Origin of the sequence: Idiomarina seosinensis (genome assembly GCF_003987275.1) — a bacterium.
Lineage (GTDB): Bacteria > Pseudomonadota > Gammaproteobacteria > Enterobacterales > Alteromonadaceae > Idiomarina > Idiomarina seosinensis.
Window position 1 is genome coordinate 1 of the sequence record NZ_PIQF01000004.1, and the last position, 57,671, is coordinate 57,671.

General features: G+C 47.4%; 54 protein-coding genes and 2 rRNA genes (1 of these 56 running past the window's edge). 42 read left to right on the top strand and 14 right to left on the bottom strand.

Annotated features, from left to right (window positions below; genetic code table 11):
* From CWI81_RS10905 to CWI81_RS10920, 4 genes are all read left to right on the top strand, one after another.
* Nucleotides 1–99 (top strand): 23S ribosomal RNA (locus CWI81_RS10905); the annotation flags it as partial.
* 125 nt (nucleotides 100–224) lie between these two features.
* Nucleotides 225–340 (top strand): 5S ribosomal RNA (gene rrf, locus CWI81_RS10910).
* A 443-nt stretch (nucleotides 341–783) separates the two neighbouring features.
* Nucleotides 784–1,332: a cytochrome b gene (locus tag CWI81_RS10915; RefSeq protein WP_126785347.1), complete on the top strand. Its 549-nt coding sequence runs from the start codon at nucleotides 784–786 to the stop codon at nucleotides 1,330–1,332.
* Nucleotides 1,333–1,334: 2 nt separating this feature from the next.
* Nucleotides 1,335–1,916: a YceI family protein gene (locus CWI81_RS10920; protein WP_126785348.1), complete on the top strand. Its 582-nt coding sequence runs from the start codon at nucleotides 1,335–1,337 to the stop codon at nucleotides 1,914–1,916.
* 8 nt (nucleotides 1,917–1,924) lie between these two features.
* On the opposite strand, the gene CWI81_RS10925 is transcribed toward CWI81_RS10920, so the two are convergent.
* From CWI81_RS10925 to hemC, 4 genes are read right to left on the bottom strand one after another with little or no spacing between them, the layout of a single operon-like run.
* On the bottom strand, nucleotides 1,925–3,085 hold the full coding sequence (locus CWI81_RS10925) for a heme biosynthesis HemY N-terminal domain-containing protein (RefSeq protein ID WP_126785349.1): 1,161 nt from the start codon (nucleotides 3,083–3,085) through the stop codon (nucleotides 1,925–1,927).
* Nucleotides 3,082–4,287, bottom strand: coding sequence for a uroporphyrinogen-III C-methyltransferase (locus tag CWI81_RS10930; RefSeq protein ID WP_126785350.1), 1,206 nt, complete (start codon nucleotides 4,285–4,287; stop codon nucleotides 3,082–3,084). Before CWI81_RS10930 ends, CWI81_RS10925 begins: the two co-directional genes overlap by 4 nt.
* Before the next feature lie 2 nt (nucleotides 4,288–4,289).
* Nucleotides 4,290–5,009, bottom strand: coding sequence for a uroporphyrinogen-III synthase (locus CWI81_RS10935; RefSeq protein WP_126785351.1), 720 nt, complete (start codon nucleotides 5,007–5,009; stop codon nucleotides 4,290–4,292).
* Nucleotides 5,002–5,937, bottom strand: coding sequence for a hydroxymethylbilane synthase (hemC, locus tag CWI81_RS10940; protein ID WP_126785352.1), 936 nt, complete (start codon nucleotides 5,935–5,937; stop codon nucleotides 5,002–5,004). The genes CWI81_RS10935 and hemC overlap by 8 nt, the downstream gene beginning before the upstream one ends.
* Nucleotides 5,938–6,026: 89 nt before the next feature.
* Here hemC and lptM point away from each other — a divergent pair, with 89 nt between their 5' ends.
* From lptM to CWI81_RS10980, 8 genes are all read left to right on the top strand, one after another.
* Nucleotides 6,027–6,200 carry an LPS translocon maturation chaperone LptM gene (lptM, locus tag CWI81_RS10945; RefSeq protein WP_126785353.1) on the top strand — a complete coding sequence of 58 codons (174 nt, stop codon included), beginning with the start codon at nucleotides 6,027–6,029 and terminating at the stop codon, nucleotides 6,198–6,200.
* The gene (lysA, locus tag CWI81_RS10950) at nucleotides 6,197–7,450 is read left to right on the top strand and encodes a diaminopimelate decarboxylase (protein WP_126785354.1); all 1,254 of its coding nucleotides are present in this window, start codon (nucleotides 6,197–6,199) and stop codon (nucleotides 7,448–7,450) included. Before lptM ends, lysA begins: the two co-directional genes overlap by 4 nt.
* Nucleotides 7,451–7,456: 6 nt before the next feature.
* A complete protein-coding gene (gene dapF, locus CWI81_RS10955; protein ID WP_126785355.1) occupies nucleotides 7,457–8,284 on the top strand; it encodes a diaminopimelate epimerase in 828 nt (275 codons plus the stop codon).
* A complete protein-coding gene (locus CWI81_RS10960) occupies nucleotides 8,281–8,976 on the top strand; it encodes a DUF484 family protein (protein WP_126785356.1) in 696 nt (231 codons plus the stop codon). Before dapF ends, CWI81_RS10960 begins: the two co-directional genes overlap by 4 nt.
* Nucleotides 8,963–9,865: a tyrosine recombinase XerC gene (locus tag CWI81_RS10965; protein ID WP_126785357.1), complete on the top strand. Its 903-nt coding sequence runs from the start codon at nucleotides 8,963–8,965 to the stop codon at nucleotides 9,863–9,865. Before CWI81_RS10960 ends, CWI81_RS10965 begins: the two co-directional genes overlap by 14 nt.
* Nucleotides 9,865–10,587 (top strand): HAD-IA family hydrolase, encoded by a 723-nt coding sequence (locus tag CWI81_RS10970; RefSeq protein WP_126785358.1) that lies wholly within the window; start codon nucleotides 9,865–9,867, stop codon nucleotides 10,585–10,587. Before CWI81_RS10965 ends, CWI81_RS10970 begins: the two co-directional genes overlap by 1 nt.
* A 73-nt stretch (nucleotides 10,588–10,660) precedes the next feature.
* Entirely contained in the window at nucleotides 10,661–12,835 is a 2,175-nt protein-coding gene (gene uvrD / locus CWI81_RS10975) for a DNA helicase II (RefSeq protein WP_126785359.1), read from the top strand.
* A 68-nt stretch (nucleotides 12,836–12,903) separates the two neighbouring features.
* Nucleotides 12,904–13,326: an OsmC family protein gene (locus CWI81_RS10980; protein WP_126785360.1), complete on the top strand. Its 423-nt coding sequence runs from the start codon at nucleotides 12,904–12,906 to the stop codon at nucleotides 13,324–13,326.
* Here CWI81_RS10980 and rarD read toward each other — a convergent pair.
* Nucleotides 13,319–14,245 carry an EamA family transporter RarD gene (gene rarD, locus CWI81_RS10985; protein ID WP_126785361.1) on the bottom strand — a complete coding sequence of 309 codons (927 nt, stop codon included), beginning with the start codon at nucleotides 14,243–14,245 and terminating at the stop codon, nucleotides 13,319–13,321. The two genes, CWI81_RS10980 and rarD, sit on opposite strands and share 8 nt — an antisense overlap.
* 4 nt (nucleotides 14,246–14,249) lie before the next feature.
* On the bottom strand, nucleotides 14,250–14,705 hold the full coding sequence (locus tag CWI81_RS10990) for a thioesterase family protein (protein WP_198678677.1): 456 nt from the start codon (nucleotides 14,703–14,705) through the stop codon (nucleotides 14,250–14,252).
* 84 nt (nucleotides 14,706–14,789) lie between these two features.
* On the opposite strand from CWI81_RS10990, the gene recQ reads away from it, so the two are divergent.
* The 5 genes from recQ to CWI81_RS11015 are packed head-to-tail and all read left to right on the top strand — an operon-like array spanning nucleotide 14,790 to nucleotide 21,618.
* Complete coding sequence (recQ, locus tag CWI81_RS10995; RefSeq protein ID WP_126785363.1) at nucleotides 14,790–16,658, top strand: DNA helicase RecQ; 1,869 nt, start codon at nucleotides 14,790–14,792, stop codon at nucleotides 16,656–16,658.
* On the top strand, nucleotides 16,651–16,926 hold the full coding sequence (locus CWI81_RS11000) for a DUF3630 family protein (protein ID WP_126785364.1): 276 nt from the start codon (nucleotides 16,651–16,653) through the stop codon (nucleotides 16,924–16,926). Before recQ ends, CWI81_RS11000 begins: the two co-directional genes overlap by 8 nt.
* Nucleotides 16,910–19,762 carry an EAL domain-containing protein gene (locus CWI81_RS11005; protein ID WP_126785365.1) on the top strand — a complete coding sequence of 951 codons (2,853 nt, stop codon included), beginning with the start codon at nucleotides 16,910–16,912 and terminating at the stop codon, nucleotides 19,760–19,762. Before CWI81_RS11000 ends, CWI81_RS11005 begins: the two co-directional genes overlap by 17 nt.
* 15 nt (nucleotides 19,763–19,777) lie before the next feature.
* The gene (locus tag CWI81_RS11010) at nucleotides 19,778–20,797 is read left to right on the top strand and encodes a hypothetical protein (protein WP_126785366.1); all 1,020 of its coding nucleotides are present in this window, start codon (nucleotides 19,778–19,780) and stop codon (nucleotides 20,795–20,797) included.
* Nucleotides 20,798–20,808: 11 nt separating this feature from the next.
* The gene (locus CWI81_RS11015; RefSeq protein ID WP_241970423.1) at nucleotides 20,809–21,618 is read left to right on the top strand and encodes a mechanosensitive ion channel family protein; all 810 of its coding nucleotides are present in this window, start codon (nucleotides 20,809–20,811) and stop codon (nucleotides 21,616–21,618) included.
* On the opposite strand, the gene CWI81_RS11020 is transcribed toward CWI81_RS11015, so the two are convergent.
* Nucleotides 21,615–22,694 carry a transporter substrate-binding domain-containing protein gene (locus tag CWI81_RS11020; protein WP_126785367.1) on the bottom strand — a complete coding sequence of 360 codons (1,080 nt, stop codon included), beginning with the start codon at nucleotides 22,692–22,694 and terminating at the stop codon, nucleotides 21,615–21,617. The two genes, CWI81_RS11015 and CWI81_RS11020, sit on opposite strands and share 4 nt — an antisense overlap.
* A 131-nt stretch (nucleotides 22,695–22,825) precedes the next feature.
* Here CWI81_RS11020 and CWI81_RS11025 point away from each other — a divergent pair, with 131 nt between their 5' ends.
* Complete coding sequence (locus CWI81_RS11025; RefSeq protein WP_126785368.1) at nucleotides 22,826–23,209, top strand: DUF6746 family protein; 384 nt, start codon at nucleotides 22,826–22,828, stop codon at nucleotides 23,207–23,209.
* Between the two features lie 4 nt (nucleotides 23,210–23,213).
* Here CWI81_RS11025 and CWI81_RS11030 read toward each other — a convergent pair whose 3' ends face one another.
* Complete coding sequence (locus tag CWI81_RS11030; protein ID WP_126785369.1) at nucleotides 23,214–24,311, bottom strand: threonine aldolase family protein; 1,098 nt, start codon at nucleotides 24,309–24,311, stop codon at nucleotides 23,214–23,216.
* 27 nt (nucleotides 24,312–24,338) lie between these two features.
* Nucleotides 24,339–24,590 carry a hypothetical protein gene (locus CWI81_RS11035; protein ID WP_126785370.1) on the bottom strand — a complete coding sequence of 84 codons (252 nt, stop codon included), beginning with the start codon at nucleotides 24,588–24,590 and terminating at the stop codon, nucleotides 24,339–24,341.
* 118 nt (nucleotides 24,591–24,708) lie between these two features.
* On the opposite strand from CWI81_RS11035, the gene CWI81_RS11040 reads away from it, so the two are divergent.
* Nucleotides 24,709–26,568, top strand: coding sequence for a DUF885 domain-containing protein (locus tag CWI81_RS11040; RefSeq protein ID WP_126785371.1), 1,860 nt, complete (start codon nucleotides 24,709–24,711; stop codon nucleotides 26,566–26,568).
* Here CWI81_RS11040 and CWI81_RS11045 read toward each other — a convergent pair.
* Entirely contained in the window at nucleotides 26,554–27,195 is a 642-nt protein-coding gene (locus CWI81_RS11045; protein ID WP_126785372.1) for a response regulator transcription factor, read from the bottom strand. The two genes, CWI81_RS11040 and CWI81_RS11045, sit on opposite strands and share 15 nt — an antisense overlap.
* Nucleotides 27,188–28,351 carry a sensor histidine kinase gene (locus CWI81_RS11050; protein WP_126785373.1) on the bottom strand — a complete coding sequence of 388 codons (1,164 nt, stop codon included), beginning with the start codon at nucleotides 28,349–28,351 and terminating at the stop codon, nucleotides 27,188–27,190. The genes CWI81_RS11045 and CWI81_RS11050 overlap by 8 nt, the downstream gene beginning before the upstream one ends.
* Before the next feature lie 129 nt (nucleotides 28,352–28,480).
* Here CWI81_RS11050 and CWI81_RS11055 point away from each other — a divergent pair, with 129 nt between their 5' ends.
* A complete protein-coding gene (locus tag CWI81_RS11055) occupies nucleotides 28,481–29,215 on the top strand; it encodes a DUF2306 domain-containing protein (RefSeq protein ID WP_126785374.1) in 735 nt (244 codons plus the stop codon).
* Between the two features lie 3 nt (nucleotides 29,216–29,218).
* Here the strand turns inward: CWI81_RS11055 and CWI81_RS11060 are convergent, their stop codons facing one another.
* Both CWI81_RS11060 and CWI81_RS11065 read right to left on the bottom strand, forming a co-directional pair.
* Nucleotides 29,219–30,331, bottom strand: coding sequence for a sensor domain-containing diguanylate cyclase (locus tag CWI81_RS11060; RefSeq protein ID WP_126785375.1), 1,113 nt, complete (start codon nucleotides 30,329–30,331; stop codon nucleotides 29,219–29,221).
* A 68-nt stretch (nucleotides 30,332–30,399) separates the two neighbouring features.
* Nucleotides 30,400–31,272, bottom strand: a complete 873-nt coding sequence (locus CWI81_RS11065; RefSeq protein ID WP_126785376.1) for a hypothetical protein — start codon at nucleotides 31,270–31,272, stop codon at nucleotides 30,400–30,402.
* A gap of 125 nt (nucleotides 31,273–31,397) precedes the next feature.
* Here CWI81_RS11065 and CWI81_RS11070 point away from each other — a divergent pair, with 125 nt between their 5' ends.
* From CWI81_RS11070 to CWI81_RS11145, 16 genes are all read left to right on the top strand, one after another.
* Nucleotides 31,398–32,291 (top strand): glycosyltransferase family A protein, encoded by an 894-nt coding sequence (locus CWI81_RS11070; RefSeq protein ID WP_126785377.1) that lies wholly within the window; start codon nucleotides 31,398–31,400, stop codon nucleotides 32,289–32,291.
* 32 nt (nucleotides 32,292–32,323) lie between these two features.
* Complete coding sequence (recC, locus tag CWI81_RS11075) at nucleotides 32,324–35,785, top strand: exodeoxyribonuclease V subunit gamma (protein ID WP_126785378.1); 3,462 nt, start codon at nucleotides 32,324–32,326, stop codon at nucleotides 35,783–35,785.
* On the top strand, nucleotides 35,785–39,459 hold the full coding sequence (gene recB, locus CWI81_RS11080) for an exodeoxyribonuclease V subunit beta (protein ID WP_126785379.1): 3,675 nt from the start codon (nucleotides 35,785–35,787) through the stop codon (nucleotides 39,457–39,459). The genes recC and recB overlap by 1 nt, the downstream gene beginning before the upstream one ends.
* Entirely contained in the window at nucleotides 39,456–41,345 is a 1,890-nt protein-coding gene (gene recD, locus CWI81_RS11085; protein ID WP_126785380.1) for an exodeoxyribonuclease V subunit alpha, read from the top strand. The genes recB and recD overlap by 4 nt, the downstream gene beginning before the upstream one ends.
* 42 nt (nucleotides 41,346–41,387) lie before the next feature.
* Nucleotides 41,388–42,233 (top strand): HNH endonuclease, encoded by an 846-nt coding sequence (locus CWI81_RS11090; protein WP_157983307.1) that lies wholly within the window; start codon nucleotides 41,388–41,390, stop codon nucleotides 42,231–42,233.
* A gap of 215 nt (nucleotides 42,234–42,448) precedes the next feature.
* The gene (locus CWI81_RS11095) at nucleotides 42,449–43,510 is read left to right on the top strand and encodes an alpha/beta hydrolase (RefSeq protein WP_241970424.1); all 1,062 of its coding nucleotides are present in this window, start codon (nucleotides 42,449–42,451) and stop codon (nucleotides 43,508–43,510) included.
* 93 nt (nucleotides 43,511–43,603) lie between these two features.
* Complete coding sequence (gene yafN / locus CWI81_RS11100) at nucleotides 43,604–43,897, top strand: type I toxin-antitoxin system antitoxin YafN (RefSeq protein ID WP_126785383.1); 294 nt, start codon at nucleotides 43,604–43,606, stop codon at nucleotides 43,895–43,897.
* Nucleotides 43,894–44,292, top strand: a complete 399-nt coding sequence (locus CWI81_RS11105) for a type II toxin-antitoxin system YafO family toxin (RefSeq protein WP_126785384.1) — start codon at nucleotides 43,894–43,896, stop codon at nucleotides 44,290–44,292. The genes yafN and CWI81_RS11105 overlap by 4 nt, the downstream gene beginning before the upstream one ends.
* Nucleotides 44,293–44,401: 109 nt before the next feature.
* A complete protein-coding gene (locus tag CWI81_RS11110; RefSeq protein WP_126785385.1) occupies nucleotides 44,402–45,682 on the top strand; it encodes an anti-phage deoxyguanosine triphosphatase in 1,281 nt (426 codons plus the stop codon).
* A gap of 3 nt (nucleotides 45,683–45,685) precedes the next feature.
* On the top strand, nucleotides 45,686–46,393 hold the full coding sequence (locus CWI81_RS11115) for a ZIP family metal transporter (protein WP_126785386.1): 708 nt from the start codon (nucleotides 45,686–45,688) through the stop codon (nucleotides 46,391–46,393).
* A 9-nt stretch (nucleotides 46,394–46,402) separates the two neighbouring features.
* Entirely contained in the window at nucleotides 46,403–46,882 is a 480-nt protein-coding gene (locus CWI81_RS11120; protein WP_126785387.1) for a nucleoside deaminase, read from the top strand.
* 94 nt (nucleotides 46,883–46,976) lie between these two features.
* Nucleotides 46,977–47,633: an epoxyqueuosine reductase QueH gene (locus CWI81_RS11125; RefSeq protein ID WP_126785388.1), complete on the top strand. Its 657-nt coding sequence runs from the start codon at nucleotides 46,977–46,979 to the stop codon at nucleotides 47,631–47,633.
* Nucleotides 47,634–47,651: 18 nt separating this feature from the next.
* Nucleotides 47,652–48,566 (top strand): citrulline utilization hydrolase CtlX, encoded by a 915-nt coding sequence (gene ctlX, locus CWI81_RS11130; protein WP_126785389.1) that lies wholly within the window; start codon nucleotides 47,652–47,654, stop codon nucleotides 48,564–48,566.
* A 238-nt stretch (nucleotides 48,567–48,804) separates the two neighbouring features.
* Nucleotides 48,805–49,014 (top strand): cold-shock protein, encoded by a 210-nt coding sequence (locus tag CWI81_RS11135; protein ID WP_105307555.1) that lies wholly within the window; start codon nucleotides 48,805–48,807, stop codon nucleotides 49,012–49,014.
* Between the two features lie 134 nt (nucleotides 49,015–49,148).
* Nucleotides 49,149–49,985, top strand: a complete 837-nt coding sequence (locus CWI81_RS11140; RefSeq protein WP_126785390.1) for a putative RNA methyltransferase — start codon at nucleotides 49,149–49,151, stop codon at nucleotides 49,983–49,985.
* 2 nt (nucleotides 49,986–49,987) lie between these two features.
* Nucleotides 49,988–51,118 carry a GNAT family N-acetyltransferase gene (locus tag CWI81_RS11145; RefSeq protein ID WP_126785391.1) on the top strand — a complete coding sequence of 377 codons (1,131 nt, stop codon included), beginning with the start codon at nucleotides 49,988–49,990 and terminating at the stop codon, nucleotides 51,116–51,118.
* On the opposite strand, the gene CWI81_RS11150 is transcribed toward CWI81_RS11145, so the two are convergent.
* Complete coding sequence (locus CWI81_RS11150) at nucleotides 51,115–52,890, bottom strand: SLC13 family permease (RefSeq protein ID WP_126785392.1); 1,776 nt, start codon at nucleotides 52,888–52,890, stop codon at nucleotides 51,115–51,117. The genes CWI81_RS11145 and CWI81_RS11150 overlap by 4 nt on opposite strands.
* Before the next feature lie 113 nt (nucleotides 52,891–53,003).
* Between CWI81_RS11150 and CWI81_RS11155 the strand changes: the two genes are divergently transcribed.
* From CWI81_RS11155 to CWI81_RS11180, 6 genes are all read left to right on the top strand, one after another.
* Nucleotides 53,004–53,369, top strand: coding sequence for an NHL repeat-containing protein (locus CWI81_RS11155; RefSeq protein ID WP_126785393.1), 366 nt, complete (start codon nucleotides 53,004–53,006; stop codon nucleotides 53,367–53,369).
* Nucleotides 53,370–53,579: 210 nt separating this feature from the next.
* Complete coding sequence (locus tag CWI81_RS11160) at nucleotides 53,580–54,362, top strand: ferredoxin--NADP reductase (protein WP_126785394.1); 783 nt, start codon at nucleotides 53,580–53,582, stop codon at nucleotides 54,360–54,362.
* Between the two features lie 12 nt (nucleotides 54,363–54,374).
* Nucleotides 54,375–54,962, top strand: coding sequence for a uracil-DNA glycosylase family protein (locus CWI81_RS11165; RefSeq protein ID WP_126785395.1), 588 nt, complete (start codon nucleotides 54,375–54,377; stop codon nucleotides 54,960–54,962).
* Between the two features lie 8 nt (nucleotides 54,963–54,970).
* Nucleotides 54,971–55,495: a DUF2937 family protein gene (locus CWI81_RS11170; protein ID WP_126785396.1), complete on the top strand. Its 525-nt coding sequence runs from the start codon at nucleotides 54,971–54,973 to the stop codon at nucleotides 55,493–55,495.
* A complete protein-coding gene (locus tag CWI81_RS11175) occupies nucleotides 55,470–56,204 on the top strand; it encodes a hypothetical protein (protein ID WP_241970425.1) in 735 nt (244 codons plus the stop codon). Before CWI81_RS11170 ends, CWI81_RS11175 begins: the two co-directional genes overlap by 26 nt.
* Nucleotides 56,201–57,671 carry the 5' portion of a PepSY domain-containing protein gene (locus tag CWI81_RS11180; RefSeq protein WP_126785397.1) on the top strand. The gene runs 131 nt beyond the window's last position, so the window shows 1,471 of its 1,602 coding nt (coding positions 1–1,471); it begins with the start codon at nucleotides 56,201–56,203; the stop codon falls past the right edge of the window. Before CWI81_RS11175 ends, CWI81_RS11180 begins: the two co-directional genes overlap by 4 nt.

Sequence of the window (57,671 nt, forward strand, 5' to 3'; positions counted from 1 at the left end):
CTAAAGGGTTGTTGAAGACTACAACGTTGATAGGCGGGGTGTGGAAGCGTAGTAATGCGTTGAGCTAACCCGTACTAATTGCCCGTGAGGCTTAACCATACAACACCCAAGGTGTTTGGAATTGTTAGGACAAGTTTGAACGCTCTACAAAGACATAGGTTGCGCTAAGCGCGACAAAGCGAGTGGCATTAACAATCAGTTTCGCCATGTTGTGACAGTTTTTGTCTGGCGGCCATAGCGGTATGGCACCACCTGGCTCCATCCCGAACCCAGTAGTGAAACATACCAGCGCCGATGGTAGTGTGGGGTTTCCCCATGTGAGAGTAGGACACCGCCAGATTAATATTGAGAAGCCCCGACCATCTGGTCGGGGCTTTTTTTATGCCCGGCCGTCGGTAAACCAACGGCTACCCACGATCTGAATTCGCATCGACGATGCCCCAGATATCCCACCGTCGGTAAACCAACGGGTACCCACGATTTGAATGTATTCCCGGATGGTCCGCAATTCGGGGTTTTGAACAACGATTGGTGTTAAATGCTCTGATGTCCATGGCTACCGGAAACCGGTTCATATCGTGGGTAGCCTTCGGCTCGCCGAAGGGGCAGGTGGTTGTCGGCAACTCCGATGGCCGGATCCGTCGCACCGCTATTCGATATCCGCGATCCGGATAAATGAATGCCCTTTCGTTTTTTTAGAAATAAAACCCCGATATTTACCAATTATTATTTCATAAAATTGGACTAACCTTATCCTTGTAAAACGCAAATAGATAGAGAGTGATGCTTAAAAATACAGAAGCCCGGTACGGCATTATTGCAATAGTTATTCATTGGCTGACAGCTTTGATAGTTATAGGTCTTTTTGCTTTAGGCTGGTGGATGTTGACGCTGACTTACTACGATGAATGGTATCGACTCGGCCCATGGTGGCATAAGTCTTTCGGTATTACGTTACTTGGGATTACAGTGCTTCGGGTACTTTGGACGTTATTTAATACCAAGCCCAAGCCTATCGGAAGCAAACTGGAACGGTTAGGAGCTAAAGCTGGCCACCTACTCCTTTATCTGCTGCTCTTCACGGTGATGATCAGCGGCTTTTTAATATCAACTGCGGATGGTAGCTCAATTAGCGTTTTTGGCTTGTTCCCGGTGCCGGCCATTATTACCGATTTGCCAAGCCAGGCAGATATTGCAGGTGAAGTGCACTGGTATTCAGCGGTAGCTTTACTGATATTAGCCGGCGGTCATGCACTGGCCTCACTAAAACATCATTTTATCAACAAAGACAGTACCCTAATTCGAATGTTCGGGAAAACTAAGAGGAAATAATTATGAAAAAGACATTGATTGCAGCCGCTCTAGCGGGAAGCGCATTGGTTACTTCAACTGCGATGGCAGAAGATTATAAAATCGACATCGAAGGCCAGCATGCCTTTATCCAATTTAAGATTAACCATTTAGGATACAGTTGGTTGCTGGGTCGTTTTAATGATTTCGAAGGTAACTTTAGCTACGATGAGAATGCGCCGGAAGACTCATCGATAAATGTCACTATCGACACGGCCAGTGTTGATACAAACCATGCGGAGCGTGATAAGCATTTACGCGGCGACGACTTCTTAAGTGTTGAACAATATCCTACTGCAACTTTCGAGAGTACCCGCTATGTCCCGGATGAAGACGATAAAGGCGAAGGAACTATGTACGGCAACTTCACCTTAAATGGTGTTACCCGAGAAATCGCTATCGACGTCGAACATGTCGGCGCCGGCGAAGATCCTTGGGGCGGATTCCGCCGTGGCTTTGAGGGAGAGGTTGACTTGACGCTTGCCGATTACAACATCGACTACAACTTAGGGCCTGCAGCAGAAGAAGTTCAGTTATACTTCTCTATTGAAGGTGTTCGCCAGTAAGTTAATTACTATGCCAACGCCTTTTGGTAGGCGTTGGCTGCTAATTGACTGTCACCTAATGAGTTATACACATCCCCAAGCAGTTTGTAATTTTCGGCGTCCGGTGCTTTTTCTATGAGCTTTTTCAACGCTCGTTGGGCTAGAGAGTAGTCCTTACTATCAATGGCTAGTAGCGATAATGCTTTTAAGAAGCCAGTGTGCTCTGGGTTTCGTTTCAACGTATCTTGTACATATTCGACTAACTTAGGATAATTGGCGACCAACAGACCTGATTGATTGGCTTGTTCAATGCTGATTTCATCGCGCTTTAAGCCCTTGTAAGTTATCTTGGCACAAGCTTCTTTTTTACCAAAGTGTTTTAACGCCGCCGCGTAACTAAGCCTTATTACGTCCATGCCCCGTTCGTTTTTGGACAATGAGTTCCAATACTCCAGCAGTGCGTTATTGCCTTTAGTCCCCTCTTCGACAAAACGTTGGTAGCTGATTTGGCGTTTTAGTTCGCTAAGTTCTTCAGCCGAGTAGTTGGCGTACTTTTCAATGGAAGGTAGTAGCCGAGCGAGTTGTTGCCAATGCTTAGCTGTTTTATAAACTTGCGTTGCAAGCCGCCAAGTTTGTTGGTCTTTTGGCTCCCTTTCAAGCACCACTGTCATTTGTCGGGCGGCATTTTCTGGATCTTCCTGTTGCGCGTCTGAGACCTTTTTAACGTCGAGAATCCAGCCAGTCTCTGAATAGCTTTTACCAGCTTGCTCGCGCCAAAACTCAGACTTTCCAAGTTCACCGGCTTGCTGTGCAGCGTAGCTTGCCAGCGCTGCATGACTGTTCGTCGATTGCTTCTTATTAGCTTTTTCAAAAGCTTGTAAAGCTGATAGGTAGTCTTGCTGTAGTAAGCTCTTAAGTCCTTCAGTTATTAACTCATCTGCTTTTAGCTGACGGCGTTTGGAAAACCAGCGACCACCTCTGCGAGTTCTATTGAAAAAAGCCCTTATAATGGCGACGACCAACGCAATGGCAACCGTGACGACAATAATCATGATTGCCAGAGCTATAACTGATGTTTCTACTGACCAGCCAGCAAATTGCAGCAGCACATAACCGGCATTACCTGAGGATACCGGCCCGAGAATTGCGCCGGCCACTAACAAAGCGAAAACAATTACCAACCATTTCATTGTAAGCCTCCCTGAGCTGTCGCTTTAGCCAATGCATCAAGGGCTTGAAGTTGTTCAAGTCGGCGTTGGTTCATAGGGGCATCGCGTAACTCAGTTAATCGGGATGATATGTCTTGGGCAGCTTTGGAGTCGCCTTTCAGTTCCGCAATTAGAGTTAGCGCCTGATCAATGTTAGTGCGCCAAAGCTTATCGTTGCGAGTTAACGCTGCGTGTTGTGCCATGGTTAATAGCAGATTCATTCTTAGCGTCATCGCTTCGCGCTGGCTGCTAGTTAATAATGGTTCAGGATCGTTTGTTGCCGGTTGAATGCGGATGAATGTATTAAGAAAATCGTCCCAGTTTTTCGCTAAATTGGTGCGCCAATCATTGGCATCGGTCGATAAGTTCTGATCGGTCGACTTCCGGGGGCTCAGTTGTTTCTCGTCAACTCGGTCCGGTAAGTCATTTAAGCGCTGTTGAAGTCCGGCAATAGATAACACCAGCTTGTCGGCTTGATTGTCAGCTAAGGCTTCCACTCGGGCAATGTCTTCTGCAAGTTGTTGGCGAATCTGTATCGCTGTTGCCGACTCAATACCAGCTAGCTGCTTATCTGCCAACTTTAGCAGTTGCAAGGCGGCCGGATAATCCTCTGCCGCCCACAGTAACCGCGCAGCTGCACTGACCGTTTGCTTAGCTTCAAATAGGCGCCACTGGCTAATTTGTTCAAATTGTTGCTCGGGCAACTGTCGGCTCAGTTTGGTTAATTGTTCATTTTGCTGCTGAATATTACTTTTTACTTGCGACAACTGTTGCTCAAGGCGTCGTACATCTTGCTCTTTCGCATCACTGCTGCTGTCGCTTGTGCGTTTAATAGCTGTTAGTTGCCGCTCTATTGTCTCGAGTTGCTGCGATAACTTTTCAACTTCTTGTTCCGCATTAAAGACCGGAGGCTCATTATTGGTAGTATCAGCTTTAGTGTCAGCCTGAGAAGACGAAAAGTCTAGGTTCAATTGCTGATAAGGCTTTTCTACGACGACCCAGGCGATAGTCGCAATAATTATAACCAGCACTAAATACCAAAAAATTCGTTTAATTCGGCCAACAGTACGCTTAGGTTTGCTGTCAGAACTGTGTTGATTATTATCCGAACCGGAGTCGCTGACTTGCTCGTCGGTTTCGTTGGATACGTCGTCTTCGACAGGGTTTTGCTTATCTTCGGTCATAATCAAGTTCCACTATTAGTCAATGCGTCAATCATAGCGCTTTCTGACGCACTTTGGGTAATTGTAATACTGTCAGGTTCGGCAAAAGGAATTAATTGCGCCAAGCGTTGGCTGGGAACAACCCACCAGCAGTGCTTTAGCCAGGTTGCCGCATCTCTTGGTAACTCGGACAAAAAGTACGATAACTGTTCAGCACTGGTAACTACGATAGTATCAACCTCTGATATCCAACGTTGCACAAGCTCAGGATCTTTTAAAGGTTTTTTTACTCGCTGATACAGCACCACGTTTTCGAATGATGCACCTCTTGCGACCAGACTATTGGCGAGTAGTTCACGTCCACCCTTACCTTTTAGAATAGCCCAGCGCTGGCTGTTAAGCTCAATTAGCTCAGGCAGGTTGAGCAGCGACTCTGATGCATGCTCAGTGACAGGGCACTGACAGGGCTGGTTAAATAATTCGGCCGCAAGCCTGGCTGTGCCCGGACCAACTGCGTACATACGGACTCGGGGGTTTAGGTTAATCCCCTGTGCGTGTGCTTGTAAAACCGCATTTTTACTAACCCAGATAACCGCGTCGCAATGCGTTAAATCAACTATTTTTGTCTTAACCGGTTCAATGGTTATAAAGCTGTGTTCGATAACCGCCGCGCCGGCCGCATGCATAGCATCCAACAGGCGCTGTCGGCTGTGTAGTGGTTGAATAACCAGAACATTATTCATCAGCTTGTTGATAAACTGCAGCCAGAATTTCTCCGGCGCCCTGTGCTAATAGCTTTTCAGCTAGCTCAATACCTAATGACTCGGCTTCATTTACCGACCCTGTAACTTGATCTCTAATCACATTAGTGCCGTCTGGATCGCCGACTAGTCCTCGCAGAAAAATTTCATCGTTGGTAATTTCAGCGTAGGCTCCAATCGGCACCTGGCATCCGCCTTGTAGGCGTCGATTCATTGCTCGTTCTGCCAGTACCCGGTAACGAGTCTGTTGACATTGTAACGGTTCAAGCAACGCCTTAATTTGTGCGTCGTCACTGCGAACCTCAATACCGAGAGCGCCTTGTCCGTTTGCAGGTAGTGACTGTTCAACCGGAATAAAAGAGGTAATTCGATCACCGAGCTCAAGTCTTAATAGACCGGATGCTGCGAGGATAATCGCGTCAAACTGGCCTTCGTCGAGCTTTCGCAAACGGGTTTGAACATTGCCGCGCAAGTCATTAATTGTAAGGTGGGGAAAGGCCTCTTTAACTTGACACCGACGGCGTAGACTACAAGTGCCAACTATGGCTCCCTCAGGCAACTCGTCCAAGCTTTTGTAGTGATTAGAAACAAACGCATCACGCGGGTCTTCCCCTTCGCAAATGGTGTGTAACTCTAAGCCAGGAGGAAATTCAACCGGCAGATCTTTCATTGAATGCACGGCCAAATCCGCTCGGCCTTCTAGCATCGCGGCCTCGAGCTCTTTTACAAAAAGCCCTTTGCCGCCGATTTTAGCTAACGGTGTATCCAGAATAACATCGCCCCGTGTCGACATCGGCACTAACTCGACCGTAAGCTCTGGGTAGATCGCTTGCAAACGAGCTTGAATGTGTTCTGCTTGCCACATTGCAAGCTTACTTTTCCGTGTCGCAATTTTGACGTTATTGGTCATAGTGTACCTTATACTGCTTAATGACATTTGTTGCTGGTGGTGCGATGATAAGCATCACTTGTATCTTAAGATGAATGTATAGTTTAGCGATGTTTAAGCAAATTGTAATCAAGCCAATCAAACTCAGTTTGATGTTATCCGTGATTATCTTCGGTTTAGCAGCCTGTGGTCAAAAAGGACCGCTTCAGCCAGAGCCAATGCCGGAGCAAAATGAGCCGTCAGAAACCGGGACTTCACCCACAGAAAAAAACGGTGCTGTATGATGCATATTGATTTTTATCAACAACAGTTAACCATGGAACGCATCTCAGTTGCTGATTTAGCTAAGCAGTACGGCACGCCTTTATATGCGTATTCAAAAAACCAAATTTTGGCTAACTGGCATCGATTTCAGCAGTATTGGCCCAATCCCCACCGGCTATGTTACGCGGTTAAAGCCAATAGTAATCTTGCTATTTTAGAGTTATTGGTGGCACAAGGAGCTGGCTTTGACATTGTATCTGGTGGTGAATTGAAACGCGTTTTACACGCGGGCGGCTCCGCAAAATCAGTCGTCTTTTCTGGAGTCGCTAAGTCTACGGAGGAGCTTACTTATGCTCTGGAACAAGGCATTGGCTGTATTAACGTAGAATCAGCGGCTGAGCTTGAGCGGATCCAAGAGGTGGCTAAGTCATTAAATGTGATGGCACCTGTTTCACTGCGTGTTAATCCCGATGTTGATGCAAAAACCCACCCTTATATTGCGACTGGAATGAAAGCAAATAAATTTGGTATTGCGATGGATGACGCGATGCCTGTTTTCCAGCGAGCGCATAACCTAAGTCATATAAGCCTAATAGGAGCTGACTGCCACATTGGCTCACAAATAATGTCAGCGGGACCGTTTCTTGATGCGGCAAAGCGGATGTTTCATTTAGTCGATAATCTACAACAGCAAGGGATCGAATTAACTCATCTGGATCTTGGTGGTGGTTTTGGAGTGACCTACGAAGATGTTGAGCCTTTAGATATTCAGCAATACCTTACCGGGTTGCTGGATCTTGCTAAAGAGTACCCGCATATCACCTTACTGCTGGAACCCGGCCGCGCGATTGTGGCTGATGCCGGCTTGCTGATTACTAAAGTTGAATATCTAAAGCATTCCAACGATAAATCCTTTGCGCTGGTCGATGCAGGAATGAATGATATGTTAAGGCCCTCGTTATACCAGGCATGGCACGAAATAATTGCTGTTAGTAAAGACAACAACAGTACCGATAAACTGGTTGACGTTGTTGGGCCGGTTTGTGAAACGGGGTGTTTTTTGGGCCACGCACGTCATTTGAACGTTGCTCAGGGAGATCTGCTCGCCATCAAGTATGCCGGTGCCTATGGTTTTACCATGAGTTCGAATTACAATACGCGGGCGCGTCCAGCCGAAGTACTCGTGGACGGTAATGAAAGTTTTGTTATTCGCGAACGTGAAACTTTCGATGATTTAATTCGTGGCGAACGTTTACTGCAAAGGGATTAACGTAGGATGTTACTGCACTTTTCAAAAATGCACGGTTTAGGTAATGATTTTGTGGTCATTGATAATGTCACCCAAAACTTATACGTAAATCCGGAACAGATTAAGCAGTGGGCCGATCGTCATCGTGGAATTGGTTTTGATCAACTGCTATTAGTAGAGCCTCCTTATGATCCTGACCTGGACTTTCACTACAGAATCTTTAATGCGGATGGCAGTGAAGTAGCGCAGTGCGGCAACGGTGCGCGGTGCTTTGCAAAATTTGTTCGTTTAAAAGGCTTGAGCAACAAACAACACTTAAAAGTCAGCACCAAAGCAGGAAAGATGGTCTTGCACTTAGAAAAAGATGGCTTAGTGACGGTGGAGATGGGAACCCCTCAGTTTGAACCTGCCGGTGTCCCATTTAAAGCGCAAAAAACCGAGCAAACCTATGTGTTAAGAGTTGCTGATGAAACTGTATTGTGCGGCGTAATGGGATTGGGCAATCCGCATTGTGTTATCGAAGTTGATGCTGTTGATACCGCGCCGGTTAGTCGGTTGGGCTCTTTAATTGGCGCGCACGAACGCTTTCCCGAGGGTGTAAATGTGGGTTTTATGCAAGTGTTAAACCGCGATAAAATAAAGTTGCGCGTGCATGAACGTGGCGCCGGAGAAACTCAGGCCTGTGGCAGTGGTGCCTGTGCAGCCGCTGTCATTGGCATGCAGCAAGATAAACTGAATGGACAAGTAACAGTACAACTACCCGGCGGCGAGCTGATGATCCGCTGGCAGTCTGGACAACCTGTAAAAATGACCGGGCCTGCCGAACTTATTTTTGATGGACAAATGTTGTTATGAGTGATGATCCTGAAAACAGCCTGAGTCAACGTTTAGACGATACGTTGATACGGGAATATTTATTAGAAAACCCGGACTTCTTTAGTCGCAATGAAGATTTGTTAACTACACTGCAAGTGAGTCATCGCGAGAAAGGGACTGTATCGTTAGTAGAGCGACAACAGCAAAAACTTAGGCTTAAGGTCAAAGAGCTTGAGGAAGAGATTACTGAGCTAATGGTAAATGCTCGGCGCAACGAGACTATTTTTAGCGCCTACAGCAATTTGTATGTCCGACTGTTGCGCTGCTCGTCGGTCTCTGAGGTTCTGGACCAGTTGCAACTTACCTTTGAGAAAGAACTGGATATGCCGGCGCTATCGCTTAAATTTTTCAACAGTCCAATTGAACTTGAAGAGCAATACACCTTTGCTTCTGATACTCACAAACAGTTACTGGGTAAACGTTTTAGCGATGACCCAATTTATCTGGGCCGATTAACTGAGCACGAACAAAAACTGCTATTCAGAGAGGAAAATGTAGCATCGGTTGCACTTATGTTACTTGGCGAGCAAGGTGAAATCGGAATGTTAGCGGTTGGTAGCGCCGACCCGGGTCACTTTGAGCCAGCGATGGACAAACTGCTAATAACTCAACTGCAAGCATTATTAACTGCGTTATTAGCAACGCTGCTGGCCAGTGATGACGCTGCATGATTGGCAGCAACATTGGCTTGATCATCTGCGGGGTGAACGCGGCTTAGCTGAGCTGACGCTAAAAAATTATCAACGCCTGACCGCAATCGATCTTGAAGTCCTGACGCAGCAGGGACTCACTCAACCAGAAAAGCTTGACGTTGCAATGCTGGAGCGATTGTTGGTTGGTTGGCGGCGGAACGGGCTTGGCGAACGTACCATTGCATTAAAACTCTCTGCGTGGCGTACTTTCTGCGATTTTTTATTACATCAGGGGGCGCTGGCCGATAACCCAGCGCTGTCGGTAAAAGCACCTAAAATCCCTAAAAGGCTGCCTAAAAACCTCGATGTTGATAGCATTACGCACTTACTTGAACTGCCCGATGATGATGAACTAGCTATCCGTGACGGGGCGATGATGGAGCTACTCTATTCCAGCGGTATTCGACTGGCGGAATTAGTCAGCCTGGATAGAGATTCGATCGACTTACGCATGGGGCAATTGCGGGTAACCGGTAAAGGCAGTAAAACGCGTATTGTACCTGTCGGTAGGCATGCTATCGCCGCAATTAAAAAGTGGTTGAAAGTGCGTTCGAACTGGTTAGCGACTCGGGCCGAGCTAGCTCTTTTTATTAGCAAGCGGCTAACCCGCATTAGTCCCAGGACTGTTCAGCAGAGGCTTAACTTCTGGGGTCATCAGCAAGGCATAATCGGTGATCTTCATCCGCATAAGCTAAGACATTCCTTTGCATCACACTTACTTGAATCAAGTGGAGATTTGCGTGCTGTGCAAGAACTATTAGGGCATGCCAACTTATCAACCACGCAAATATATACACACCTGGACTTTAAACGGCTGGCCGAGGTGTATGACTCTGCTCACCCACGAGCGAATAAGGTGAAAAAATAATGGAATGGCTATATAACCGGCGACTAAGACCATTTTCTGTGATTAGCTTTGATCTTGACGATACTTTATACGATAACGTGCCGATTATGCAGCAAACTGAACAAAATGTTCAGGACTATATAGCGCAAAATTATCCACAGACCCGGCAGTGGGACTTAACTCATTGGCGCAATCGGCGGATGACAATTATGCGCCGCAGCGCCGAACTGAGTAGTGATATGACGCTACTCAGGAAGACAACTCTGGCAGAGGGGTTTACTGAAGCCGGTGTAGAAGATCCACAGCAAGCAGCAGAAAAGGTGATGCAGCAGTTTCACCACCACCGCAGTAACTTTTCTGTGCCGGAGTCGAGCCATCGATTACTGAAGTTGTTAAGTGCTCACTATCGGTTAGCAGCTATAAGTAATGGAAACGTTAACTGTGAAAAAATAGGAATTGCAGATTATTTTGACGTTATTGTGCAGCCATCGGCACAGTTGAGGGGCAAGCCTCATCCCGATATGTTTAACCATACCGCAGACTTTTTTAAAATTAATCATCAGCAATTGCTGCATATTGGTGATCATCCCTACTCCGATATTCTTGGCGCACACCGGGCTGGGTGCCAAAGTGGCTGGTTTCGTGATGGGCTAGGTACTAGCAATCAGCTAAGAGTATTACCAACCTTTAGTTTTACCAAGCTTGAGCAGCTGGCGATGCTGGTTGGTGAAAAACCCCGTTAATAGCGGCGCTACTGGTTGCACATACAGTGGTTGGCGATTACACTTGCAAGCTGGCAAAGGTATAGGGGACGACATGAGCAATACACATCCACTGATTGCGGGACTGAATGAAAAACAGCAGCAGGCAGTTGCTGCTGATGACAGCCATATGCTGGTTTTGGCCGGAGCGGGCAGTGGTAAAACACGTGTTTTAGTACATCGCATTGCGTGGCTCATTCAGCAACAAAACTATTCGCCTTACAGTATTCTTGCAGTCACCTTTACTAATAAAGCCGCCGCCGAAATGCGCGGTCGGGTTGAGCAGCTGCTTGGCAGCTCAGTCCGTCATATGTGGATCGGAACCTTTCACGGTTTGGCGCATCGGTTACTTCGCGCACATTATATGGACGTTGGCTTACCTCAGAACTTTCAGATTTTAGACAGCGACGACCAAAAGCGTCTGATCAAGCGCCTAATCAAATCAATGAACTTAGACGAGAAGCGTTGGCCAGCCAAACAAGCACAATGGTATATCAATGCTAAGAAAGATGAGGGCCTGCGAGCCGAGCATATTGATACCTATGATCCTAATGAACAAACGTTAAAAGCAATCTACCAGGCTTATCAGGAAAGCTGTGACCGCGCGGGATTAGTCGACTTTGCCGAACTGCTATTGCGGGCTCATGAATTACTGCGCAATAACAAATCTGTGCGGGAGCATTATCAGCGCCGATTCCGCCATATTCTAGTGGATGAATTTCAGGACACCAACTCGATTCAATACGCCTGGATAAGGCTATTATCGGGTGTTGATAACTTCGTTACCATCGTCGGCGATGATGATCAGTCAATCTATGGCTGGCGTGGGGCGAAAGTAGAGAATATCCAGCAGTTTATTGATGACTACCCGGCGGTCAGCACCATCCGACTGGAGCAAAATTACCGTTCTACCAGCACTATTCTGCGCGCCGCAAATGCTGTAATCGCCAATAACTCAGATCGTCTCGGCAAGGACCTATGGACCGACGGCAATGAAGGTGAGCCAGTCAGCTTATATGCCGCTTTCAACGAAATGGACGAAGCTAGGTATATTGTCGGTCAAATTGAGCAATGGCGGGATCAGGGCAATGCGCTTCAGGATGCCGCGATTTTATATCGAAGTAACGCTCAGTCGCGGGTTCTCGAAGAAGCCTTTTTACACGCTCGTATGCCCTACAGAATCTATGGTGGATTAAGGTTCTTCGAGCGTCAGGAAATCAAAGATGCTCTGGGGTACTTAAGAATCCTGGCCAACCGTGACGATGACGCGGCGCTGGAACGTATTTTTAATACTCCGGCAAGGGGTATTGGTAACCGGACCCTGGATACCATTCGCCAAACCGCTCGTGAAAACCAACAATCCTTATGGCAAGCGGCGCAGTCTATGGTTTCACAAAAGTCACTAGCCGGACGTGCTCGAAACTCGGTTGCTGCATTTATTGAGTTCATCAACAACCTTGATGACGAAACCGAAGATTTTACGCTGGGTCGGCTTAGCGATGAAGTTATCCGACGCTCTGGATTGTTAGCCATGTACGAGGCAGAAAAAGGCGAAAAAGCGGAAACTCGTGTAGAAAACTTAAAAGAGCTGGTCAATGCATGCCAGAACTTTAACCTTGATGATTCTGAAGAAGACATGAGTCCGTTAAATGCGTTTCTAGCGCATGCCGCGCTCGAGGCGGGTGAAGAACAGGCTGATGAACATCAAGATGCGGTACAACTAATGACCCTGCATAGTGCTAAAGGGCTCGAATTTCCTCTGGTTTTCATGACGGGTGTTGAAGAGGGTGTGTTTCCCTCGCAACAGTCTATGGATGAACCTGGCCGGTTAGAAGAAGAACGCCGCTTATGCTATGTCGGAATGACCCGTGCTATGCAAAAGTTAGTGTTAACTTACGCTGAGCAGAGGCGTATTTATGGGCAAGAGTTTTTCCACAAAGTTAGCCGTTTTATCGCTGAAATCCCTGCAGACACATTGCATCAAGTTCGACTGCAAACTCAGGTAGAAAAGCCTAGCAGCTATGGGCGCTTTAATAACGCGGCCAGCCACGAAGCGTTTGAACAGACTGGTTACTCGTTAGGGCAACGAGTGCGTCACCCCAAATTCGGAGACGGTACCGTCTTGAATTATGAAGGTACTGGTCCGCAAAGCCGCATTCAAATTAACTTTGACCAGGTCGGCAGTAAGTGGCTGGTCGTTGCCTATGCAAAACTAGAACCCAGTTTTTAACGAAAAACTGATCGTATTTGGCGCTCAGCAACTACACTATTAAGCAAGCAACTTAATAGGAGGTGCTTATGAAACGCAGTGCAAATGCAACTTGGAAAGGCAGTATTAAGGAAGGCTCAGGTGTTGTCTCTACCCAAAGTGGAACACTGGATAACACTCAGTACTCGTTTAAAAGCCGCTTTGAAAGTGGTGCAGGCACAAATCCAGAAGAACTAATCGGTGCAGCACATGCAGGCTGTTATGCGATGGCTTTCTCACTGATGCTGGGCGAAGCTGGGTATGAGCCAAACAGTATTGATGCAAAGGCCGACGTGTCTTTAGTAGAGGCTGATGGTGGTTTCGAAATTGACGCGATTAAATTAACAGTCAAGGCCGACATCGCTGGCATTGATGATGATGAGTTTCAAAAAATTGCTAATCAGGCCAAAGAGGGCTGCCCAATTAGCAAAGTTTTAAATGCCGATATTTCAATGGATGCTTCGCTCAGCTAAGAGGTTCCTGAACCACTTGTTTTTGTCGTTTATTGCGCTGGCGCTGCAACACCGAATCAAAGGTATACAGTGCCAGTGCGCTCCAAATGATGACAAACGTTAGCAATTTACTCTTTGCTAACGGTTCTCCGTAAGCAACAACCGCTAAGATAAACATCAAGCTGGGTGCTATATACTGGAAAAAGCCGAGTGTAGAGTATCGAATCCGCTGAGCGGCAGCGGTAAAGCATAGTAAGGGAATGGTTGTTACCAAGCCTGCAGCTATTAGTAATAAGTTCAGTGAGGCACTATTGGCCGTCATGTCCGTTGCAACTGAGTCTGCAAAAAACCACAAATAAGTAAGCATGAACGGCGTTAATAAAGCGGTCTCCAGCCATAGCCCACTAATTGAATCTACGGGCAAGCGTTTACGAATAGCGCCGTACGTTGCAAAACTGGAAGCTAACGCCAGGGCAACCCACGGAATAGCACCAAAGGTTATTATCTGAATACCGACTCCAACTACTGCAAGCGCGATAGCGGTAAGTTGTAACTTACGCATTTTCTCACCGAAAAAGGCCATGCCGATAGCTACATTCAGTAAGGGATTGATGTAGTAACCAAGGCTGGCATCGAGCAAGTGATCAGTATTTATAGCCCAAATGAATAAAAACCAGTTGCCGCCGAGCAACACGGTGGCAATAGCAAGTCTAATGACAAGTTTAGGTCGGCGGACAATCGGCAATATGCGGTCCATTCGGCGCATGGCGATAATCAGTATGAGTACCAGAACAAAGGCCCAGACAATACGGTGCGCTAGAATTTCGAACGGCGGAACTTGCTTTACCAATTTAAAATAAACGGGGGCTATGCCCCAAAATGTGTAAGCGGCAAGAGCAAAGATAACCCCTTGCCGAGTACGTACTGCCTCATCGGTCATTAATCTATCCTACTAAATAGGTGCCGGTGCCAAATGCGATATGGATACCATCTTCATTGTGCAATTCCATCCTGGCTACTGCCACTTTATTCCCGGAACGTATAACGGTTGCACTGGCAATGAATTCTGTTCCCCTACCAGGTCGCAAGTAATCGACCCTTAAATCAATGGTACCACACCGGCTAAGGCGTTCGATTAAATAACTTTCAGAGGGGTTATCAAGCCTTTCTACCATGCCCGCAATAGCAACTAAACCGCCAGCAGTATCTAGCGCCGTGGCTGTCACACCACCATGCAATATTCTTTGTGGCACATTGCCCATCAGTTCGTCCTGCCAGCGAAACTTAACTTCTCCTTTCGCTGAGGAAAACTGAGTGATTTCAAACCCAAGCGACCGTTGGAACGGTACCTGGTCATTCATAAAGTCGGAAACTTTTGTCAGTATTTGTTGTGTATCCATTTTTACCATGGTGATCAGAGGCTAGGACGCTTACAATAGAGCGATGAAGTAATGCAAGTCAATAGGCGCCTATTAGAGTAAACCATGTTAGCGACAAAAGACGAAAATAATGAAAAATCGGAGCAAAATGACCCTATAATCGAGAAACTTAGTGATAAGTTGCAAGAGGTCTTTGGTTACTCAGAGTTTCGTCACGGGCAGCAACCTGTAATGCTAAGCGCATTGTCTGGTCGCGATACCTTGGTGTTAATGCCAACGGGTGGTGGTAAGTCGCTGTGTTACCAACTGCCTGCGCTTTGCAGTGAAGGCTTAACCGTTGTGGTCTCGCCATTATTATCATTAATGCAAGATCAGGTAGAGGCCTTGCAGGCGATGGGCATTGCAGCTGCTACGCTGCATTCAGGGCTAACCTCTCAGCAGTCATTGACCACTTTGCAACAACTGCAGCAACAGCAGATAAAAGTGCTGTATGTGAGCCCGGAAAGAGCGCTACAGCCAAACTTTATTGAGCGTTTGCAGGAATATCAATTGTCTTTAATTGCGATTGATGAAGCTCACTGCATTAGTCAGTGGGGACATGATTTCCGGCCTGAGTACGGGCAGCTAGGCCGGCTGCGCCAGTATTTATCGGCGGTGCCTTTTATGGCGCTTACAGCTACGGCAGATGCCGCAACGCAACACGATATTATAGAGCGGCTGGGTTTAGACAATCCGCATTGCCACCGCAGCTCCTTTGACCGGCCCAATATCCGCTACGTGGTGCAAGAAAAATATAAGCCGTTAAAACAAATAAAAGACTATGTAAAAAAGCAGCAGGGATCAGCCGGGATTATCTATTGTGGGTCCAGAAAAAAAACTGAAGAGATTGCAGAAAGCCTGCAGCAAGCAGGAGTTCGTGCTGCCCCTTACCACGCAGGATTGGAGCATAATTTAAAAGAAACAACACTGCGTCAATTTTTAAGAGATGATGTAGACGTCGTTGTTGCCACTATTGCTTTTGGCATGGGTATTAACAAACCCAATATAAGGTTTGTGGTGCACTTTGATATTCCGCGAAGCATCGAGTCTTATTATCAGGAAACCGGCAGAGCAGGACGAGATGGTCTCCCGGCAGAGGCGTTGATGCTGTTCGACCCACGAGATGCTCAGTGGATTCAGCGAATGATTGATGAGCAAGACAACGAGCACCGGCGTTTGATTGAAAAGCAAAAGTTTTCCGCAATGCAGGCTATGGCGGAGGCGCAAACATGCCGGCGACTGGTTTTATTAAATTACTTTAACGAGTTTAGCGATAAAGAGTGTGGTAACTGTGATTTATGTCTGGATCCACCTCAACGCTTTGATGCGCTCAAAGATGCGCAAAAAGCATTAAGTTGTGTTTTTCGAGTTGGGCAGCAATTCGGCATAGCGCATGTTGTCGAGGTACTGCGGGGATCTAAAAACCAAAGAGTGCTAGAGTTAAAACACGACCAATTAAGTACTTACGGTATTGGCCAGGATGAATCACATGAGTACTGGTTTTCGGTACTTCGGCAGCTAATACACAGAGGCTTTATCGTTCAGGATATCCGTCGTTTTGCAGCTTTACAGCTCACTGAGGAAGCGCGGGCTATATTACGTGGCGAAGTTGAACTCGAGCTTGCTAAGCCAAGGACCAATTTAACCGCAACTCGTACCAGCATAACTGACCGGGGCGACTATAATAAAATATTGTTCCGTCGCTTAAGGAAATTGCGAAAAGATATTGCCGATCGAGATGGGGTACCACCATTTGTGGTATTTAGTGATGCTAGCCTGGTGGAAATGTGTATTGATTATCCCACTGCGGCAACGGATATGCTTAAAATCTCAGGGGTTGGTCAGGTTAAGCTGGAACGCTATGGAGGCGAGTTTATCGCCGCTATAGAGCAATTTCTTAGTGGAGCAAGTGAACGGCAATTGTTTAATGGCTAATACGGATACGATTTCTCTACAACAGCTACCCAGCTCTGAGGCTGAATTAGACAGCTGGGTCAGGCAATTAACGCAAGCAATAAACGCGGAAATTCGCGAGCATGAAGTTGGCGCGGATCAATATTGTTGGCGGTTGTCGATACAGGGTAAGCATTATTTATTGTTTTATTCTGAACTTTGCATAGCGGCATGGTTAGAGCCATTGGAGAACCTCGACAATAAAGTACTCCATTTACTAGAGGCAGCCGGGTATGTCACTAAAGTCTAGTCTGATAATAGTCTGGTTAGTTATGCTAGGGTTGCTGTGCAGTTTAACGACCTCTGTGTGGGCAGCCGAAGTGGTAACCGTTTCGGCGCAAACCGATCGAGTAAAACTCAATCAACACCTAGCCTTTAGAGTCACCCATGATAATTTTTCCCTGGCTCAAATTGGTCTTGAAAATCCAGAGCGCTGGGAGTCTTTTGAAAAACTTCGCTCGCATCAAAGTGGTGCTGACAAGCCACTGATCTGGGGTGCAGCGCGGTTGTTTAACCGGAGCCCTTCAAGTCAGCGTTACGTCGTAGACTTAGGGGGAGCTTATATTGATAAGGCCTCGATTTATTTAATTAACCAAGGGGGAGAGTTAATTGACTCTGCCGCTGTGTCGTTTAATGAGGCTTTGGTAAATCGCCCTTATTTATCGCAACAGATGATGCTGCCCTTCGATTTGCCAGCTAATCAGACTGCCTGGTTAGTTATTGCAATGCAGCAATGGCCACAACAAGTGAATACCATCTCGCTATGGTCACCACAATCCCTGCAACTGCACATTCAGCAAAAGCAAACTGCTTTGGGGGTTAACGCCGGGGTGCTGTTATTACTCTCGGTAGCTGCTTTCACTTTGGCTCGGGGTGCACGTCGGCGCCTGCAAATCAGTTTAGGAACCGCCAGTGTGACGTTTATTTTCGTTATGCTGCTGCATAGTGGTATCTGGATTACTTATTTCTCTCCGTACAGTCCGGGCATTGCAGGACAGCTGCTGCCCTTTGCCAAGCAAGCACTTATCGTTGCGTTAGCCTGGTTGTTGTGGGAAGGAACTCAGGTGTCGCTTAAAGGAACCCGATGGCAAAAGCTGTTGCTAGCTACATTTCTTATTGTGCTGGCGCTTATGATTGCCCAGCCTTGGATCGAAGGGTTGCGAACTGCGTTCTGGCTTGTCGCCCAAGTCAGTGCATTAGTAGCCCTTACTGCCGTTGTTATTTGGCGAGTTTTAAGACGTTCCAATGATGGCATAACTAAATGGTTCTCGTTGTTGCTGTTACCCTTAATGGTAATTGCCTGGTTGCTGATAATGCCTAGAGTGAGCACTGTCTGGCAGGGGTTGTCAGGGATTGTTCTGTACACCCTGCTGACTGCCAATATTCTGGCTCTGATTTTAGCTCAGCTGGATAAAGCTTTGCACCGCCTTGATTATCGCATTAACAGCTTAAAAGCGATGAAGAAATACTACCGTGATGGTTATTGGCGATTTCTTAACCGCAGTGGTGAAGGATGGTTTGAACTGACTGATAATCACCAATGGCACCGGGTCAGTAAGCGTTTTCTGTTTATTTTAGGTTTGCCGGGTAGAGAATTTCTATGTCGCCACTGGCCAACGGCGAACAAGCTCTTTGGCGAGCAAGCCGTTACCTGGAAAGATGAGCAACGAAAAGAAAGCTGGCGCCACCTAACCTCGTTGGAACGCATGGACGGTAAAACGATTTGGTTAGAAGTTGAAATCTTCAATGATGGTAGAGGTCGCATCCAGGAAGTGACTCAGCAAGTCGAAGCTGAAATGCACTTGAACTTTTTGACCAAGCACGACTCGTTGACCGGTTTGTTAAATTACCGCGAATTGCACCGGGTATTACAAAAGCAACTGGATCGAAATAAGGGTGCGACATTGTTAGTCGTTAATATTGGTGGATTACAGGTTATTTATGACCAAATTGGCCCGACAACCCGTGACCAGGCGCTGTTACAGTTAGTTTTGAGTATTCGCGATAGGCTGCCGCAGAACGCCAGAATATCGCGTCTGTCTGACCATAGGCTTGGCGTATTGTTGAACGACACCGAGCAAGCCGGATTTGCCCTCGCCTATCAGCTAGTTCAGCTGTGCCGAGAGTTTCGTTTTTCGACCCAGCACCGGGTGTTTCAGTTTACCGCTAATGCGGGCTTGGCGATTGCCAAAGAGGATACGGTTAGTGCAACCAGTTTGGTACGTAAAGCGGAAGAGGCATTAAAATTAGCGCAGCAGCTCGGCGACTACAAAGTTCATAGCGCGACCGATAACGATCAAAAAAGATTGCAGCAACAAGCGGAGCAAGATTGGGAAAAACGTCTGCGAGATGCCTTAAAAAATGAGCGATGGGCGCTGTATCAACAGCCAATGCTCAGCGCTTCGCACCAACGAGATAAGCATTGCTTTGAAGTATTACTGCGTTTACCAGAGGACGGGAATAAAGATCCTGATGAAGCGTTGGCGCCTCAGCAGTTTTTAAATGCCGCATTGAAAGCGGGTGTTATGGGTAAGGCCGATCGTTGGTTAATCCGCCAGGTATTTGATTACTTTAATCAAAACACGTTTGAAGCGACCCGGACCTGGCGCTGTCACATTAACTTATCAGTGCAAAGTCTCGAAGATAGCGACTTTATTAGCTTTATCGAACAGGAGTTAGAAAAATCAAATTTAAAGCCCGCACAACTTGCGTTTGAAGTCGCTGAACCGATTGTGTCGGATAACTTTGAGGAAGCCTACGAATTATTTAAACAACTGCATGAGCTGGGTTGTGCAACGGTTATCGACCAGTTTGGAACTGGGTTTAATTCGTTCAGGTTATTGCGGCAGTTGCCCTTAACCCAGATTAAGATCAACCGCTTTTGGGTACAGAATATGCTATTGGACGCGATCGAAGCGGAACTAGTATATTCCTGCATCAAGCTAGCCAAAGCAGCGAATGTGGAGGTGAGTGCTGTTGGTGTAGAGAATGATGAAACCCGAACTGTGCTGGTCAAGCAGCAAATAAATTATATTCAAGGTTATATTTGTGGTAGACCTAAGCAGTGGCAATTGGCGAAAAATTAATAGGGAATATCTGGCATGGCCGAGCAGCACACTAACAGCTGGCAGTGGGTAGCCAGTGATGGTTACGAGATCCCGCCAACACCAACAATACTAGCATTACAGCGTTGGTGGCGCTCGATTAGCGCTCAATGGGAGAGCGATCAAGAGGACGGTTCAGCAGAGCTGGGTCAGGTAGCAAATTCACAGCCGCTGCAGGTCGACGGCGCTGACGGAATTGCCGCACTCGATCAATATTTAGCCGAATGGCTTAGTAACGAAAATGATGGTGGTTCATTACGCTGGATTATTAGTCCGCCCTATTCACATGTTAAACCGATTGCCCAGGACTGGTTAACGGCTAACGGCTTTGAAGAATTAAAAATACCAAACAGAGATAAGTTGGCACTTAACCAACTAGAAGGTGATATTTCAATTACTGGTAACGGACCTTGGTTTGTGCCAGAGCTTGGTCATGCATTTTTACGACAATCAAAAGGGTTGCGTTGGGTTAGGTTGTTTTTTGCCAAGGCTTTATCCGGAGAGCTGGGTAAAGGTGTCGTTATTTGTGACAGTTGGGCATGGCAGTTTTTACAGCAGTTGTGGCCGGTGAGTGGGCAGCAAACATTAACCTTGCAGGCCTTCGATAGTGAGCGTTTGAGGCAGCTAGGGTTAGATCGGGATGAGCATCAGCTAAAACACTTAGCGGCTCTGTCACGCGGTAACTTGGGGGTAGCCTGTGCTTATTCGAATAGCAGTTACCATAAAAGAGTTGGTGACCAGCAATCTCCGTTCGAGTTACCAACTATGCCAGTAGAGACAACGGATTATACAGCGTTCATTTTGCACGCGTTATTACTGCATTGCGGGCTGACTCAACATCAGTTGCAAAACGTGTTGCCTATTGTGCCGCCAACGCACCTGGATATTGAGTTACACCAACTTCGCCAGTGCGGCTTAATAGAATTGCTGAAATCTAACTGGCAAGTTACCGCGCGCGGTTATCCTGTTGTGCGCCAGGCGCTAGTATCTCGTGGCTTATTAGCGGATGCGTTTTAGGGAGAGTTGCGGTGGAAAATTCAGCAGCAAGTGATGTGGCAGGACTCTTTAAAGAAATGACCTCGACTATATTAATCGAGGTTGCAGCTATATTAATCAGTGCTTGGGCCTTAGTTTGGATGTCGCAGCGAATACTGCCCTGGCTTGCTAATCAGCTGCACGGCAAAAAGCGGCTGTATACGTTGGCGCTGGTGCCAATGCTGCGAATTATCATTTTAGTGGCAGCGCTGGTACTTATTGTCCCCAGAGTCGTCGAACCAACGATTCAAAATATGGTTGCCACGCTTGGAGCCGCAGGCTTAGCCATCGGCTTTGCGCTAAAAGACTATGTAAGCAGCCTAATCGCAGGCGTAGTAGCGATACACGAAATGCCCTATCGGCCCGGGGATTGGGTATTAGTTGATGGAGTTTACGGCGAAGTAAAACATATCGGTATGAGAACCGTTGAGTTGGTAACCAGTGACGATACTGTCATTTGGGTCCCTCACTTAAAGTTATGGGATAACCTGATTCACAATGCGAATAATGGTGGACCCAGTTTAATGTGTGTCGCCGAATTCTATATAAAACCTTGTTATGACGCGTTTATTATTCGTGATGCACTGGAGGATATAGGTTTGACAAGCCCCTACTTGCAGCTTGCCAAACCTGTCACTGTGACCATTAAAGAGGAGCCTTGGGGAACGCGTTATCGGTTAAAAGCTTACCCAATCGATCCTCGTCAGCAGTTTCAGTTTGTCACCGATCTAACCGCCCGTGGCAAACAGCGGTTGCTCGAGCTTGGCGTTGAGTTTTCTCAGGTCGAGACCACTAAAATTTAGCGCTTACCGAGATAGTTATCGAGCGAGTCTCGCCAGGCCTGTGACTGAATAACTTTTAGTAGCTCACGGTTAACTGGTTCGCGCAAAGCACTACCTTGTGGCAAAACAAAGCCGTAGTCCTGCGGTAATACTCGGTCGGGTAGCAACCGAATATTGTTTAATGCCTGCGAGCGTAGTGAATATCGTAAAATCGGCTCATCGTAAATAACCGCATCCAGTTCGCTATTATCGAGCTTGTTAAGAGCCTCATTTAACCTGGAAAAACTCTGGTAACCAATATTCTGCTGCTCGAGCCATTTTGCTGTGGCAGAGTTTGCCAGCGTGGCAACTCTTGCAGTGGATAAATCGCTGGCGCTACTGACCTTAGATTGAAATTGTGAAACAGTTAACGAAGAGGCGATAGAAGCGGTAAAGCTGGATATTATAATGACGCAAGTAAACATCCATAGAAGACTCACCACGCGACCACCAAAACTTCGTGGCGACTTGTCCCCATAACCCACGGTAGTCATCGTTACAGCGGCCCACCAAAAGCCAGAACCTAGTCCTTTAACGGGATCACTGGAGAATTCTTCTGGGTTCTTCTTCCGCTCAAAAATCCAGACTAAGGTGCCGGCGAGAAATAAAACCCCCGCCAAGATTAATATAACCTGCAAGAACTCAAGCGAGAAAAACTGCTTGGTAACCGCCCACCAGGTTGAACTGTCGTTACTCGGAACAGCGATTGCTAAACCAGAATTGTGAAAAGGCTGGCTAAAATCGAGGACTTGCTCTCGTTGGGCTGTGATTGTTAATGCACCAATGCCAATATCATAGTCGCCTGCTTCGACGCCTAACATGAGTTCATTTAATGGTAACGGGTAAAGTTCATATGGCCGGTCGAGCTGAGTTGCGATATCTTGCCAAAGCTGCATCGCCAGGCCGTCGAATTGTTCATCATTTTTTATCACGAAAGGGGCGTTCACTCGTACGGCAACTTTTAATGGTGATGCTTGAGTATCAGCTGCTGTTGTCGCGGCAACTAAAGGAGCCGAGGGCAACAACAAAGCCAACAATAAAACCAGGCGAAAAAACATTGCGTAGATCCTTGCGAATTTTAATTTGATTTTAATTAAGAATATAAAGCTAGCTTGCAGGCTTTGTTCTTGACCTGCAAGCTGTTTGTAGAGAGAATGAGAATCGTTACTAATAACATCAGGAGTTTACAATGACCCGTTTAGTCTTACCTATTTTGGCTCTCGTTTTCGCAGTATCGATGCCAGCTTTGGCGGATGATGATGAAAAAAAATATCAGCACTTTAAACCCGAGTCCGCTGAAAATCTGAATCAGGCAATTAACAACCTGAATCAATACAATCAGGAGCTTAAAAAGCTAGTCAGCGGCGACCTGTCAGCCGAAGAAATGAGCAAAGTCCATGAACTGACTTATACTCTTGAAGTTGCTCTGCACCGTTTAAATGAAGAGTTAGAAGGAGCGGCAGACTCTTTGGAAGAAGTTCATCTGGGCTCCGAAGAAATGAATAAAGAGCGCGTTAAAAACAACGGCAAGAAATACCTAAAAACCTTGTCTGAGGTATTAGGCGAGAAGTAGTCTCTTACAGGCTATTTATAAATTGCTTGAAGTGTCGCAGCCAAAAGCTTTGTGGTTGCGACATAGCGTTTCTACCGACAGGAACTTCACAAATGCTGTGTCCGGAGTCGCCAGAGCGCGGTAGCGGTAGAATCACCACGCCATACTCCTGCACGTAATCGGCCGCTTTTTCTGCCAGATAGTCAGGTGGCAGTGCAAATTTTAAATGAAACATCGCTGCTTGAGGTGGGTTAGGTGTAACTGTAATACCACCGATATCAGCCAAGGCCGAGCCTAACGACCGCGCGTAATCAACAGCTTCCGGCATGACCGGTAGGTTGTCTCTCAAACCCCGGCGAGCAGCGAGGATTTCCGGGTAAAGGCTAATGACATTGCCGCCAGCTCGACGAGCCCATACTTTAGCTTCCTCAATGACGTCGGTTTCAGCAGCTAGAATGTCGCCGCTAATACCGCCTAGGTCTTTATAAAAGCTGACATAAACCGAATCAAATAAGCGACATATATCTGCCAGGCTTTGCTGGTAATAAGTCGGAGCTTGCCACAGACGAGCGCCATCCAGGTGCAACCGAATGCCATTATCTCTGGCCCACTGAGATTGCGCTTTCAGTTCGTCCCAGTCAGGTAACTGACCACCAATTTCACGCATCGGTAGCTCAATTAATAAAGCAGCTAATTCGGAAGCTGGCATTGAGTTTAAATCGGCAAGCGCTATTGGGCGCTCTCTAAGACCTACCGGTTTTGTTGTAAGTCCCCAAAGCTGCTCAACGCCCATCTGTTCATGTAATAGCAGGTGTGAGGTTGGGTGCAAAGCAACTGCTGGCTTTCTGGTTTGCTGGCTGTGAATTTTTAGTACCATTGGCTGTGCAAGGGTGCCGGTTGGCAAAAATAGCGCGGCAGGTTTGCCGAGAAGGTCGGCGACCTGTTGTTCAAACGTTTCAATTAAATCACCAGAACCATAAACATCGCGTTGTTCATGATTCGCTAGCTCTTCAGCAAGGGACGTTAACTGCTCGGCCATAGATGATTGTGGCTGGCGCAGTATACTATGTGACGCTTGCTGGCATGCTAGCAGGTAACGATTTTTGGTGCTCTGATCGATCATAGTGATGCCCTAATTTAAAAGCCTAGGTTATTTCATGTGCACTTTGCCGCCAATCATTTTGTATACCGGCGCCCCTCGCATCATGGTTTCTCGTGCAAACTCCTGGCCGCACCCAGGGCAGTGACAGGTCTTAGTGGTATGGTCTTCGACAATGCGCTCCAAAAAGCACTTCACTAAAGCGCCCTTGCCGCCCTTCCGATACTTAAAAATAGGCGCTTTACATTGCAGACAAGAAATCTGAACCGTGCGTTTTGGACCTTTTTTATTCGGCTTTGCCATAAAGTCAAAAATCTCCTGGCAGCTGAATGGGTGAAAAATGTTTCACTCAGTGTAACAAGCGCGCTATAGTTTTTCTTCCTCCTTGCTGACGAATACTCACAACTATAAAGGTACTAGCATGAAACATTCTCTCGTTGCTTTGGCGTTAGCCGGCCTGCTTGCAGGCTGTGGCCAACCGGCCGACTCGCAAAATCAAACGCAAACAGATAATCAACAAAATACTGCTGAGATGCAGCAGCAGTCTGAAACTGAACGATTAAACGCCTGGTTTGACGAGAAGTACCAGCAACAGCTTAAACAAAGCCCGATGCAGATGACGTTTTTGGGTAAAAAAGAACGTTATGGCGAAGTCGATGATATGAGTATCGAAGCTGAAAAAGAACGCCTGAAATGGATGGCTAACAGCGTTGAAGAGCTAAAAGCAAAGTTTGACTACAGTAAGTTAAGCAATGAGGCCAAGACCTCATATGACGTTTGGGTCTATCAGTACGAACAAGCCAAACGAAATGCAGAGTTTCGTAAATACGATTATGTCTTTGATCAAATGCGTGGCGCTCATACCTTTATGCCACAGTTTATGCTCAATTTTCATCGAGTGGATAGCAAAGCCGACATGGATGCCTATATTAGCCGCTTAGGTGAAGCTTCACGAGCCTTAGAGCAATTGCTTGAACGTGCTCAAATGCAAGTGGAACAGGGGATTCGAGCCCCACGGTTTGCCTATGACCTTATTATAAAAGAATCGGAAAAGGTAATTACCGGAGCTCCGTTTACCGAAGGTGAAGACTCGGCGTTTATGGCTGATGCGAATAAAAAAATTGAGGCGCTGGTTGATAAACGAGAGATTGAACAAGACACTGCTAGCGCTTTAAAGGCGCAGGCAAGTGACGTGTTATACAAGCGAGTGATGCCTGCCTACGAGCAAATTATTACATTCTTCGAGAAAGATAGAGAAAACACACCGGAAATTGCTACCGGGGTTCACCGGTTTGATGGTGGTGTCGACTACTATAATGCCATGCTGAAAAACTACACGACCACCGACATGACGGCTGACGAAATTCATCAGCTAGGCCTGGAAGAAGTCGAACGACTGAATAAAGAAATGCTGAAGATTAAAGAGCAAGTTGATTTTGATGGCAGTCTTCAGGAGTTCTTTACCTTTATCCGCACCAACGACCGGTTTTTCTACCCGGACAATGATGAAGGTGCAGAGATGTATATCGAAGATTCTCAGAAGTATTTAGACTTTATTGACGAAAAGTTACCGGAATATTTCGGTATTTTACCCAAGGCGGATCTCGTGGTTAAGCGAGTTGAGCCTTTCCGTGAGCAGGACGGGGCTGCTCAACATTACTACCCGGGAACGCCCGATGGATCGCGTCCGGGGGTTTATTACGCACATTTGTCTGATATGAAGGCAATGCCTAAAAACGAAATGGAAGCCATCGCTTACCACGAAGGCAGCCCGGGACATCACATGCAAATTTCAATTGCGCAGGAGCTGGAGTCAGTGCCAGAGTTTCGCACGCAGGCTGGCTTTACCGTTTACAGTGAGGGCTGGGGTCTTTATTCAGAACAGCTGGCTAAAGAAATGGGGGCTTATCAAGACCCGTACTCTAACTTTGGTCGTTTAATTACTGAAATTTGGCGGGCGGTACGTTTGGTTGTGGATACCGGTATGCATGCTAAAGGTTGGACAGAAGAAGATGCGGTTAAATATTTTGAGAAATATACGCCCATCGCTGAAGGCGCGGTGCGTTCAGAGGTTCGCCGTTATTTAGTAATGCCAGGTCAGGCAACCGCTTATAAAGTGGGCATGATTAAAATTCTAGAATTGCGTGAACAGGCTAAGCAGGCTTTAGGCGATAAGTTTGATATTCGTGGTTTCCACGACACAGTTCTGGGTGGCGGCGCCTTGCCTCTGCATATACTAGAACGTCGAGTCGAGCAATGGGTGGCTTCACAGCAATCCTAGTTCAATGGCTTTTAAAACGGCTCGGGTGCGATCTCGCACACCGAGCTTTGCCATTAAGCTCGATACTTGATTTTTAACGGTTCCGGTTGACTTAAACAGCGCCTCGGCAATTTCCTGATTGCTGAGACCGGCCGCGATTAACCTGAGTACCGCCAGTTCTTTTTCGGATAATGGCTCTATTAATGCAGCTTCTTGTGTTTGCGGGCGTACCGAATGTAGTCCTTTGATAATGCGCTCGGTCACAACCGGTTGAATCCAGGATTCCCCACGGTGTAGCGATTCAATGGCGTCGACCAGCGTTTCAAGTGAGACATCTTTGAGTAAATAGCCTTTTGCCCCGGCCTGAATAGAGGCCATGATGGAGCTATGGTCATCAAAGGTAGTTAGCATTAATACCGGCAAACTTGGGACTTCCTGTGCCAATACAGAAACAGCTTCAACCCCGTCCATTATCGGCATCCGAATGTCCATTAGCACCACGTCTGGTGTTAAGCGCCGCGCCTCTTGCACAGCGGCTTCGCCATTTTCAGCTTCGCCGACGACGCTGACATGGTCACTGATTTCCAATAAGCTTCTTAAGCCCTGCCGGACCAGTGTTTGATCATCGACCAGTAGCACTCTAATCATGACGACGATCCGAAGGTAATACCGCATCTAAAGACATGCCTTGGTCGAACGAATAGGATAGCCAACCTCCAGCCAAAGTAATTCGCTCTCTTAGGCCTTGCAGGCCATTACCCTCATCGACAGGTTTAGCTGCCAGACCGTTATCGCGAATAGCAATGTGAATCTGATCGTCATGATGTTTAATATCGGCAGTGAACGTATCGCCACTGGAATGACGCAAAAAATTAGTTAACGATTCCTGCACCATGGCGATAATAGCCTCAGCCGTATCAATATCATTGATAGAGAGCGAGGAGGGACATTCAATGACAATAGTTTTACCAGGAACGTCGACATGCAGTGCGTCAAGCGCGTTACTAATATTGATCGACTCTGATTCTCTAATCGTCGATACGGCCTCGCGAACATCAGAAAGTAGTAATTGTGCAATGCTACGGCTTTTGGCTATCAGCGCTTTAGTGTCGCCTTCTGTTTTTCGCTCTGCGACCTGCAAGTTGATGGACAACGCGGTTAGGTGATGGCCGAGTAGATCATGAATATTTCTCGCTATTCGGGTTCGCTCATTTTGTTTGCTGGCTTCAGCCAGTAAGGCTTGCGTCGCCCTTAATTCACGGTTTATGCGTTGTTCATTCTCGCGAGCTCGAGCTTCTCTTAGCTGCGTTCCCATCATCGTCATTGAGAATATAATGAAGGTCCAGAATAGTGCTGCAGAAAGCCAGGCATAGCTGTCCTGCCAAAAAAACTGATAAACCAAAAAATGGGGTAAAGCAATTAGCGGAGATAACGCAATAGCTTTATTTAACGGCATAAAATAAGGCAGTTGAGCGGCCCATAAAACCATTAATATAGCGACAAAGTTATAGGGTACTAATAAAAACAGCGAAACAACTAAAACAAATTGAGCTGTAACCAATGCAATGCGCAGCCACGGCTCTTTCGGCAATGGTGTATCGCGAGTGGCAAAGTGAAAACAGAGGTAAAACAGTAAAAAGCTTAACGCTGCAACATTCCAGTGCACACTGGCGACTGGAGAGCTATCGCGTTGTCCCAGAAAATATAAACAAAAGACTGCCAAAAGCCCCCAGGTCAGCACTGCTACCCAGCGGTCAACGCCGTAATCAGAATCGGCCAAGCGTTTTAATATTGAAAGTTTCATTGAGCCAGTATGCCACTATTAGCGCTCGCTACAATAGGCCAAAAGTCACGTTAAAAAAGGTGACTTCTGGCACCTTCGTAAGATAGTAAATATGGCTAGCATAATAGGTCTCAAATAAGGAGAAATATTATGTTGACCGTTCATTCGACTCTGCTTTACTTGCATATCGTTGCCGGTGTTATCGCAATGATTATATTCTGGGTTCCGGTAACTACCCGCAAAGGTGGTCTTAACCATCGGCGGTTTGGGCGCGTGTACGTTGCTATCATGTATACCGTCGCGGTCTCGGCTATTATCATGTCGGTAATGGTTCTTGCTGCACCCACTTACTTTAAAGCGGATTGGTTCGTGAACAGTAAGAATCCCGAGCAATTAAAAATGAATATTTATGGGTTTTGGACGTTGTTATTAGTGTTGTCATTACTAACCTACACCGCAGTCAACCAAGCAGTGTTAGCGCTAAAAACCAAGTATGACCGGAGTTTGGCAAGGCGCTGGTACCACTTGTGTGCGCCCATAGCGCTGTTGTTGTCATCAATTGTACTGTTCGGATTTACTGTTAATGGCATCGGCAATAAGGTGCTGGGTTACGTATTCTCAACTTTCAGTATGGTTAGTGCGCTTCAGGTTTTGCACTATGCCTATGCTAAGCAGGTAGCACCAAAACGCTGGTTAATTGAGCACTTAAGTTCAATGTGTGGCTCTGGTATTGCGGTATACACGGCTTTTTTTGCTTTCGGTGCACGGCATGTGCTGGCCGAACTTGGGCAGTGGCAGCTGGTTTTCTGGATTTTGCCAGGGCTATTGGGTGGCATAGCGATTCATTTCTGGACTCGAAAATATAGCGCTCAGGCGGTGGCCTAAGGATTAACGAAAGCGGATACAGTTGCGACCGTCAGACTTAGCCTGGTAGAGACCTTTGTCGGCATTATCCAATAACCGTTTGATTGCATTTGGAATATCGCTGTCGATAGAAGGTTGCTCAAAGTAACCACCAATACTAACGGTAACGTAAGGTTCAGTAGAGGACTTTTTATGTTCTATTTCTAAACTTTCGATAGCATCGAGTAGCTCATTGGCTTTGCGCAGAGCTTGCCAAGCTGAATCAGTCGACATAACAACAGCAAACTCTTCGCCACCGTAACGAGCAACAAAATCAGTGCTACGCTGCATGATATTTGACAAGCATTCTGCAACGGACCGTAGCACCGCATCGCCTTTTAAATGGCCATAGTAGTCGTTATAGGGTTTAAAATGGTCAATATCAATCAGTAACACTGCTATGCCTGTGCGCTGGCGCTTGGCTCGCTTTACTTCGCTCTCGAGCTTTTCATCTAGCGCCCTGCGATTAGCGATAGCGGTCAACCCGTCTTGGGTAGCTTGAGCTTGTAATTTTAAATTGGCTTCTTCTAACTGGCGCTGTGTTTCAATCAGTTTTTGGTAGGTATTTTGTCGCTCAAGAGAGTTTGCCAGCATGTCGGATACCAAACTCAATCGCTGAATATCTTCCTGAGTCCAGCGGTGTTTTTGGCGAATCATATCGCAACCGACAAAACCGAGTAATTTTTGATGGGCGACTAAACCAATGCAAATGACCGACTTGATACTTTCACGCTGGAACTCAGCATATTCGTTGCTGGCATCTTTCGGTAGCGTTTCGACGTCGTCGATTATAAACCGAAAATTGTTACGCATCTGGTTGAAGAAAAACGGTAAGTCGCCCGCAGAAATATTTTGTAGGTCGTCGATATGTGCAGAAAAATCGTTGCGCACCCATTCGTGGGTGTTATTCATCCGTTGAATCTCTGGATCGAACTCGAAAACATAGCATCGATCGGCATTAACATAATGGCCAAACGCCGCAATGACCTCAGCGGTACAGCTTTGCGTTTCGTCAGGCTCACTATTAATGAGACGTGTCGATAACTGGGATAAAAGCTGATCGAAAGAATCGCTATCATTATTGTTATGCGCTTTCATAACTTCCCTATCGTTGAGCTGGTTACTATTTAACCATATATAACGATTATCGTAAATATAGCGCACTTTTATAAATTTATCTGAAAATATGAAATTAAACGGTTCAGTTGAGCATCATTGCCAAGTTCGGGTTGTTTATTAAATTGCCATAAAGAACCTTCTCTGCTGTCTGGCCAATTGATTAATGCGGGGTTGTCGCCTACCCGGGTTATTCGGCTGCCGTTTAGGCGAGCCATAATATACCACCACAGATCATCCGCATAAGGAGCCAGTTTTAAAGCGAGCGACAAATCTTTCGCGGTATTGGGCAAGCTTCCCGGTGGAAACAGAACTCCAGCTCCGCTGGTAAAAAACAGTCTTGAATCAGGTCCCCGAACCTCAGTTTTTGGATGCCACTTTCTGTACGGTTTGGGTTTTCCGCGAGCATCTTTTGTTAAATAGTGCGCCCGCCAGCATAGGATTTCGTTGTAGTTTCCTGAAAAACCGGCTACTAGCGTTGATAACCAGTCTGGTCGATAGTAAATATCATCATCTGCCGTTACATGAAAAGCGTCTGGATACTGGTTGAGCGCGGGAATTAACTTTTTATAGGAGCGGCTGTCGTCTTCAACTGCAATGATGGAAAGACCTTTGTTTTCGAGCTGTTTCACCGCTTCAGGTAGTTCCTTGATGTCTTCTTGATACAGCCAAAGGTTAACGCTGTCAGGTTTGATGTCCTGTAGCAACAACGACTTAATCGTTAAGTGAAGATTTTTATAGCGCTTCGGGAATGAAGTTAGATTAATCATTAATGATGCTGGCAGCCTGTGGTCGCCGGGTGACGTCGCTTGTTGCTGCCATGCGGTCTCAACTAACTGCGCCGCGCTTTTCTTTAACGAGCGACCCTTAAACGACTTATACTTACGCAACCAGCGGTATTTTATATAATTTAAAATGCTCAAAATAACCCCATAAAAATCAAACCACCGCCATAATTTATGTTATATCTTGGTTAAGGTATAAACCAGATTAGTGTACCCTGACAAACTAATATACATTACTGCCCGGCCACTAAATAGGTTAATTCATGGCGTTAAAAGAGAGCTTTTTTAGGTTGCAGGAGTTTGCACTTCGTTTTGCTGCTTCCGGTTTTTTTCCGGCGCGCTGGATATGCAATGTACCTAAATCAAACAAACTTGCCATGCCAGCCGCTGCCCCCGAAACGCTGGAGATTGTAAGTCATTGCTGGAACTACTCACATCTGCTGAGTTATCAGTTACAGTCGCTGATTGATTATGCTCCTGAACAGCTAATTATAACGCTTACTGTTTTTTACAGCGAGGAAGACCAGGCAACGGTTAAGCTGCTGGAGCAATACAAAGCTATCAGCCACCAAAATATTAACTGGAACTTTGTACAATTAAACAAAAATGCCTTGCTACGCCGCGCGATAGGCCGCAATCAAGCCGCCAAGAACACCTCTGCCGACTGGATCTGGTTCACCGACTGCGATCTTGTTTTTGGTAAAAATACATTTAGTTCGCTGGAGCGCGAGTTGACCGGACAACAGAGTATCTTGGTTTTTCCAGGGTCTGTAAAAAGAACTTCCTTGCTAGAAAAAGATAATGACTTTTTAACATGCGATGACTATAACGCTAAAGATTGCTTAGAACAGGATAGTGTAAATACACATACCTTTGAGAAAGCGACTGGGCCCGTTCAAATTGTACACGGCTCTATTGCCCGGGAATATGGATACTGCGACCAGCTTGCTTGTTACCAGCAACCTAAAGAGCGCTGGGTAAAAACCTACGAAGACAGAGCTTTTCGGTGGCTGCTCGGCACTCATGGAGAACCAATAAATGTAGCCGACGTAGGTATTATACGCCACGTCGAGAAAGGCCGTTATACATCCGGCTCATTGCTATCGAAAATCCGTGAGATGAATCGTAGAATTAAAGATAAACTGCTCGCTCGTTAAGTTTTAAAAACGGCGTAAAAGGAGTTTTGCCAGTGAGTGAACTAACCTCCGGATTTATTGTGGCTCATGGCCACCGGTTGGAAGACCTGACAGATGTGGCGGTTACATTCACTCAGAATTACCCGCTGCCGCCGCTTGAGCAGGAAACCGTTCTAGTACAAAGCAACGGTATCGCCCAATGGCTGAAAATTAATTTAGCGCAGGCTAATGGCATTGCCGCGATGATTGATGTGACCCTGCCGGCTCGTTTCCAATGGAAAGCATATCGAGCGGTACTTGGTAATGATATTCCCAAAACCTCCCCGTTTGATAAGGACCGTTTGACCTGGCGCTTAATGCGCATACTGCCCGAGCTTATTAAGCACAATCCGCATTTTGCACCACTTAAACACTATACATCCGACGATCACGATGGCCGTAAGCTGTACCAGCTGAGTGGGCGGTTGGCAGACCTGTTTGACCAGTACGCCGTGTACCGGGCGGATTGGCTGGATAGCTGGGTTCGCGGAAATGACATAATGGAGCAGGGCCAGCCAGTGGACTCGGAGCAATTATGGCAACCGGAGTTGTGGCGTGCCGTCAGTAATGACATTGGCATTGATGATTACTGGAATAACCGTGCCGAATTACATCAGCGTTTTATTGATACGGCGCAGGCTTTGAGTGAACGCCCTGATGGCTTGCCACCAAGGGTGGTAGTGTTTGGCATTTCATCATTGCCGCAACAGATGTTGCAGGTGCTGGATGCGATAAAAGGTTACACCCAAATTTTGTTATGTGTGCATAACCCTTCTCAATACCATTGGGCGGATATTGTTGATGGCAAAGAGGCTTTGCGGCAGGCAGTCAGAGCGTCTTCCCGGTTGCGGCATAAGCCCGATTTACCAGAAGAACCCAATGATGACGAATTGCATCAGCTGGCGCACCCCTTGTTGGCCTCGTGGGGTAAGCAGGGCCGAGACTATATCCGCCTACTGGATTTATACGACGAAACCCTGGCTAAACAGGAAGCCTTTAACACCATCAAGCTGGAGCTGTTCGAGCCGCACCCTACTGACCATTTATTAGCCCAGTTGCAAGACGATATTTTAAATCTGCGGCCGCTGCAGGAGACTCGAGAGCTTTGGCCTAAGCCAACTGCGACAGACAAGTCGATCCGGTTTCAGGTTTGTCACAGCCCTCAGCGCGAACTGGAAGTGCTGCATGACCAGTTATTGGACGCCTTTGCCAACGATCCACAGTTAAAGCCGCGCGATATCATGGTCATGCTGCCTGACGTAAACACTTACGCGCCGTACATTGATGCAGTATTTGGTCGTTACCAGAGTCGCTTTGGTGATCGCGACCCGCGAGCGATTCCCTATACCATTGCCGATCAGGGAGAGCGGCATCAACGGCCGCTAATGATAGCGCTGGAGCTACTGCTGCAAGTTGACCAGTTACGCTTTACGCAAACCGACTTGTTTAATTTGCTGTCAGTGCCGGCAGTGCAGCAGCGCTTTGATATCGGCGACGATGACCTGCCCCAGCTAAAACGCTGGGTAAAAGACGCAGGAGCGCGCTGGGGCCTTAATGGACTGCAGCGCGAACAGTTTTTTATGCCTGCTGACGAACAAACCAACAGTTGGTGGTTTGGTTTAAAACGGATGATTGCTGGCTATGCTATGGGCGAGTTGTCTGCTGACGATACCGGAGATGGTTCACCGTGGGCCGATGTTGAACCCTACACCGAGGTGGCCGGACTAAGTGCCGCTTTAGTCGGTTGTCTGGCCGATCTGGTGCGCACACTGGAGCAGTGGTGGCAGCGTGCTCAGGGCACGCAAACACTTCCCGAATGGGTCGCTCAGGGCGAATGGTTACTCGGCCAGTTTTTTGCTGACGAAGACGATAGTGATCGCTTACTGCTTGCCAAACTGAGTGACGAACTGTATCAGTTACGGGACATTTGCGTAGAGTCGGATAATGAGTCGGCGCTGCGCTTACCAATATTTAAAGATGCCTGGTTAGAACGGGTCGATCAGCAAAACTTGAACCAACGCTTTTTAGCTGGCGCAGTTAACTTTGCGACGTTAATGCCGATGCGTGCTATTCCGTTTAAGTATGTTTGTGTTTTGGGGATGAACGAGAGTGACTACCCGCGTACCACGCCCCGTGTCGACTTTGATTTAATGACGGACCGCTATCGGCCCGGCGATCGGTCGCGCCGTGATGATGACCGATACTTATTTCTCGAAGCCATGTTGTCCGCACGAGATTGTTTCTACCTAAGTTGGGTTGGTTATAGCGCTAAAGACAACAGCGAGCGAACGCCGTCAGTTTTAGTCGCGCAGTTGCGTGACCATCTGGCGCAAGGCTGGGATGTCGATATTGACACACTGACTGTAGAGCATAAGTTACAGCCGTTTAACCCAGCGTATTTTAACCAACAAAGTGTTGAATATTTTACTTATGCCAACGAGTGGTCCCGGGCTTATCAGGGAGTTGTTGGTAAATCCACGACGACTGCGCAGGCGACAACCGAGCACGAGCTGGATCGAACCCTCAGTATTAATGACCTAAAGCGCTTTATCGAAGAGCCTGCGCGGCTGTATTTTAACTGGAAGCTGGATACGTACTTCAGCCGCAAAAGCGAAGATCTTGATGATAGTGAGGCTTTCATCATGGATAGTCTGCAGAACTGGACGTTAACCTCACGCTTAATTGATGCGGGTAAAACAGCGTTACTAACTGGAGCAGGCACAGAAGCGACGCTACTAAAAGAATTAAATCGGCTAAAGCGAGAGGGCGCGTTAGGTATTGGCGCAATAGCCGAGCAAAACGGGCTGCACTTATTAGAGCAGTCGCAAGAGATACTGGAAACTTATCAACAGAGCATTGCTGGCTACTCAGGGGTCAATCAATTTCCGTTAGAGGTGGGTTTTGAGCATCAAGGGTTGGTCATCGACGACACTGTTACCGGTGTTCATACTACCGACAACGGTGATCGCTTGTGGGTAGTTACCTCCGCCAGCAATATTGCTGCTAAAAATGGCAAAGGCATCAACAGCGGAGGCTGGAAGCATGCCAGTGCTTATTACATAGGACTGTTACTGCTGAACTTGCAGCAACCGACGCGGCTTGCAATCATCTCGAAAGGCGGATGCCGACTACAGGTAGCTCCGGTGCCGGCAGAGTTGGCTGTACAACAACTTGAGCAATTACTGGAGCTGGTGGAGTTATCGGTGCAACGACCGCAACCAATGCATCTGGATGTCGCCATGACTTGGCTAACTGCGATAGACAAGAATGAACAAGATGAACAGTTAGCGCATGACGCCGCTCGAAAAAAATACGAGGAAGATGGCTTTAATGATCCGGCGCTGGCGACCCAAAGTGATTACTGTGGTCGTGTTGCCGAAAATTATGACGCGATTGCAGCGTCACTGCATTTTAGGCGCTTTATCGACGAGCTTTATGATCCCATGCGGTTAACTCTGGTGGCGGAGGCAAAATAATGAACCATGTGTTGTCTCATACGTTAGAGAACCCGCTCGACTTTCCGCTGAGCGGTAGCCGTCTGATTGAAGCAAGTGCTGGTACCGGAAAAACTTACACCATTGCCGCGCTTTATGTACGTCTGGTGATTGGGCATGGGTCCAGCGAAACCAGCTTTGAACGTGAATTAGTGCCGAAAAACATCTTGGTGATGACCTTTACCAAAGCCGCCACTGAGGAGCTAAGCGATAGAATTCGAGCCCGTTTAGCGGAGGCTGCTGCCTATTTTCGAGATCCTGAGTCAGTGCAGAGCGACCCATTTTTGGCCAGTTTGCGAGAGGACTGCGTTAAACAGCAGCAGAATCTGATGCATTTAGCGCGACTGCTGGACTTAGCCTCGCAGTCAATGGACGAAGCTGCGGTAAAAACGATCCATGGCTGGTGTCAGTCGATGCTTAAAGAACATGCTTTTGCTAGTGGGAGTCTGTTCAGCCAGGACGTTGAAACTGACAATGAAGAGCTGCGCCTGCAGGCGGCCGAAGATTACTTTCGACGATTTATTTACCCGGCAGACGCCGAGCTAAGTGCCCGGTTGTTGGAGGACTTTAAGTCACCGGAAGCGTTATTAGGACTTACCTACAGTTTGAGCAAAAGTGGCCAGGCACCGATGGATGGTGATTTGCACAGCTTACTGGAAGAGGCAGAAAGCGCGCATAAGCAACGAATGGCTACAATAAAGCAAGAAATTGGCCCTATCGTGCAAGATTTGATTGTTCAAGCCTCTCAGGTTAAGGGGGTGGCCACTAAGCTCAAACAATTCCAGAAATTTGCGGACTGGTGCGCGGATCCTGAGTTGGTTGAACCTGATGCCACAGCCGCTAACTGGAAAAATATCAGCACTGACGAGTTGCAAAAATTTGCGGATACGAAACTTGGCGGTATGTCGGCCGAGTGGAACGCTTTGGGTGGGCTACAGGAACGCATAAAGCAAAGTAAGGTAAAGCAGCAGGAAGAACTGGCAAAAGTAAAACAACATGCCGCCGCTTGGGTGAGCCACCGTTTTGCAGAGCTGCAAAATCAGCGCGCCGAAATGGGCCATGACGATATGCTGACGCGCTTACGTGATGCGTTGAAAGGCCCCAGCGGCGAAGCCTTGGCAGCGGCTATCCGGAAGCAGTATCCGGTAGCCATGGTAGACGAATTTCAGGATACGGATCCGGTACAGTACGAGATCTTTAACCGCATCTATAATCTGGCAGAGCCACACGCGGGAACCGGGATTTTTCTTATTGGTGATCCAAAACAGGCGATTTACAGCTTCCGAAACGCTGATATCTACACCTATTTAAAAGCCCGCCGTGATACTGCAGGTCGGCACTACAATTTGGCACGAAACTTTCGGTCATCGCAGGCTATGGTCGACAGTGTAAATGTTCTGTTCGAGCGCGCAGAACAATTGCCGCGTGGAGCCTTTCTGTTTAAAACCGACAATGACAATCAGCTGCCCTTTAACCGAGTAGCAGCGAATGGACTTAAGCACACCTTTAAGCACTGTTTGTTATCCAGCAACCTTAAAACAGCCCCGGCATTGCTGTGGTCAGTATCCGATCAGGAACAGCGTAATAAAAATGATTTCTTCCGGGCAGCTGCGAATCATCATGCCAATCTCATGGCGTCACTGCTAAATGACCCACAAGCCGGTTATTACAATGGCGAAGGGCAGCTTGAGCAGCGGGTAAAAACCAGCGACATCGCCGTGTTGGTGAATAACTTTAACGAAGCCAATACGATTAAAAAGGCGTTAAGCGACCGTGGGCTGAAGAGTGTTTACCTGTCAGACCGGGAGTCGGTGTTTGCCCAGCGTGTCGCAAAGGATCTACTGGCGCTGATAAGCGCTTGTGCTGAGCCACGCGACCCGTCGCTGATACGCAGTGCGTTAGCCACTCAGTTACTTGGTCTGCCGTTGTCAGAGCTGGAGTATATCCACAGCGACGAACAGCAATGGGAACGGCGGGTCGAACAGTTTTTAAGTTATCATGACCAGTGGCAGCGGCAGGGTGTATTGGCAATGCTGCAGAGCCTGCTGCATGACTATCAGGTACCGGCTAAATTGCTGGAAGACCGGATACAAGGCGAGCGACAACTCTCCGACGTATTGCACATTGCCGAACTGCTGCAACAACAAAGCATGGTGCTGGATGGAACTCCTGCGTTGGTTAATCACTTTGCTGAGCAAGTGAATGAGCGTCATGGTTTTGGCAGCAACAGCCGTACCCAGAGTGATGAGCAGCAACTGCGCCTGGAAAGCGACGATGAACTGATCAAAATTATCACCATCCATAAATCCAAAGGTTTGCAGTATCCGTTGGTGTTCATGCCCTTTGCAGCTTACACCCAGGCGGAAGCCTACCGGGTAAAGCCACCTGCGGTATATCACGAAGAAAATGGTCAGCTGCAAGTACTTTGGTCGAAAGACGACGACAATAAGCAGCGGCTAAGTGATGAAATACTAGCTGAAGACTTGCGTAAAATGTACGTAGCGGTGACTCGTGCGCAATACGCCACTTTCATTGCTCTTGAGACAATGAAAGAGCATCGGAATAATCCCCTATTCTATTTGCTGAACGGTGGTGCATCTCCCGCCGACGAACTGTACAACGAAGTCAGCGAACGTTGGCAACAGCCGGCGCACACACAGTTAACCCGGCTGGAAGACGACGAGCCTTTAGTTCGCGCGCTAGAGCAGGAGCAAACAACGCCGAAGCTGACACCACGTAGCATGCCTGCCGATCGCAAACTGGAACGCTGGTGGGTGGCCAGTTACAGTGCGCTCAAGTTCGAAGGAGCCGTGACAAAAAGTGAACAGGCACCGCAGTCGCCAGACGAAATGAATTTATTAGACGAGCGCGACGATGATGATATACAAGTAGCCAGTGCCGAGCAGCCGAGCCAGGACAGCATCCATCATCTTCCCAAAGGCGCGGGGCCGGGTACCTTTTTGCATAATTTGTTGGAAGAGTCGGCGAATATTGGCTTTGCGCAAATAGCGAATGACGCCGGTGAACGCTCAGAGTTGGTACAGCGGTTTTGTGTCAGCCCTTACTGGCAGGAACATCAAAATAGTCTGGAGCACTGGTTAGATGCTTATTTACATAGTGAGTTTCCGCTAAGCAACAATGATGACACCGTTAGTTTAAGTGTGCTGAACCAGTATAAAGCCGAGCCAGAGTTTTGGTTTGGTGCCAGCCAGGTCAATGCCCAAACGCTCGATGCGCTGGTCTGTGAACACATTCTTGTCGGGCATGAGCGACCTGCGCTGGAACCCAATCTACTAAACGGTATGCTAAAGGGCTTTATCGATTTGGTGTTTGAAGTTAACGGTCAGTATTACGTCGCGGATTATAAATCCAACTGGTTGGGCGAAGACGATCATGCCTATACCGAGCAAGCCATGCGGCAGAAAATTTTACACAGTCGCTACGACCTGCAGTACGTGATTTACACGCTGGCGCTGCATCGTCTGTTAAAAGCACGTTTAGGTAATGAATACGACTACGATACCCATGTCGGTGGCGCCGTGTATCTGTTTTTGCGCGGGCACAGGGCCGAAACCAGCGGAGCCTTCTTTGACCGGCCACCGCGGCAACTTATCGAGCAGCTGGATACACTGTTTGCGGGTGAGGAACGGGTATGACAGACACTACCTTGAACACGCTTTTTGACGAATTGCGCGAGTGGCGCGATGCCGGCTGGATACGCTCAATAGATCTGGCCTTTGTTGAGTTTTTGCAGCAAGCGGGAGAAGCTCGTAACGAAGTCTTGCTGGCAGCGGCATGCGCCTCACATGAAGCTGGCCGCGGGCATACTAGTGTTAACATGAATGCGTTGCAGACCGAGCCGGAAAGCGTACTGAATTTACCCCCTGAAAACCGTTACTCGCCAAACTGTACTGCTCCCGGGGGTTTGTTTCGGCAGTTTGGTGTTAATTTAGAAACCGCTTTAACCCAAAGCCACTGCGTAGATGTTGAAGGCAACGGAAATCAACCACTGGTATTAACCGGCGGTAAACTGTATTTGCGTCGCTACTGGCAATACGAAGCTTTTATTGAGCGTGACTTACAGCTGCGTATGAGTGACCGCCCCGTTACCAATGATGACTTGCTGAAAAGTACATTGGCGAAACTGTTTGGTCAGGCTGGCAATGGCAACAACGGCGACATTAACTGGCAGCGGGTGGCTTGCGCCAATACCGTGCGCAACCGTTTTAGTGTTATTACCGGTGGCCCCGGTACCGGTAAGACCTACACTGTGGTGCGCTTGCTAACGGCGTTGCAGCATCAGACCTTATTCCTTGGCTTACCGCCGTTGCGCGTGTCGCTGGCAGCACCTACGGGCAAGGCTGCCGCACGGCTCACCGAATCCATAGAAAGTGAGTTGGATACACTGCGCGGTGATGCAAAACTTGCCAGCCTGAAAGACGCGTTAGATTCAATAAAGCCCGAAGGTAAAACCCTGCACCGCTTACTGGGAGTAAAGCCGAATTCGCGCACTTTTAAACACCATGCCGACAACCCACTGCGTACTGACGTCGTCATTGTCGACGAAGCTTCCATGATAGACATTGAAATGATGACGGCACTGCTAAAAGCCACACCAAAACAGGCGCGGCTGGTGCTTATCGGCGATAAAGATCAGTTGGCTTCTGTAGAGGCTGGCGCGGTGCTCGGTAACTTGTGCAGCGGAGCTGACCAGGGATACTACCATACCGAAACGGCCCAATGGTTGCAGCAGGTAGCAGACATAGCTGATTTTCCGACAGAGTTAATTGACGACAACGGCGAGCGACGTCTGCAACATGTTGTTAAATTCCGTAAAAGCTACCGCTTTTTCGGGCCTATTGCCGATCTTGCTAACGCCATTAACCGCCAGGATGACGCGGCTGTGCAACAGGAGCTAGAGCAGGCCAGGAATGCGGACGATGAGCACTCGGTTCAGCTTTATGAGGTTAACAGTCTCGATGCTCCCGAATTTACAGAATTGGTGCGAGGCAGTCGCTCGAGTCCACGACTCGAGTCGTTTAACCATTTTGACGACTACGCCAAGGCGGTGCTGGATGCCAATACTGACTTCCAAATCCTGACCGCCCTGCGCGAAGGACCCTGGGGCGTAAAAGCGGTTAACCAAAAAGTCGGCGACATACTCGGCGTAAACGCCAATAGTTGGTACGAAGGCCGGCCTGTGATGGTCACCAAAAACGATTACGGACTGAAGCTAAACAACGGGGATATTGGCATAGCCCTGAAAGACCCCGAACACGGCCATCTAAGGGTCGCCTTCCCTGATCAAGAGCACGGTGTGCGCTGGGTACTGCCAAGCCGCCTAACCCACATAGAAACCGTGTACGCCATGACCGTGCATAAATCTCAAGGCTCTGAATTCAAACACACCGTGATGGTACTGCCCGACCACGACAGCCCAGTACTAAGCAAAGAGCTGCTGTATACCGGGATAACCCGGGCTAAGGAGCGGTTGAGTTTGGTGGGGATGTTTGCATTAGGACTAAACAGTAAAGCATGCTAATTTCTAGGTAAGAAATTTCGTACAATCTTGAAGGTTAGAGCGGTGCCTATTTCTTTCAAAAATATTGCGATTAATAAAGCCTACACACGGCCTCAGTTAACTGATATATGGGGGCTAGGTGGGCCGCAAGCTATAGCTAGAGGCGTTTTCACGCCGGCTAATGCGAATATTATTATTCTGTTTGTGACCCATGATAAGCGTGACGACTCCACACCATATGATGATCATATATTAGGTGATGTTCTTTATTGGGAAGGAGAAAAAGGGCATTTAAATGACAAAAGAATAGCAAATGCTCACGTAAACGCTGATGAAGTTCATTTGTTTTACCGTGATCACCATCGCGACCCTTTCACTTACTTGGGATTATTAACTTTAATCCAATTCAAAGAAAAAAAAGATAAACCGAGTGAATTTCAATTTCTAATAAACGAGTATGCGTTATTTGACGAAAACGAATTAAAAGAACCCGGGATTGACCCCCAAACTTTTGTTTCAGAAACAAAACGGGAAATAATAATTAATGCTCGTTTGGGGCAACAGCATTTTCGAAGGCAGTTGATTCAGAGGTGGCAGTCATGCTCTGTTACAGGTATCAAGAAACAGGACGTACTTCTGGCGTCACATATTAAGCCATGGAGGTTGAGTTCTAATGGTGAAAAGCTCGACGCCTACAATGGTTTACTTCTAACTCCCGCATTAGACCTGTTGTTTGATAAAGGAATTGTTACCTTTAGACAAAATAAAAAGATAGTTCTCTCTAGTCAACTGGCCTCATGGGAATATCAGAAAATGGGAATCGATTCCGCTATGAAGTTGCGAGAGCTTCCTATTAGAACAAGTAACTACCTTGAGTATCATAGGGATGTTATTTTTAAGCATATTTAAAACAGTTGTTAAAAGTTAATAACTACAAATCAGCCGCAATACGCTCGCCTTACTGACCTTCAATTGCCCCACCCCGAAAATAGTTCTAATATACCCCCACTACCCAGTAACTTACTGATCTCATGTCTTTTTCGTTTAAAAGCTTAAACCGTTTATTTGTCTTTCTATTCGTTCTATTCACCGCTGTCAGCGTGCATGCTTCCGAAATCTTCACGATGGAATCTAAGCTCCTTGATGAAGGGATTACGGCGCGAGTTGCTTTGCCTGAAAGTTATAACCATTCAGACAGTTTTCAGTACCCGGTGCTGCTGGTTATGGACGGGTCAACCCAGTTTGAACATATAGCGGGTAACGTTAATTTTCTAAGTACATTTTCTATCGTGCCGGAAATGATGGTTGTTGGGATCAGCGCCAAGAATCGCCTAAAGCACTTTACCCATACCGAAATAGAAGGCTATGAAGGACGCTCTGGCGGTGCTGAGCAGTATACCCGTTTTTTAAGAGATGAACTTCTGCCTGAGTTACAAAACAAGTATAGAGTGTCGACTTACACGGTAGTCACTGGGCACTCGCTGTCGGGACTGTACACCAGTTATCTGGCGACTCATCATTCGGACTTTATCAACGCTTCAATATCGGTGAGCCCAAGCCTTTGGTGGGATGAATTTACGCTTATAAAAGACATAAAATTGGCGAAACAAGAGTCAGAAAAGCCGCCGGTACGCTGGTTCGTTAGTATGGCGAATGAGCCCAATGAAATGGCAGAGAGCTATGAGCGTTTATTGAATGCGCTGGAAGCGAAGCCGGAATCGATTTTTAACTGGGAGTCAAAGCAGTTCCCCAACGAAACCCATGACAGCACGCCGCTAATTGGCAATGTGGAGGGGCTTAAATCGGTTTTTCGCGGCTTTAATGCAGTGCCGAACATCGAGATTAAGTCGTTGGATCAGTTGCAGGCGTTCTATGCTAATTACGACAAGGCTGTTGGTTATGACTTCCCTATGTCGGTTCATCAGTACAACGTCTATGGTCTAAAAGCCGCTTATGAAGGCAAAGTTGACTGGGGGCAGGCTATCCTCGAGAGGGGCGTCGAGGTATTCGACCAATCAGAAATCCTGTGGGACAGCCTGGCAACGGTTTATTCTATGAATGACAACAACGAAAGTGCGCTAAAAGCTTCGAATAAAGCCTTACACTTCGCACGCGAGCATCAGTCAAAATACATCAGTGAAATTGAAGCGCAGAATAGTGATCTGAAAAAGCAGACAGAAAGATAAATTGTACATATTTATGTATATTATTTTGTTTGTAATTGCGTATGTTTTATGGCTATAATTTGGTCAATAGGTATAAAAGTGGTGAGGTAAAGTATGAACACACAAACTATATTGGCTGAAAAAACGGTCTCTGCCAGTGACGTGCGCAAGCACCCCTGCCAGTATTTTGAGGCTGAGCCTGTGGCAGTACTTTCCCACAATAAAACCGCTGGTTATATGGTGGGCGCAGAGTTATTTGAAGCTATGGTGCGCCAGTTGGAAGCCTGTAACCCTAAAGTAGAGTCCCTTTTTAGGCCGACGGCAGCGAGGCTAAAGGCTATTAGCGCCGAAGCAGAGAAGCTTTTAGCTGAAGCGAAAAAGTCTGATCTGGATGACTTTGAAGAGTGATTCGGGTTTTTAAAAGCAAACAGATTCGTCAGCAATTAATTGATATTGAGCTGGATGCATTAGTAAAAGACTTTAAGCGTTATAAAAGCGGCGAGGGCGTGCCTGACTTTTTCGGGCGCGATGAACGTTACGATCATCCAGATACCTTTCCGGTTCTTCGTGACAACGAAGTAATGCATTTGCATCTACAAGATCCCGATGAGCCTTGGCCTTTGCATTGCATTCAGTTTGCTAAGAAAAGCGATACGCACTTAGTCTATTGTCCGGCAGCTATGACGCCCAACTGCTATTTGCTTATGATAATTCTTGATCCTCCTGCTCACAACAAAGCATGGAGCAGTGCGATCATGCTACCTCTAGGAATAATGGCAGAAAAATTCCGTAATCGGTATTAAAATTCACCTGCCGCGACAAGACCAACAAAGCCGTGTTATTTATGCTGGGCAAACCCATAAAAATTTGTTTTGCTGTAAAGTATTAATAAACCAATAATACTTTAACGATATGCTGCAACGCCGTTCAGGAAAGACCACAAGCTTTAATGCCGCGACGCCGGATAGTGATGCGCAGCGCGATCGAGCGCGGATTATTCATTCGTCGGCGTTTCGGCGGCTGCAGGCTAAAACCCAGGTGTTGGGTGTTGGGCAGAGCGATTTTTACCGCACGCGACTAACCCATACCATGGAAGTAGCGCAAATTGGGTCGGGCATTTGCGAGAAGTTAAAGCAAAAATACGCTAATAATCAGAGTATTTCGCAGCATATCCCTTCATTTTTTCAAATAGAAGCTATTTGCCTGGCGCACGATATTGGCCATCCTCCGTTCGGCCATGGTGGGGAAGTAGCGCTGAATTACGCGATGCACCGGCACGGCGGATTCGAGGGCAATGGGCAAACGCTGCGTATTATTTCTAAGCTGGGTGAATACTCCGATGATGATGGGCTCGATTTAACCCGGCGCACTTTACTTGGGGTGTTGAAGTATCCTGTGTTGTATCGCGAAGTGGCCTCGCAACAGCTAACCAGTGACTCCCCTGTCGCTGATTTTAAGCCGCCTAAATGCATTCATGATGACGAACAGGATGTCCTTAGCTGGGTGCTTGAGCCGTTTACAAATGAAGATACGGATATTTTCCGTTCAGTAAAAGAGCAGAAGGATAAACGAAAGTCACAGTTTAAAGCGTTCGATACCTCGATCATGGAGTTGGCAGATGATATCTCCTATGGAGTCCATGACTTAGAGGATGCGCTGGCGCTGAACTTAGTAACAGAACGCCAATGGCGTGAAGATGTATTAAAAAAGGTGCTAACGGACAGTATTATCGCCAAGAATGCTGACTTTTACACGGACAAGTTATTTTCCGGTGAGAGCCGATCACGCAAACATGCGATCAGTTTATTAATTGGTCACTTTATTCCGCATATCGAAATTTTTCAGCAACAACGGTTCCATTCCCCTTATCTGGACCTGCAAGCGCGGTTGCCTGACGATATTGAGCACACGTTGACGGTACTAAAAGACTTTGTTTTTAAACACGTGATTCGTAGCGCATCGGTGAAAGCGATGGAATACAAAGGCCAGGCAATGATTATGAAGCTATTTAATGCCTTAGGCGCAAATCCGGAGCAATTGCTGCAACCGTCCACGCTGGAGAAGTATCAGTCAGCTGAAAACCCGAACCGGGTCATCTGCGATTACATTTCGGGTATGACCGATAATTATGCGGTTAAGCTGTATAACCGGTTGTTTAATCCCTTTGAAGGTTCGGCCATAGAGCGGGTATAACCTATGAATGTGTATTGGATGCTGCTGATTGCCTGGGGTGCAGGTTTAACAGCCCTTCTAGGGGGCGCAATAGCGCACATTGAAGGCAGTGCCAATACCATGGGCAAGCGCGAATTAGTGCATGGTGTTAACGCGTTCGGCGGCGGTATTTTGATGGCGGCCGTTGCTTTTGCATTGGTACCCGAAGGGCTCAAACATTTAGGTGTCTGGCAGGTTACGTTGTGCTTTTTACTGGGCGGTATAGTGACTAGTATTGCCGATGCGTGGCTCGCTCGGCGCAACGGTAATGTTGCACAATTTATGGCGATGCTGCTGGACTTTATACCCGAAGCGATATCGTTAGGCGCGTTGTTTGTTGCGAGTCCGTCAACTGGCCTATTACTGGCTATTTTTATTGCAGCGCAAAACTTCCCGGAAGGCTTTAACTCTTATCGGGAGCTTAAGTTTGCACAGCTCAGTTCGAAAACAGCGTTAGTGGGTTTGTTCGGCGTATCCTTTTTCGGACCGCTGGCAGCTTTGTCGGGCTACTTGTGGTTAAGCGATGCGTCTCAAGTTACTGCAATGATCATGAGTTTTGCAGCTGGCGGTATCCTTTACCTGGTATTTCAGGACATTGCTCCGCAAGCAAGAATGCGTCGCCACTGGACGCCGGCTTTAGGGGCGGTATTCGGCTTTACTTTGGGTATGTTAGTGAAGCAACTGCTGGGCTAAGGAGTTTCTATGAATACAGTTGATCAGCATCTTTCACGCTGCGTGGAGCTTGCAGAAGAGGCTCTGAATGCTGGAGATGCGCCATTTGGGTCGGTACTGGTCGATGCGATGGGTACGGTTTTGCGCGAGGACCGTAACCGGGTTAATACGGTTGCTAAGACCTATCACCCTGAGATTGAATTAGCCCGCTGGGCTGCCGAAAATTTATCGCTGGAGCAGCGCAAAAAAACCGTGATGTACACATCCGGAGAGCATTGCCCAATGTGTTCGGCCGCACACGGTTGGGCGGAGCTCGGTAAAGTGGTTTATATTCACTCCACCCAGCACTTAACGGCCTGGCATCAAGAGTTCGGTTTGAGTGGCTCGCGAGTTAAACAGCTGCCCATCAGTGACGTAGTGCCTGAATTGGAAGTCGAAGGTCCGATTGACGATTTACTGCCGCAAATGTACCAGTTGCATAAACGTTATATCAGCAGCAAGACTGGTTAAGCTCGGTAATCATAGCTTTTTATCTGGCAAGGGATCTCTCCCAGAATCATTTCAGCTATAATTCGCTCAAATTCCAGCCACAAAAGGCAACGTTATGGCGAAAGGTAAGCAAGAATCGATAGTACTAGAAACGCCAACGGGATCTGATCATGTGTTGCTTCACTCCTGCTGCGCGCCCTGTTCAGGCGAAGTTATGGAGCGAATGGCGGAAGCTGGCATAAAGTTTACGATTTTCTTTTATAATCCAAACATTCATCCAGAACGAGAATACTTACTGCGTAAAGAAGAGAACATCCGCTTTGCTGAGAAGCTTGGCGTTGATTTTATTGACTGTGACTATGACAGTAAGAACTGGTTTGAGCGGGTGAAAGGGCTTGAATGGGAGCCGGAACGAGGCAAGCGTTGTACCGAATGTTTTGATATGCGCTTTGAGCGTACTGCATTGTATGCGCATGAAAACGGCTTCGACACCATTACCAGTTGTCTTGGCATTTCACGCTGGAAGAATATGGAACAGATTAATGACTGTGGTCAGCGCGCGGTGGCACCCTACGAGGGACTGCATTACTGGACCTTTAACTGGCGCAAACAAGGCGGCTCCGCCCGGATGGTAGAAATTGCTAAACGCGAACGGTTCTATCAGCAGGAATATTGTGGCTGTGTTTATTCTCTGCGGGATACCAACCGCTGGCGCTTAAAGAATGGGCGCGACCGCATCCAAATTGGGGTTGAGTATTACACCAACGATTAAGGAGCTGCTCAGTAAGTGATGAAACAGTCTTCAGATACAGTGGTTATGGTGCGTCCGCACCATTTTGCGTCTAACCCGGAAACCGTTGCGGATAACGCCTTTCAGTCGTTGGCTGCGGAGGGTACGGATGTCGCTAAAAAGGCTTACGCGGAAGTCACTGGTGCGGCGGAGATTTTAGCCAACAAAGGTGTCACCGTTCATTTGTTCGAGGACAGAGGAACTGAAACACCCGACTCGGTATTTCCCAATAACTGGTTCAGCACGCATAGCAGCGGTGAGCTGGTTTTGTATCCGATGTATTGCAATAACCGCCGAAAAGAACGTCGTTCGGATATTATCGACTTTTTACAGCAGAAATATGGCTACAACAAACGGGTCGACTTGAGTGAGTTAGAGCGCGAAGACCTGTTTTTAGAAGGCACGGGGTCTATTGTGTTCGATCACACTAATAAGCTGGCCTATGCTGCTCGTTCTAACCGAATGGACGAAACGGCACTGCAACAGCTGTGCAAGCAGATTGATTACCAGCCGATAGTCTTTGATGCCACCAGCCAGGACGGCCAGCCGGTTTACCACACCAATGTGCTGATGGCGGTTGGGACTGACTTTGTAATGGCTTCGGTAGAGATGATCCGTAATGAGCAGCAGCGACGGATGTTGATCAATACCGTTGAGCAGTCGGGAAAAACATTGATCGCTTTGTCAGAGCAAGAAATCGAAAACTTTGTCGGCAATACACTAGAGCTGGAAGCAGAAGGACAAAAACTTTTGGCGATTTCTGACACCGGTTACCGATCACTAACAGTAGATAACAGACAGCAATTAGAGCGTTTTGTCGAGCTGGTGCCTATTGCGGTTCCTACTCTGGAGCTGGGCGGAGGTTCTATCCGTTGCATGCTGGCCCAGGTATTTCCGCCGCTTAATCGTATATAAACCACTTTTATAAAATTAATTGAAAATATAATTTGACATTATTTTTAAAGCGCGTACATTAGGCGGCGTTGGATAAGAAACAGTTAGTTAAACACGCACTACGTAGCATTCAAGTCTTCACGGCAACAATACCTTCGTCCTGTAAGTTTTAAGTTTCATTTTTTACCCCGCATGATCACCGTCCCAGGGCCAGGCCCGTTTCGGTACTTTTATAAATTTAAAATTTCAGGATATTATTATGTCTAATTCAGTAAATGGTGTTGTTAAGTGGTTTAACGAAGCAAAAGGTTTTGGTTTTATCGAGCAGCAAGGTGGCGCAGACGTATTTGCTCACTTTAGCGCTATCGTTAGCGATGGTTTCAAGACGCTGACCGAAGGCCAACGCGTTTCTTTCTCAGTAACCCAGGGTCCTAAAGGTCCTCAAGCTGAGAACATCCAAGCGCTGTAATGCGTCTGGACTAGCTTTTAACTAAGCTAAAAAAATTATGAAGAGCAGCCTAAGGGCTGCTTTTTTTGTGCCTGAATTTCAGTCGAAAAGCCCGTAGAATACAGTTAACCACCCTCATTATTTGGAGTGACATCGTGACTCAACCTTTGCAGCAACTTATTTGTCCGTTAGACCGCGACCCGCTCGAGCAGTCAGAGCGCAGCTGGTGTTGTGAGCACGGGCATAGCTTTGACGTTGCCAGGCAAGGTTACGTCAACTTATTGCCGGTGCAAAAAAAACGCTCAAAAGATCCCGGTGATAGCAAAGCGATGATAACTGCCCGCCGACACTTTTTGCAGCAGGGCCATTACCAACCGATAGCCAGTGCTATCGCTGAGACCGTTCTGAGTAGCGGTAACCAAGCAATTTTGGATGCAGGTTGTGGTGAAGGTTATTACTTAAACTATTTAACCGCCGCTGCGGAACAACAAGATACAGAGTTGGCTGTAGCTGGACTGGATATCTCGAAGTGGGCGATTCAGGCGGCGGCGAAGCGTGACAAACAAGTTAACTGGATGGTCGCTTCAAACAGCGCGATCCCGCTGGCCGACAGTAGTGTGGACAGTCTTTTGTGTATCTTTGGTTTTCCAGTGACCGATGAATTTAAACGAGTGTTAAAACCGGGGGGCCGGCTAATCATGGTCGACCCAGGGGCAGAGCATTTGCAGCAGTTAAAAGCCATTATCTATGCGCAGTTAAAGACTAAACCGAAGACACTGCCGATTAACGATAGCCAGTTTCAGCTTGATTCTGAACAGCGGCTCAGCTTTCCGGTCAGTTTATCGTCGCAAGAGGCGATTGATAATTTACTTGTGATGACACCACATTTGTATCGGGGCAGTGCCGAAGGCCTTAAAAAAGCAGCACAACTAAACCAAATCGAGTTAACCGCTGATGTTTGGCTACGTGTTTTTACTCTGAGCGTTGAGTAACTATGAAGGCGGTTGTTCACACCTCTATTACGGAAATTGAGCCGAGGCAATGGAATAATTTGTTCAGCTCTGATTATCCGTTTCTGCACTATGGTTTTTTTCTGGCACTTGAAAAAGGTGGAAGTCTTGGTCCCCAGCGAGGCTGGGTGCCGCGCTACGTGATGGTCTACGACAACGATATTGCGGTTGCTGCTATGCCATGGTTTAAAAAGACTCACTCATATGGAGAATACCTGTTTGATTGGGCTTTTGCAGAGGCGTTTGAGCGCTATGGTTTTCAATATTACCCGAAATTAGTCAACGCAATTCCTTTTACCCCCTGCCAGGGGCCAAGACTGGGGCTTTGCGATTCACTGAAGGCGAATCAGGTACTACCGCTAATTGAGTCGGCGTTGTTAGTCGATGAAGATGTCAGTAATTTACAGTGCCTGTATGTTGAGGAAGATCTGGGTCTTGCCTTGCAAGAAGAAGGCTGGTGGCAGCGTTACGATATTCAGTTTTTGTGGAAAAACCGAAACTACCTCGATTTTGACGACTTTTTAAGCCGGTTGGTGTCGCGTAAGCGTAAATCGCTGCGCAAAGAGCGTCTGAAAGTTGCGTCACAGGGTATCGAGATGAAGACTTTAGCCGGCGATCAGCTGACGGCTGAATTCTGGAGCGCATTTGCCCAGCTCTATCAGTTAACCTATTTAAAACGGTCGGGACACGGCGGCTATTTAACACCCGAGACATTAAAATTGTGGGGGCAATATCTGGCAGAGTCTATCGTCGTCTTTGCTGCCTATCATGAGCAAAAAATGGTAGCAGCCTCTCTGTGCTTTAAAGACTCAAACACGCTTTATGGGCGCTATTGGGGGTGTTTGCAGGAGTTTGATTTTCTGCATTTCGAAGCTTGTTACTATCAAGGTATTGAATACTGCATTGAGCATGGGCTGCAGCATTTTGATGCTGGTGCGCAGGGCGAACACAAATTGCACCGTGGTTTTGAGCCCGTTTTACGGCAAGGGTTTTATCGGTTTCAGCCTTCTCCGCTAACGGACGCCGTAGAGGACTACTGTCAGCGAGAGCGCAAGGCGATAAACGAGCATTGCAAGATGTTAAGCGAACACTCGCCCTATAAGCAAAGCCCCTAATACATAGGCCAGACTAAGACTATCATGATGGTCGCTACGACCGACGCTAATAGTGACAAGGGAAGGCCTAATTTCCAGTAGTCACTGAAGCTGTATCCGCCCGGGCCCATTACCAAAATATTGGACTGATGACCTATGGGCGTTAAAAAGGGTACTGCGGCACCGATGGCGACCGCCATTAAAAAGGGGTCCATGCTGGCGCCGAAACTACTGGCCATACTAATACCGATAGGCGCCATTAATACTGCGGCTGCCGCGTTGTTGACGATATTAGAGAGCAGCATGGTCACCAGCAGTAATAGAGCGATAGCAACAAATTCCGGAGAGCCTTGGCTTAACGTTACGACTGCGTCGGCGATCGTGTCTGCGGCACCACTCCGCTCAAGCGCTGAGCCTAATGGAATGGTAGCTCCCAATAGCACAATAATAGGCCAATCGATGCTGTCATATAATTCGCGTAAAGGCAGGATATTGGTTAGCACCATAAGACCAGCGGCCAGAGAAAAGGCGACTGGAACCGAAATAAGTCCAACTGCGGCAGCGGCGATTGAACTGGCGAAAATGGCGAGAGGTAGCAATAGTTTTTTGGACGACCCGATGCGCAAGCTCCGCTGAGCCAGAGGCAAGCAGCCAAATCGTTGAAAGATGTCTTCAAGCGTTTCGGCATCGCCTTGCAGCAGCATTACATCACCGGGCTTAAAGCGGATGTTGGCTAGTGCCGTGCCCAGTTTTTGGCCTTCACGCGCAACCCCCAGAACGTTGATGCCATAACGGCTGCGTAGCTTCATGTCAGCGGCGGAGCGACCAATAAGTTTAGAATCGTGGCCAACAATCCCTTCAATAACGGTGATATCATCGGACTTCAGAAAGCGATCATCAATGTCTTCATTCGCGTTTAGTTCGAGACCGGTTCCGTCTATAACCTGCTGGATTGTTTCGGCATTCGCTTCGACAATTAACACATCGTTTGCTTCCAGTCGTTGGTAGCGAGCGGGAGCAGACCAGCGCGTGTCACCCCGTTGTAGCGCGACAATCACAAAGTCTTCTTCGCTGCGGCTTTCTAACTCATACAGGGTTTTGCCAATAAACTCTGATTGTTCAGGCACATATAATTCAGTGAGATAACTGCTGACATCGTACAATGATTCTGACTTGGTTTTTCCAGATCGGGCCGGAACTAACCAGTGGCTGAGCAGCCACATGAAGACCAGACCCGCAACGGCAATCGCGAGCCCTACCGGAGTAAAGTCGAAGATTCCAAAAGATTCCCCGGTAGCCTCCCGGCGAATATCAGCAATGATAATATTGGGCGGTGTTCCCACCATGGTAATAGCACCACCCAGCAATGAACCAAAAGCCATCGGCATTAATAGCTTTGATGGGTTATTACCACTGCTGCGGGCCAGCTGCAATGCTACTGGAATCATAATCGCCATGGTGCCGGTATTACTAATAAATGCAGAGCACAGTGTCGTCACCGAGGTTAAAGCAATGAGCTGTAACCAGCGAGAGTCGCCAATTTTTCGCATCCCAGAGGCTAAGCTATCGACCACACCAGAGCGCCACAGTGCCTGACTGATAATCAGAACTGCGGCAACTGTAATGACTGCTGCATTTCCAAAGCCACTAAAGACTTCTTCGGTAGGGACCAAACCTAACAGCGCTGCTGTTAAAAGCGCCATCATTGCAACCAGATCGTAGCGCCACTTGTCGAGTACAAACAGCGCGAGCATGACAATGAGTATTCCACCGATAAGCCACTGATCCAGCATCCCAAATATTTCCGTTAAAAAAGTACTCAGTAAACATTACACAACCTGTAGCCTTTGTACTACCACTGAACGTTGACTATATTGACGGTAGTACCAAATCAGGAGGTCACAATATGAAGTACGCTTTATTAAGCAGTACCGCACTGTTCGCTGTGGCAAGCTTATGCAGCGCACCGGTGTTAGCAGATGATCACACTAAAGGCTTAGCAACAGCTGAAATTCAGGAGTGGGATGTACCATGGGACGACAGCCGTCCGCGGGATCCCTGGGTGCATGAGGGGACTGTCTGGTTCGTTGAAACAGGAGTCCAGCCCAACCGGTTGGTTGGATTCGATACCGAGTCAAAAACGTTTTCTGAGCCAATGCCAATTCCAAGTGGTGGTGGCACAGTTCGCCACATGTATTATGACGAGGCCACCGACTCGATTTGGTTCGGTACCGACGTCGATACCGTTGGCGTTGTTCGATTAACGCCTTAGTTTATAACGGTAGTACTTTAAACACTCCAACATAAGAGCCCTGGTGTTTAGTCGCCGGGGCTTTTCCGTTGCCACTCTTTTATTAATCGATTTTGCATTTATCTATTTGGGAACGAATTAACTTGGTGTTACTCTATATGAAAACAATTCGCATTTGCAATTTAGATAAAATTAAGGCTTATTTCAGTTTCTATTAACAGAGAAAGGTTTATGAGAAGTATTGTCGCAGAGACGGTGACAGCGGTTCACCATTGGAATGACACGTTATTTAGTTTTAAAACGACGAGAAAACCCACCTTCACTTTTGAAAACGGTCAATTCGTGATGATGGGGTTACAGTTAGAAGATAAACCATTACTTCGCGCTTATAGTATCGCCAGCGCGAATTATGAGGAAGAGCTTGAATTCTTCAGCATTAAAGTACCAGATGGTGCTTTAACGTCGCGCTTGCAGCATCTGCAAGTGGGTGACGAAATTGTGCTATCCACCCGGCCCACAGGAACACTGGTTCCGGGTCATTTACTGCCGGGTAAAAACCTGTATCTGCTGAGTACCGGCACCGGCTTAGCACCTTTTATGAGTGTCATCAAAGATCCAGATATGTACGAGCGCTTTGATAAAATTATATTGGTGCACGGTGTTCGTTACGTTTCGGAGTTAGCTTATCAGCAGGAGATATGCGACCAACTGCCGAATAATGAATACTTTGGTGACTGGGTCAGCGAGAAGCTTATCTACTATCCAACGGTGACCCGAGAGGCTTTTAAAACAGAACCCCATCAAAAACGTATTACGGAACTGTTGGAAACGGATCTGCTGACTCAGCAAATTGGCTTGCCAGCCATCAACCCGGAGCACGATCGCTTTATGCTTTGCGGAAATAACGCTATGCTTGAAGACATCATGGCGATTTTGAATGCTCGCGGGTTTACTAAGGCGACCTCACGCAGGCAAGGGGACTATGTAATCGAGCAGGCCTTTATCGAAAAATAGAGGAGCAAAGCGATCAGTTGGCATCAATTATTAACCGACATTAGAGCTTGTCAGCTGTGTGAAAAGCATTTGCCATTGGGTGCAAGACCGGTAGTACAGCTGCACCCGGACGCGCGTATTCTTGTTGCTGGCCAGGCGCCGGGCAAAAAAGTACATCGTTCGGGTAAGCCATTTGATGATGCCAGTGGTGATCGGCTTAGGAGCTGGCTTGGGGTTGATACGAACACCTTTTATGATGCTCAGAAACTTGCGATTGTTCCGATGGGGTTTTGCTACCCGGGTACGGGCAAATCTGGTGATATGCCGCCTCGTCCAGAGTGTGCCGCTACCTGGCGCGCTAGTATTATGCAACAATTACCGAATATCGAGTTAGTATTGGCGATTGGCCAGTACGCACAACAATGGCATATAACTCGACACTTTAACGAACCTAGGCAGACCCTTACTGCGCGAGTACAGAACTGGCAAACCTATTTATCGGTAGGGGTTTTACCATTGCCTCATCCTAGCCCCCGTAATAACCTCTGGCTAAGACGCAACCCGTGGTTCGAAACTAATGTATTGCCGGAATTAAAACGCCGGGTTGCTAAATTACTGTGAGGTCGCTAATGCGTGCTATCGTTTCTTATTGTCGCTTAATACTGTTTGTTTTAGGTGTTCTGGCCGGTGTGCAGGTGCCTCACTTTGTTGATCAATACGGCAAAGCGTTACAATCCCATTACCTTGAGTCCGAGAAGAGTATTAGCGAATTCCGACAGGAAGCCGAAAAATATTTTGATGGTGATTTGGAGCAACTGATCGCCTACTACCAGCAATCTGATGACCGCGTATTTGCTGAGGGTGGCGACAGCATTGACGCAATTTACCAGCGTTATTTGCTGTTACAAACAACCTTAACTGAATTCGGCTCGAGCCCGTTTAATGCCTATCAACAAACTTTTCTGACGCCGGTTAGCGATATAAGGCACGAAGTTAGTAACAACTTTTCGTATGCGATACAACTGACACCGGCCGCCATTGGGATGGGGTTGGTCATTGGGTTTATTTTAGCGGTGATTGGTGAGATAGTAGTCCGCTTAATTCTTTGGCCACTAAAACGAAACAATCGTGCTAAGCGCTATAAGCCCCAATAAACTATCACCAACACGCTGGCGTCATTGGCACCGGTGGCTTTCCTTACTTTTTGGCATACAACTGGTTATCTGGAGCATTTCAGGTAGCTACATGGTGCTGGTCGAGCTTGGCTTTATCCACGGTGATCATTTAGTCAGTAAGCCTAAAACGACTTTAGTAACTACTGGTGTCAGGCCTGTGTCGGATGTGCTAAAGCAGCACCCAGCGGCAACCAAAGTAAGTTTACAAAATCAGTTTATTAATGGGCGCTGGCAGCCGGTTTATCATTTAACGGCCAACGAATTAACGTTGCTTAATGCCAATACGTTAAAGCCGATTAACCTATCTGAATCCGATATTGCCAGAATTGCGGCGCAGCGTTTTTCTGGCGCGGCAAGTATAACCTCGGTAACTCTCTTGCAAGACAAAGCGCCCAGCGAAATTCCGTCCTCGATATTACCGGTCTGGCAGGTCAATTTTGCCGGGATTAGCGCACCCACCCTTTACCTGCATCCTGCTACCGGCGATGTGGTGACCAAACGGCACAACTACTGGCGGCTATTCGACTTCTTTTGGATGTTGCACATCATGGATTATGAGCACCGCGCTGATATCACTAACGGCTGGATTCAATTCTTTATAGCCGGCAACATTGCATTATTCATTACCGGTGTCGCTTTATTGATATTTACCTTACGCAAGCCAGAATCTTTGGGGGGTCGCCAATGACCCGTTGGTTGCAATGGTTTCACCGTTGGCTTGGGCTGATTCTTGGTCTGCAGGTTCTAATTTGGTTAATCACCGGGCTGTACTTTAGTGTCATGGGTAATCAGGCGATGTCCGGACATACCCATTTTGAGCCATTGCCCAATGAATCGCTTGCTGGTCTGGAGTGGAGCTCTAATATCGGTGATTTAAGCCGACGGTTTGATGATATTCAGCAAGTTGAATGGCAGCAGGTTCTGCAAATACCACAGCTGAAGGTCGTTACGGCGGACAACACTTACTATCTTGATGGGCGCAGCGGTAAACCGTGGCAAACAGATAGGGCGTTAGCGACTGACATTGCAAAGGCCAGCTATAGCGGTGCGGGCACCATTGATGAAGTTGTTGAGGTTGATGCCCGTTTCCAAGTGTTGTTTGATGATCCGGTTTCCACAGAAGTGCTTATCGGCAAAGCTGACGGCGCAGTGCAAGGACACCGCAATTGGAATTGGTATATAGCGGACTGGATGTTCCGGTTGCATTTTATGGACTATAGTGGCGGTCGCGATTTCAACAACTTGTTGATACGGGCAAGCGGGCTAGTCACTCTGTGGTTTGCGATTGCAGGACTTATTTTGCTGCTGCGCAATGTCAAACGAGGAGACTTATGGCGGCCGCAAACGTTATTACATCAGTTACAACATAAGCAGCATCCTGTCGCATCAGGCTGTGGGGGCGGCGGTACCTGTGGACTTTGTAAAGTTAAGTACACTGCAGATATTCCTGCGGTAAGCTCAGCAGATAACCAGCTATTAAGCCCTGATGAAATTGCTGACGGCATCAGGCTATCGTGCCAACAGCGCAAATTACCCGATAGCGGGCTTCGCGACATTGAGTTACTGGATGTTAATGCTAGAGCATGGCAGCTCGAAATAGAGTCCGAGCAACAAATTACACCGACATTAAAACACATCGTATTTCTACGGCCGCCCAACTTTACGTTTAATCCCGGTCAGTTTTTGCAATTTCAGATTGCCACTCGAGCGGGCGCTGTTCTCCGCAACTATTCTTTAGCCAATCGCTCAGATGACAATCAGTTAAGTGTGCTGGTACGGCGGATCGAAAATGGTATCGGCTCTGAGTTTATGCACAGCTTGCGAGCAGGCGACCGAGTTGATGTGATAGGGCCGCTTGGAGACTTTCAGTTGCGCAGCGAAAACCAGCGCAATGGCTATTCGGTTTTTATTGGAGGTGGCGCTGGAATTGCGCCTATTCGTTCACAGGTACTCAGTCTGTTATCTTCTCAAGACCCTGCGCAGGTCGTTCTTTTTTATGGGGCAAGATGCGAGCAAGAACTCGCCTTTCAAGCTGAATTTGAACGGCTAGCAAAAGACCACCGCCTGCGGTATATCCCAGTTTTGTCCGAGTCGTTAAGTGCTAGCGGTGACTTTTTAACGGGCTGGGTTCACTCAGAAGCTTTAAAATATATCG

Coding starts and splice junctions, on each gene's coding strand:
- CWI81_RS11120 (WP_126785387.1), top strand. CDS start 46,403: ATGAATACAGTTGATCAGCATCTTTCACGCTGCGTGGAGCTTGCAGAA.
- recQ (WP_126785363.1), top strand. CDS start 14,790: ATGTTAGCGACAAAAGACGAAAATAATGAAAAATCGGAGCAAAATGAC.
- CWI81_RS11145 (WP_126785391.1), top strand. CDS start 49,988: ATGAAGGCGGTTGTTCACACCTCTATTACGGAAATTGAGCCGAGGCAA.
- dapF (WP_126785355.1), top strand. CDS start 7,457: ATGTTACTGCACTTTTCAAAAATGCACGGTTTAGGTAATGATTTTGTG.
- CWI81_RS11110 (WP_126785385.1), top strand. CDS start 44,402: ATGCTGCAACGCCGTTCAGGAAAGACCACAAGCTTTAATGCCGCGACG.
- CWI81_RS11050 (WP_126785373.1), bottom strand. CDS start 28,351: ATGAAACTTTCAATATTAAAACGCTTGGCCGATTCTGATTACGGCGTT.
- CWI81_RS11170 (WP_126785396.1), top strand. CDS start 54,971: ATGCGTGCTATCGTTTCTTATTGTCGCTTAATACTGTTTGTTTTAGGT.
- CWI81_RS11155 (WP_126785393.1), top strand. CDS start 53,004: ATGAAGTACGCTTTATTAAGCAGTACCGCACTGTTCGCTGTGGCAAGC.
- CWI81_RS10990 (WP_198678677.1), bottom strand. CDS start 14,705: ATGGATACACAACAAATACTGACAAAAGTTTCCGACTTTATGAATGAC.
- rarD (WP_126785361.1), bottom strand. CDS start 14,245: ATGACCGATGAGGCAGTACGTACTCGGCAAGGGGTTATCTTTGCTCTT.
- CWI81_RS10925 (WP_126785349.1), bottom strand. CDS start 3,085: ATGAAATGGTTGGTAATTGTTTTCGCTTTGTTAGTGGCCGGCGCAATT.
- recD (WP_126785380.1), top strand. CDS start 39,456: ATGACAGACACTACCTTGAACACGCTTTTTGACGAATTGCGCGAGTGG.
- CWI81_RS11070 (WP_126785377.1), top strand. CDS start 31,398: ATGGCGTTAAAAGAGAGCTTTTTTAGGTTGCAGGAGTTTGCACTTCGT.
- CWI81_RS10965 (WP_126785357.1), top strand. CDS start 8,963: ATGACGCTGCATGATTGGCAGCAACATTGGCTTGATCATCTGCGGGGT.
- CWI81_RS10970 (WP_126785358.1), top strand. CDS start 9,865: ATGGAATGGCTATATAACCGGCGACTAAGACCATTTTCTGTGATTAGC.
- CWI81_RS11030 (WP_126785369.1), bottom strand. CDS start 24,311: ATGATCGATCAGAGCACCAAAAATCGTTACCTGCTAGCATGCCAGCAA.
- CWI81_RS11040 (WP_126785371.1), top strand. CDS start 24,709: ATGAAACATTCTCTCGTTGCTTTGGCGTTAGCCGGCCTGCTTGCAGGC.
- CWI81_RS11005 (WP_126785365.1), top strand. CDS start 16,910: ATGTCACTAAAGTCTAGTCTGATAATAGTCTGGTTAGTTATGCTAGGG.
- CWI81_RS11060 (WP_126785375.1), bottom strand. CDS start 30,331: ATGAAAGCGCATAACAATAATGATAGCGATTCTTTCGATCAGCTTTTA.
- lptM (WP_126785353.1), top strand. CDS start 6,027: ATGTTTAAGCAAATTGTAATCAAGCCAATCAAACTCAGTTTGATGTTA.
- CWI81_RS10915 (WP_126785347.1), top strand. CDS start 784: ATGCTTAAAAATACAGAAGCCCGGTACGGCATTATTGCAATAGTTATT.
- CWI81_RS11160 (WP_126785394.1), top strand. CDS start 53,580: ATGAGAAGTATTGTCGCAGAGACGGTGACAGCGGTTCACCATTGGAAT.
- CWI81_RS11000 (WP_126785364.1), top strand. CDS start 16,651: ATGGCTAATACGGATACGATTTCTCTACAACAGCTACCCAGCTCTGAG.
- CWI81_RS11150 (WP_126785392.1), bottom strand. CDS start 52,890: ATGCTGGATCAGTGGCTTATCGGTGGAATACTCATTGTCATGCTCGCG.
- CWI81_RS10960 (WP_126785356.1), top strand. CDS start 8,281: ATGAGTGATGATCCTGAAAACAGCCTGAGTCAACGTTTAGACGATACG.
- CWI81_RS11025 (WP_126785368.1), top strand. CDS start 22,826: ATGACCCGTTTAGTCTTACCTATTTTGGCTCTCGTTTTCGCAGTATCG.
- CWI81_RS11035 (WP_126785370.1), bottom strand. CDS start 24,590: ATGGCAAAGCCGAATAAAAAAGGTCCAAAACGCACGGTTCAGATTTCT.
- ctlX (WP_126785389.1), top strand. CDS start 47,652: ATGAAACAGTCTTCAGATACAGTGGTTATGGTGCGTCCGCACCATTTT.
- hemC (WP_126785352.1), bottom strand. CDS start 5,937: ATGACCAATAACGTCAAAATTGCGACACGGAAAAGTAAGCTTGCAATG.
- uvrD (WP_126785359.1), top strand. CDS start 10,661: ATGAGCAATACACATCCACTGATTGCGGGACTGAATGAAAAACAGCAG.
- CWI81_RS11135 (WP_105307555.1), top strand. CDS start 48,805: ATGTCTAATTCAGTAAATGGTGTTGTTAAGTGGTTTAACGAAGCAAAA.
- CWI81_RS11125 (WP_126785388.1), top strand. CDS start 46,977: ATGGCGAAAGGTAAGCAAGAATCGATAGTACTAGAAACGCCAACGGGA.
- CWI81_RS10935 (WP_126785351.1), bottom strand. CDS start 5,009: ATGAATAATGTTCTGGTTATTCAACCACTACACAGCCGACAGCGCCTG.
- recB (WP_126785379.1), top strand. CDS start 35,785: ATGAACCATGTGTTGTCTCATACGTTAGAGAACCCGCTCGACTTTCCG.
- CWI81_RS11010 (WP_126785366.1), top strand. CDS start 19,778: ATGGCCGAGCAGCACACTAACAGCTGGCAGTGGGTAGCCAGTGATGGT.
- CWI81_RS10920 (WP_126785348.1), top strand. CDS start 1,335: ATGAAAAAGACATTGATTGCAGCCGCTCTAGCGGGAAGCGCATTGGTT.
- CWI81_RS10930 (WP_126785350.1), bottom strand. CDS start 4,287: ATGACCGAAGATAAGCAAAACCCTGTCGAAGACGACGTATCCAACGAA.
- CWI81_RS10980 (WP_126785360.1), top strand. CDS start 12,904: ATGAAACGCAGTGCAAATGCAACTTGGAAAGGCAGTATTAAGGAAGGC.
- CWI81_RS11055 (WP_126785374.1), top strand. CDS start 28,481: ATGTTGACCGTTCATTCGACTCTGCTTTACTTGCATATCGTTGCCGGT.
- CWI81_RS11045 (WP_126785372.1), bottom strand. CDS start 27,195: ATGATTAGAGTGCTACTGGTCGATGATCAAACACTGGTCCGGCAGGGC.
- yafN (WP_126785383.1), top strand. CDS start 43,604: ATGAACACACAAACTATATTGGCTGAAAAAACGGTCTCTGCCAGTGAC.
- lysA (WP_126785354.1), top strand. CDS start 6,197: ATGATGCATATTGATTTTTATCAACAACAGTTAACCATGGAACGCATC.
- CWI81_RS11020 (WP_126785367.1), bottom strand. CDS start 22,694: ATGTTTTTTCGCCTGGTTTTATTGTTGGCTTTGTTGTTGCCCTCGGCT.
- CWI81_RS11095 (WP_241970424.1), top strand. CDS start 42,449: ATGGAATCTAAGCTCCTTGATGAAGGGATTACGGCGCGAGTTGCTTTG.
- CWI81_RS11115 (WP_126785386.1), top strand. CDS start 45,686: ATGAATGTGTATTGGATGCTGCTGATTGCCTGGGGTGCAGGTTTAACA.